Below are 57,671 nucleotides of genomic sequence, written 5' to 3'. Positions count from 1 at the left end.
GGGCGACGCACAGCAAAGTCTGCAGGCCAATGGCTATATGCTGCAACGCGAAGGAACAGATCTGGTGCTGAGTGCAAAGGCTAGGCCATGAAGCAGAAAAACGCCTTGAACGCCGCATTGGCTCCGCTGCGCCAGCGCTGGAGCGCCCTGGCCCAGCGCGAACAGAATCTGTTGCTGATCGCCGCCAGCGTCGTGCTGCTGGCCCTGCTCTGGTGGGTGGCGCTGGCACCGGCCGTGCACAGCCTGCGCACGGCCCCCGCGCGCCATGCGGCAGCGGAGCGCGAGCTGCAGAACATGCTGCAGATGCAGGCCCAGGCCGAGCTACTGCGCCAGCAGCCGCAGGGCAATAGCACCGATGCGCGCACGCAGCTGGAGCAGTCGCTCAAGACCGAACTCGGCAGCAGCGCACAGTTGCAGTGGCTGGGCGACCGTGCCCAGGTCAGCCTGAGCAATGCCGCCGCTCCCGCCCTGGCCCGCTGGCTAGCCCAGGTGCGTGATAACAGCCATGCCTCGGTGGCCGAGATGAAGCTCAACCGCGTCCTCGGCGAAAGCGTCGACGGCGCCGCCGTCACGCGCTGGAGCGGCAATCTGCTGCTCGATTTGCCCGGCAACGCGGGCGGGCAGAACTGAGCCCAGGCCATGAAACTGTCCCGATCACGCCCCGCCAGCCAAGCCCTGCGCAGACAGCGCGATGCAGGCGATCCGCGTTCGCCGCGCCGCTGGGCAGTGGGCGGTGCCTTGCTGGGTGCTCTGCTGACGGTACTGATCCAGGCCCCGGCGGCCTGGCTGGCGGCCGGCGTGCAATCTGCCACCGCCAACCAGGTACAGCTGCAGGAGCCGCGCGGCACGCTCTGGCGTGGCTCGGCCAGGCTGGTGCTCACGGGCGGCAAGGACAGCCAGGACCAGAGCAGCCTGCCCACTCGCCTGAACTGGACATTGCGACCCGGGCTGAGCGGCGCCAGCATCAGCCTGCAAAGCGATTGCTGCACCGACACGCCTTTGCTGGCTCAGTTGCAGCCGGGCTGGAACGCCATGACGGTGCGCGTCAAGGACAGCGTGCTGCAGCTGCCAGCCGACCTGTTGGCCGGCCTTGGCACGCCCTGGAACACCGTGGCCCTGCAGGGCCAGTTGCGCCTGTCCACCGTCGGGCTGACACTGCAATATCGCGCCGGCCGGGCCAACAGCCAGGGGCTGACGCGGCTCGAAGCCCTGGCCGTATCGTCCAGGCTGTCGTCGCTCAAGCCCCTGGGCAGCTACCGCCTCGATATACAGGGCGGAGACAATGCCCAGCTGAATCTGACCACGCTGGGCGGCGACCTGCAGCTCAGCGGCCAGGGCCAATGGGTGGGCTCGCGCCTGCATTTCAGGGGCGAAGCCTCTGCCAGCCCCGAGCGCGAAGCCGCTCTGTCGAATTTGCTCAATATCTTGGGGCGCCGCCAGGGTGCGCGCTCCATCATCACCTTTGGTTGACACATGACTCAGCATTCACGCACCGCCTGGCAAAACACACTGCATTCGATAGCTGTTGCCTCGCTTGCCGTCTGCATTTCAGCACCTATTCATGCTCAAACCCAGAGCGGACAAGCGAATGCCACTCCTAGTCTGCGACCAGGCGAGCCGGTCACGCTGAACTTCACCAATGCCGATATCGAGGCCGTGTCGCGCGCCATGGCCGCCATCACCAATCGCAACGTGGTGGTGGATCCACGCGTCAAGGGCCAGATCACGCTGCTGACCGACAAGGCCGTCTCGCCTGCCACTGCCTATCAGCAATACCTGGCGGCACTGCGCATGCAGGGCTTCACAGTGACGGAGTCGGCAGGTCTGTTCAAGGTGATTCCCGAAGCCGATGCCAAGCTGCAGTCCAGCGAGGTCTCCGTCGGTCAGGGCGGACGCGGCAGTCAGGCTGGCGGCGGACAGATCGTCACGCAGATCTTCAAGCTCAACTACGAGAACGCCAACAATCTGGTGCCCGTGCTGCGGCCGCTGATCAGCCCCAACAACACCATCAACGTCAACCCCGGCAACAACTCGCTGATCATCACCGACTACGCGGACAATCTGCAGCGCATCTCGCGCATCATCGCCAGCACCGATGTATCCAACGCCACCGAGGTGGAAGTCATCTCGCTGCGCCATGCCGTGGCAGCCGACATGGTGGCCCTGGTCAACCGTCTGATGGAAGGCGGCTCTGCCACCGCCGCCGGCGTGATCCAGGCAGGAGCCGGCGCGGCAGCAGGTCAGGCGGACACCAGTTTCCGCACCTCCATACTGGCCGAGCCGCGCAGCAACTCGGTGCTGATCCGTGCGGCCAACCCGGCCAAGCTGTCACAGATCCGCTCGCTGATCGCGCGTCTGGACCAGCCGGCCATGACGGGCAACGGTGACGACGGCAACATCCATGTGGTGTATCTCAAGAACGCCGACGCGGTGTCCCTGGCCGCCACGCTGCGTGCCGCCATCAACGCCCAGACCAGTGCCAGCACCGCCCTGGGCGGCCAGCCGGGCATGACGGCAGCCGCCGGCTCGACCACGAATGCAGCCAGCTCCCAGCCCGTGATTTCACGCGGCACGGACGGCAGCGCTACCGTAGGCCTGGGCGGTGGCAACAGCGGCCCCAGCTCACGCTTTGGCACGGCCCAGCAACCTTCCACGGGCGGCATGATCCAGGCCGACCCCACGACCAACTCGCTGATCATCACCGCCCCTGGCCCGCTGTACCGTCAATTGCGCACCGTCATCGACAAGCTCGACGGCCGCCGCGCCCAGGTGCTAATCGAAGCACTGATTGTCGAAGTCTCCGCCGACAAGGCCGCCCAGCTCGGCGTGCAATGGAGCTCGGTGATCCGCAACAACGGCCGCGTACTGGGCGTGCTCGGCAACGGCACTTCCATCAGCGGCATTTCGAACATCTTCGGCCTGTCGGGTGCCGTGGGCAATCTGGTCAACGGCACGCCCCTCACCGACAGTCAGGCCTCGGCGATCGGCGGCATGAAGGGCATGAACCTGGGCTTCACCCAGAACGTCAACGGCAACACCAGCCTGGGTGCCCTGGTCAACCTGATGCAGGGCGACGGCGACACCAACATTCTCTCCACGCCCAATCTGATGACGCTGGACAACGAGGAGGCCAGCATCATGGTGGGCGAGAACGTGCCCTTCCCCACAGGCTCCTACACCAACACCGCCGGCACCTCGGGCTCGGTCAATCCCTTCACTACCTATGAGCGCAAGGATGTGGGTACGCTGCTCAAGATCCGTCCGCAGATCAACGAGAACGGCACTATCAAGATGGCCGTCTACCAGGAGAACTCGGCAGTCAAGCAGGGCACAGCGAATGCACAGTCCGGTGCCACCACCACCAAACGCTCCATCGAGTCGAATGTACTGGTCGAGGACGGTGCCATCGTGGTGCTGGGCGGCCTGATTGCCGACGAATACAGCCAGAGCCAGGAACGCGTGCCGCTGCTGGGCGACATTCCCTTGCTGGGCAATCTGTTCCGCAACACCAGCCGCGAGCGCAAGAAAACCAATCTGATGGTGTTTCTGCGCCCCACGGTGTTGCGTGACGCCAACTCCACCAGCCAGCTTTCGCAGGACCGCTATGAGTCCATTCGCGGCATGCAGCAAACCGTGCAGCCCGACCCCAATCTGCTGATGCGCAATGTCAATGCCGCGCCCTTGCTGCCCGCATCCAGCGGTGCTGCACCGGCAAGCGCGCCCAATGTGACCATCGTTCCCGGGGCCAAGCCCGAGATCGTGGACTTCACGCGCCCTGGCCAGCCCACGGTGAACGGCCAGCCTGTGACCGTGACGCCTGTGACGCCCGCCACCCTGCCCCCGGGCACCCTGTAAGCGAAGGCCACGCATGCGCTACCCCCTGCCCTATGGCTTTGCCCGCAGCAGCCAGTTGCTGATCGAGGATGACGGCCAGGAGCCCGTGCTCTGGCATGGTCCGCAACCCGACTGGTCGGCCATCTCCGAAGTGCAGCGCAAGCATGCGGTGCAACGCTGGCAGTTGCTGGACAGCGGCGCTCTGGCCCACCGCATCAGCGCGGCCTATGCGCAAAGCGACTCCAGCGCGGCCATGGTGGTCAGCGAGGTCGAGTCCGATGCCGATCTGACGCGCATGATGCAGGACCTGCCAGCTGTGGAGGACTTGCTGGAAACCGCCGACGACGCCCCCATCATCCGCATGCTCAATGCCCTGCTCACGCAGGCGGCACGCGACGGCGCTTCGGACATCCACATCGAGCCCTACGAGCGCCATTCCAGCGTGCGCTTTCGCGTGGACGGCGATCTGCGCGAGGTGGTGCAGCCCAATCGCGCCCTGCACGCCGCCCTGATCAGCCGCCTGAAGATCATGGCCGACCTGGACATCGCCGAGAAGCGTCTGCCCCAGGACGGGCGCATCAGCCTGCGCCTGGGCACGCGAGCCATTGACGTGCGCGTCTCCACCCTGCCCAGCGCCCACGGCGAGCGCGCCGTGCTGCGCCTGCTGGACAAGAGCGAGAGCAAGCTCAGCCTGGAAGCCGTGGGCATGGGCGGCGAGACGCTCAGGCGCTTCACCCATCTCACGGCGCAGCCGCACGGCATCGTGCTGGTCACCGGGCCCACGGGCTCGGGCAAGACCACCACGCTCTACGCCGCGCTGCAGCGCATGGACGCCAGCCACAGCAACATCATGACGGTGGAAGACCCCATCGAATATGAGCTGGCCGGCGTGGGCCAGACCCAGGTCAACGCCAAGATCGAGCTGACCTTTGCCAAGGCCTTGCGCGCCCTGCTGCGCCAGGACCCGGACGTGATCATGATCGGCGAAATCCGCGACTTCGAAACCGCGCAGATCGCCATCCAGGCTTCGCTCACCGGCCACCTGGTACTGGCCACGCTGCACACCAATGACGCACCCAGCGCCGTCACCCGCCTGATCGACATGGGGGTCGAGCCCTTTCTGCTGTCGTCCTCGCTGCTGGGGGTGCTGGCGCAGCGCCTGGTACGCAAGGTCGACCAGAGCGAGCCCAGCGGCTACCGGGGCCGGACCGGCATCTTCGAGTTGCTGGCGGTGGACGACGCCATTCGCGCCCAGATCCATCGCGGCGCCAGCGAGGCCGAGATCCGCGAGACTGCCATGGCGGCAGGCATGCAGCTCATGCGCGAGGATGGCGAACGCCTGGTGCGCGAAGGCATCACCACCCAGGCCGAGGTCATGCGCGTCACGCGGGACTGAGGCTCACTCGCGCCAGCGCAGCAGGGCGGGACCCGTGAGCAGCACCCGCACGAAATCAGCCTGCCGCCCCACGCCGACCTTGACCGCCGCCGATTTGAACTGCGAACGCGCGGTATGGATGGACAGGCCTTGCCTCTCGGCGAACTCCTGCAGGGTCCAGCCGTTGATCAGCGCCTGGGCCAGTTGAGCTTCTGCCAGCGTGAGCCGGTACAGATTGCGCAGCAACTCCTGCAGCGAGGGAATGCTCAGTGCCGGGTCGCTGATCAGCAGCATGGCGGCACTGCGTTCGCCATAGGGACTGCTGTGTACGGGCAAGGGCGACACCATGACCTGCAACTGCTGTCCGGCCAGCCCCGTGAAGCGGCTGGCCCGGCCGTGCTGCTGCCCCTTGCCCACCCCCGTGGCCACACAGTCCCGCATGGCTTTCTGCAGCCAGCGCTGGTCTGCGGCATTGGTGGCATGCAGGCTCTCGTCGGCCCTGCGATACATCAGCTGGCTTTGCTCCATCAGGCGCAAGGCCCGTGTGCTGGCATGCATCACGGTCGCACGTTCGTCCAGAAGAACCACGCCCAGCGGCAGATCCTCCAGCACGGCCAGCGACGCATTGAGCAATGCCTGGGTGCGGTACAGGCGTCGGTGCATCGCAAAGGCGGTCTGCAGATGCGGCATGAGTTGCTGCACAAGGCCCAGCTCTTCGGCGCTGTAGGCCCCCACCGCATGCGGCCTGACGACGGTGATATTGAACGAGCGATCGTGCTGGTTGTCGACCACGGCCGCGCAGGAATAGAACAGATCCTGAGGCTGCAGCCAGTCGCCATACCATTCGGTACCCGGCAGGCTGCGGTCGGGAAACAGGGTGGAGGAATTCACCACCGTGCCCGGTCTATGCAGGCTCTGGTCCTGCAGCCAGACATTGCACTGACAGTAGTGCGCGGCAAAGCTTTCGAGTTCGGCGGCGGCAAAGCCCTGACTGGCGCCGAAAGTGCCGAAGCCCCCGTCCAGATCCACCGTCCGCTGCGCGAAGTCGTTGGCCCAGATCACGCTGGCCGGTGAACGCAGGGCCTCACCGAACAAGGCCAGAAAGCCCTGCCAGCGCGCCGGCTCCAGTGCCGACTCGTAGATGGCCGCAATCAATGCGGGCAACCGTTCCTGCAACATCAAAGGCAGATGCGCTACCGCCATAGAGCCTCCTTCCAAGGCTCGCCACAGCAAGCACCTCATGGAGCTTCGCTGGGGATTCATTTCATTTACTCACACTTTGAAATAGCTGCAAACCCTTCACCCATTTTGGTGATGTTTTCGCGACAACAAGTGCTTACAAACAACGGCAGCCACTCCATCAACCAAAGGCTGCCATGTCACAAACACCCACCACCACACCATTCATCCGCCGCTCAGTGTCCCTGGGCACCCTGGTCCTGATTGCCTCCATTGCCGGCTGCGGTGGCGACAGCGACAGCGCTTCTACTGCTCCGTCGCCCGCCCCGGCTCCGGCCACAAAGTCGATCTCCACCACCGTGATAGACGGCGCCTTGCAAAACGTCAGGATCTGCATGGACAGAAACGACAACGGCAGCTGCGACACAGGGGAGCCCAGTGCCGTCACCAATGCCGCCGGTCAGGCGAGCCTGGAAGTGCCCGAGGCCGATGTGGGCAAGTTCCCGATTCTGGGCCTGGTCACCAAGGACTCCGTCGATGCCGACACCGGCGCCGTTCCCGTGGCCTTCATGTTGCGAGCGCCCGCCGATCAGCCTGGCGTCGTCAGCCCGCTGAGCACCCTGGTTCAGGCGCACAGCCAGGCCACGGGCAGCAGCACCAGCGATGCGGCAGCGGCCATCCAGAGCCAGCTGGGCCTGGGTACTTCGGCGCTGGCGGATTTCACCCAGGACAGCAGCGACGCTGGCAAGCTGGCCGCCACCATGGCGCGCCTGATCGTGGTGACCACCCAGACCCAGCTCACCAACACGGCCGGTGCCACAGGCGTCGACGGCGCGCCGCTGACTTCGGTGCAGCTCAACGCCGCCGTCAACAGCGTGCTGCTGCAGCAGTTGCAAACCCTGGCCACGGCCGTGCTGGACAACCCCGCCCTCAGCGACACCAGCACCTCCATGAAGGACAAGCAATCCGCCATGGAAACCGCCGCCCGGCAAGTTGCCAACGCTTCGGGCGTCACGGCCGGCAATGTGGGCCTGATCGCAGCCATGCAGTCGCAAGCCAGCACTCCCGAGGCCGGCGGCCCCACGGCAAGCACGCAGCTGCGCTGGCTCAGCTTTACCGACACCAGCAACTACTACATTCGCGCCTTCGAAGCCACGGCCGAACAGAACACGCCCGATGCCAACGGCAAACGCTATTTCACGGAATTCCGCGAGCGCGTGGTCAGCGGCCAGGAGCAGCCCTGGACAAGGCCGCAGATCTATTGGACCGGCAGCGAATGGTTTGCCTGCCCCACCGATTTCGTGCAGCAGGTCACCAGCCTCGCCAGCGGCGAAACCGAATCCCTGTATTGCAAGAGCCTGGTCAGCAGGGCCAAGCAGAGCGTGCGCAATATCGCCGGCCTGAAGATGCGCGATATCGTCACCGAGATCCGTTCCGCCCCCTGGCAGGACGCAGCCGATGGCAGCTTTTCCAACTGGGGCCCCAGGCCCGATCAGGTTCCCGCCGAAACGACCTTCCCCACCGGCTCCACGCTCAGCTATCGCACCGTCACCGACCTGGGCGGCAGCGACTACTACCTGAGCAACAACGGCAACCGTGCCACCATTCCCCGTGCCGACGCACCGAACAACCCTGACTCCAGCACCTGGCGCAGCGCGACGCTTGCGGAGTTCATCGCCTGGAACGCCGGCGACTTCGCGCCCAATGTCTCGGCCGCCGATGTGCACGGCAACAACTCGCGCGTGCTGGTCAGCCGCCGCGACTATCTCAAGCCCGATGGCAGCGCTGCCTACAAGCGCTATATGGTCGGTCTTGAAAACGGCGGCGAGCAGCGCGCGCACTTTTATGAATGCGAGGGCGATATGAGCACCTTGCCCAGCAGCCGGACCCTGTTCATCAACGGAGTGTCCACCTGCAAGACGATCCTGGTCAGCAATTACAGCATCGCCACGCAGGCAGATGCCAAGGTGCTGCGCTTCGCACAGGAGCCCACCCAGCTCAATTCCAGCAACTTCCAGAACTACCGCCTGTTCGTCGAACGGGGCGGTATCACCTATGTCGGCTATCGGGACAAGCAGATGGTCAGCAATCAGCAGCGGCTCAATGGCACGGCCGCCGATGCGCTGCTTGCCGCCCTCGGCCTGAACTGACTCCCCGCATCGCAGCAAGGCCCACCTCGCGGTGGGCTTTTTTCATGCATGGCCTCAGTCAGCAGCGGTCATTGAGCCTTTGCCAGAATCGTTGCCATGCTTGAAAACCTTCGCACCTCCGTCCAGCCCTATGGCGGCGACCTGTTTCTGCTGCTGATCGCCCTGGCTGTCATCAGCCTTGCCGTGCTGTTCAACCTCAAGGCCCGCCTGCCCGTGGACCAGTTGCGCCGCGTGATCCGCATGGCGGCGCTGGTGGCCTTGCTGGGCTCGGTATTCGCCATGCAGGCCGGCAGCACCTACTACGCCATGGCCGCCGTGCTGCTGGCCTGGGGCGTGCTGGTCGGCATTGTCTTTGGACGTGAAGTAGGCCGCAAGCGCTGACTCACAAAGCACTGCAAGCTATCAAAATCATATAGATCAAACGCCATGAAATCCCTGAACAACGTCAAGCTGTCCATGCTGGACCTGGTCGCCGTGCGCGAAGGCGGAACGGTGGCCGATGCTCTGCAGATTGCCGTGCGCACCGCGCAGCAGGCCGAGAAGCTGGGCTTCACCCGCTACTGGCTGGCCGAGCACCACAATATGCCCGGCATTGCGAGTTCGGCCACGGCCGTGCTGATCGGCCATATCGCAGGTGCCACGCAGAAGATTCGTGTGGGCTCGGGCGGCATCATGCTGCCCAACCATGCACCGCTGGTGGTCGCCGAGGCCTTCGGCACGCTGGCCGAGCTCTACCCGGGCCGCATCGACCTGGGCCTGGGCCGCGCGCCGGGCACCGACGGCGCGACCATGCGCGCCCTACGCCGCGACCGCGTGGAGACCGAGGAGGATTTCCCGCGCGACGTACAGGAGCTGCAGCGCCTGCTGGGCGATCACCAGGATGGCGCCCGCATCATCGCCATGCCGGGCGCGGGCACGCATGTCCCGATCTGGCTGCTGGGCTCCAGCCTGTTCTCGGCCCAGCTGGCTGCACACATGGGCCTGCCCTATGCCTTTGCCTCGCACTTTGCGCCGCGCATGCTGCACCAGGCCCTGGCCCTGTACCGCCAGATGTTCAAGCCCAGTGCCACACTGGCCAAGCCTTACGCGATTGTCGGCGTGCCCGTGATTGCAGCCCCCAGCGATGAAGAGGCCCAGTTCCTGGCCAGCAGCACCTATCAGCGCGTGCTCGGCATTCTCACCGGCAACCGCACCCGTCTCATGCCACCGATACCGGACTTCTGGGAGCAGCTGGACGGGCGCGCCCAGGCGGCGATTGCCGATTTTCTGGCCGTGGGCGTCATTGGCGGCCCCGATACCGTGCGCCAGGGCCTGCAAAAGCTGGCCGACGAGACCCAGGCCGATGAATTCATGATCGTCAGCGATGTCTATGACGCCGAGCTGCGCCTGCGCAGCCTGGAAATCACGGCTGGCGCCATGAACACCGCAGCCTGAGCGGTCCTGGCAACTCCCTCCTCTTTCGCTGCGCGGGAGGAGGAAGCTCAGGGATAACGACAAACCGGCTGCACTGGCATGAGAGCATGCCAAACTCCAGCGTCGTTCACCTCTGAAATCTTGCCCATGAGCCGCTCCGCCCGTCTGCTGCAATTGCTGGATACGCTGCGCCGCGCCCGTCAGCCGCAGACCGGGCCCGAGCTGGCCCAGGCGCTGGGCGTCAGCCTGCGCACGCTGTACCGCGACATCGCCACCTTGCGTACTCAGGGCGCCGACATTCTGGGCGACCCCGGCATAGGCTTCGAGATGCGGCCCGGCTTTTTGCTGCCCCCTCTGATGTTCAACGCCGACGAGCTGGAGGCGCTGCTGCTGGGCGCTCGCTGGGCCAGCCTGCAGGCCGATCCGCAACTGGCCCAGGCCGCCACCGCCGCCATGGACCGCATACGCTCGGCGCTGCCGCTGGAGCTGCGTATCGCCGTCGACACCAGCGGTCTGCTGGTTCCCAATATGCAGACAGACCCACCGGCCGAGCCCTGGCAGGCCGCGCTGCGCCGCGCCATCCGCGCCGAACACAAGGTCGTGCTGCACTACCGTGACCAGCATGGCGTGCCAAGCCAGCGCCGGATCTGGCCGTTTGCCATGGCCTATTTCGAGCGCAGCCGCGTGGTGTCGGCCTGGTGCGAGTTGCGCCAGGCCTTTCGTCACTTTCGCGCCGACCGCGTGGATGCGCTGGAGGATCTGGGCGAACGCTATCCACAAAGGCGCCAGGCGCTGATACAGCGCTGGCTGGACGAAACCGGCTACACGCTGGATTGAGAGGCGCTGCTGACAGAAACTGTCAGCCCCCACTCCTACATTGGCTGCATGGCGTTTTTGCCATGTCACAACAACCCGCCAAGGAGAGCCGCAATGTCCACATCTCAACAGCCCAAGCTGCGCTTTTTCAGCAACCCCAGATCACGCGCCCGCATGGTGCGCTGGATGCTGGAGGAATGCGGTGCCGACTATGAAACCGTTGACCTGGAATTCGGGCCCGAGATGAAGTCGCCCGAGTACCTGTCCATCAACCCCATGGGCAAGGTCCCGGCGCTGCAGCATGGCGATGCCGTGGTCACCGAGACCGGAGCCATCCTCGCCTATCTGGCCGAGCTTTTCCCCGAGAAACGACTGGCCCCGGCGATGGGCAGCACGGAGCGCGCCAGCTACTTTCGCTGGCTGTTCTTTGTCGCCGGGCCGGTGGAGGCCGTCACAACCGCCCGCAACGAAGGCTGGCTGCAATCGCAAACTCATCAGCAGGCCATGAGCGCGGGCTTTGGCCGCTTTGACGACGTGCTGAACACCTTGCTGCATGCGGTGGCCGGCAAACGCTATGTATGCGGCGACCACTTCACAGCCGCCGATCTGTATCTGGCCAGCTATATCGGCTGGAGCATGATGGATGGCAGCTTGCCCAAGCGGCCCGAATTCGAGGCCTATGCCACGCCGCTGCTGCAGCGTGCAGCCTCGGTGCGCGCCGACGAGATCGACGGCGATATGCAAGCCGCAGCCATGGCGCCAGTCGTTTAAGGTTTTCGCCCGTAGCGCCTGCCAGTCAAGCGCAGGGCAATCAAAACCTATAGCAAACCGCTGCAAACCACTCAGCGCGCCAAGTAACCGCCGTCGACCGGGTAATAAGCGCCCGTCACAAACGACGCGCGGTCACTGGCCAGCCAGGCCACCAGCTCGGCAATCTCTTCGGGCTGGCCCAGGCGCCCCATGGGATGGGCCGCCACCAGCGCCGCATGCGTGGCCGGATCCTGCTCCAGACCGCTGATCATGGGGGTCTGGATAAAGCCCGGTCCCACGGCATTGACGCGCACGCCCCTGGCCGAATATTCGAGTGCTGCCGCCTTGGTCAGACCCAGCACGCCATGCTTGGCGGCTGTATAGGCCGCAGAGTTGGCAAAGCCCACGGCACCGAGGATGGACGCCATATTGATGATGGAGCCGCCGCCGCCCTGCAGCATGGCGGCTATCTGGTATTTGCAGGCATAGAAGACGCCAGAGAGATTGACGCGCAGCACCTGCTCCCAGGCATCCAGCGGATAGTCGGCCGTGGGCGCGCTGACGCCGCCGATGCCGGCGTTGTTGCAGGCCACGTCCAGGCGGCCGAAGTGGCGCATGGTCAAGGCCACCAGCGCTTCATGGTCCGCCGCGCTGCCGGCGTCGGCGCGCAGATACTGTGCCTCTGCGCCCAGCTCGCGCACCAGGGCTGCGGTCTCCTGGCCCTGCTCCTCGTTGAGGTCGGCCAGCACCACGCGCGCGCCTTCCCTGGCCCATGTCAGCGCCACACAGCGGCCTATGCCGGATGCAGCCCCCGTCACCAATGCAACCTTGTCCTTGAGCATCGAAACCTCGCATTCTTGAATCGGCAGACCATTGTGCCGAGCCCGGCCGCGGCAGTCATGACCTGCGTCAAGCCGGGCTCGCTCTCTCAAACGCCGAAGTGCTGACATCATTAGTCGCTACTATCTGCATTAACCCCTCACCCGTCAGATCGATTCGCGCATGCCCGCCTTTACCTTTGAAGCCCTGGATGCCCAGGGCCAGACCCGCAAGGGCACCCTGGAAGCCGACAACGCCCGTGCCGCGCGCAGCCAGCTGCGCAGCCAGGCCCTGGTGCCGCTGCAGGTCGAGCCCGTCGCCGCAGGCAAGGGCCAGGGCCGCACCGGCGCTTCCGGATGGTTCACGCGCCCGGTCTTCAACTCCACCAGCCTCGCGGTATGGACCCGCCAGCTCTCGGGCCTGGTCAGCTCCGGCCTGCCCATAGAGCGCGCACTGGCCGCGCTGTCCGAGGAAGCCGAGGACGAACGCCAGCATCAGTTGGTTGCAGCGCTGAGGGCCGAGGTCAATGCCGGCTCCAGCTTTGCCAGGGCGCTGGAACAGCATCCGCGCGAGTTTTCCGATATCTTCTGCGCCGTGATCGGCGCCGGCGAATCCAGCGGCAGTCTGGGTCCGGTGCTGGAAAACCTGGCCGACGACCTGGAGGCGCGCCAGGCATTGCAATCCAAGCTCATCGGCGCCTCGCTGTATCCAGCCATCGTGACGCTGGTGGCCATCGTCATCGTGATCTTTCTGGTCAGCTATGTGGTGCCGCAGGTGGCCGGCGTGTTTGCCGGCACCAAGCGTGCGCTGCCGTTTCTCACCGTGGTCATGCTCGGCATCAGCGACTTTGTGCGCCACTACGGCTGGTTCATGCTGGCCGTGCTGCTGCTGGCTGCCGTGGGCTTTCGGCTGGCGCTCAGGAACGAGGCATTCCGCGAGCGCTTCGATGCCCAGTGGCTGCGTCTGCCGCTCATAGGCCGGCTCTCGCGCAGCTATAACGCGGCGCGCTTTGCCGGCACCCTGGCCATGTTGGCCGGAGCGGGCGTGCCCATTCTCAAGGCCTTGCAGGCCGCGGCCGAGACGCTGAACAACCGCGCCCTGCGCGCCGATGCCATGGATGCCCTGGTACTGGTGCGCGAAGGCGCGCCACTGGCCTCGGCCCTGGCTCAGAAGAAGCGCTTTCCGGGCCTGGTCGCCATGTTCGCCCGGCTGGGCGAGCAGACGGGCCAGCTACCGCTGATGCTGCAGCGTGCCGCCACCCAGCTGTCCACCGAGGTCCAGCGCCGCGCCATGCACCTGGCCACGATCCTCGAGCCGCTGCTCATCGCCGTCATGGGACTGGTGGTCATGCTCATCGTGCTGGCCGTGCTCATGCCCATCATCCAGCTCAACCAGTTCGTCAAATAGGCGCTTCCGCGCCCGCAGCGGTGCGGAAGCGCCCACTCCAGCTTGGCGCAATTCTTGCTTTCTTTTAGTGCATTGCGGGTATTTCCCTCAATTTCGCACCAATAAATAGCAAATTTCAGCTGGAGCGTTTTCATGCAAGCACTAAAACAGGGCGCGGATGCCCTGTTCATTCTGATGGGCGCCGTCATGGTCCTGGCCATGCACGCCGGTTTCGCTTTTCTGGAGCTGGGCACCGTGCGCCGCAAGAACCAGGTCAATGCCCTGGTCAAGATCCTGGTCGACTTCTCGGTCTCCACCGTGGTCTATTTCGCTCTCGGCTATGGCGTGGCCTACGGCACGCACTTTTTCGTGGGCGCCGAGCAGCTCGCTGCGCTCAACGGCTACGGCCTGGTCAAGTTCTTCTTTCTGCTGACCTTTGCCGCCGCCATTCCCGCCATCATCTCGGGCGGCATTGCCGAGCGCGCCAAGTTCTGGCCCCAGCTGATCGCCACGGCCATGATCGTGGGCCTGATCTATCCCTTCTTCGAGGGCATTGCCTGGAACCAGCATTTCGGCGTCCAGGCCTGGATCAAGGCGCTGACCGGCTCCGAGTTCCATGACTTTGCCGGCAGCGTGGTGGTGCACGCCGTGGGCGGCTGGATCGCCCTGGGAGCCGTGCTGCTGCTGGGCCCGCGCCGCAACCGTTACCGCCAGGGCGGAGCGATTGCCGCCACACCACCCTCCAGCATTCCTTTTCTGGCGCTGGGCGCCTGGATTCTGATCGTGGGCTGGTTCGGCTTCAATGTGATGAGTGCCCAGAACCTGGACAAGATCTCCGGCCTGGTCGCCGTGAATTCGCTGATGGCCATGGTGGGCGGCACGCTGGCAGCCCTGGCAGTGGGCAAAAACGACCCGGGTTTTGTGCACAACGGCCCGCTGGCCGGCCTGGTCGCCGTCTGCGCGGGCTCGGATCTGATGCATCCTCTGGGGGCCCTCGTCGTGGGGGCTGCCGCAGGCGCCATCTTTGTCTTCATGTTCACGCTGACGCAGAACAAATGGAAGATCGACGATGTGCTGGGCGTGTGGCCGCTGCACGGTCTGTGCGGTGCCTGGGGCGGCATTGCGGCCGGCATCTTCGGCACGCAGGCGCTGGGCGGGCTTGGCGGCGTGCATCCGCTGGCCCAGCTCATAGGCACGCTGATGGGCGTGGCCTGGGCCGCGCTGGGCGGTCTGCTGGTCTACGGCCTGCTCAAGAAGACCATGGGGCTGCGCCTGAGCCAGGAGCAGGAGTTCGACGGGGCCGATCTGTCCATACACCACATCAGTGCCACGCCCGAGCGCGAAGCCAACTGGTGAGGGCCAGGCGGCCTGCGTATCATCGGAGCTTGTCTGCACATCCGCTTAAAGCCGTACCGCCATGGCCATGACCCTGAACGACAAGCTCGTCGTTGCCATCTCCTCGCGAGCCCTGTTCGATTTCGAGGAGGAAAACCGCCTCTTCGAGGACAGCGACCCGGCGAGCTATCTGCGCCTGCAGCGCGAGCGGCTCAACGTGCCTGCCGCGCCCGGCGTGGCCTTCTCGCTGGTCAAGAAGCTGCTGGCCTTCAACACCGAGGCACAGCAGCATGTGGAAGTGGTGCTGCTCTCGCGCAACGACCCCGTCAGCGGCATGCGCGTCTTCCGCTCTGCCCAGGCCCACGGCCTGCACTCCATACAGCGCGGCGTGTTCACCCAAGGACGCGACCCCTTCGGCTATCTGCGCCCGCTGGGAGCCCAGCTGTTTCTGTCGGCGAATGCCGACGACGTGACCCAGGCACTGCAGCTGGGCTACCCGGCCGCCCATGTGTTCACCGACTCCATGCGTGCCAGCAGCAGCCATCCCCGCGAAGTGCGCATCGCTTTCGACGGCGATGCCGTGCTGTTTTCCGACGAGGCCGAGCGCATCTTCCAGGCCCAGGGCCTGGAGGCTTTCCAGCAGCATGAGCTGGAGAAAGCCGCCCAGCCACTGCCCGAAGGCCCGTTCAAGCCGCTGCTGGCCGCCCTGCACCGGCTGCAGCAGGCCGATGTGGCCGGCATGCGCGTGCGCACGGCCCTGGTCACGGCGCGCAGCGCCCCGGCCCATGAACGCGCGCTGAATACGCTGATGGACTGGAAGATCGATGTCGATGAAGCCATGTTCCTCGGCGGACTGGCCAAGGGCGGGTTTCTGCGCGAGTTCGAGCCCGATTTCTTCTTCGACGACCAGACCGGCCATGTGCGCAATGCGGCCGGGCATGTTCCCTCGGGCCATGTGCGCAGCGGCATTGCCCACGACAAGGCGGCGCTGCCTACGTAAAACTTGGCAAAGTCCGGCAAGCGAATGCAAAACTTTGAAAGTGCGGCGGGACGGAGCTTGAGAATGCCGCCATGGCCCTCATCTGTACCGCTATGTCAAAAGCCAAGAACCACCCCATCGTCGCACGCAGCAGCTCGGTCATGAAGACCGCCATGGGCGTGCTGCTGACCAGCGCCGTGCTGCTGCTACCCACGGTGCGCGCCGAGGAATCCGCCGGCGACAAGGTGGCGGAAAGACAGGGAACCCAGCTCTCCAAAGGCGAGATCAAGGCCCAGCAGCAGTTCAAGATGCTGGACTTCAATCAGGATGGAAAGCTCAGCCGCAAGGAAGTGGCCATCATCCCCAAGCTGGCCGCCGCCTTTGACGAAACCGACACCAACAAGGACGGCTTTGTCACCTATGAGGAAGTGCGCGCCTTTGCCGTCAAATACCGGGCTGCGCGTGAAAAGGCCAAGGCCGCGGAAGCCGTGGCAGCTGCACCAGCCAAGGACGATGCTCACAAATCAGAAGCTGACAGCGCTGATCCTGAAGGCAAATAAGATATAAAAATAGCTGAAGCGCTTGAATATCAAGCGCAATCAGCTCTCAAAATAAAAGCAATCGCTTACTTGGCGTTGCCGCTGCGCTTTATCCGGGGTTCGGAATAAGTCAGCGGCTCATTGCGCGCCGTCTGCTTGCTCTGCAGCAGATCTTCCGACTTGCTGGTTTCCTGCGCCTGCTCCACCGCCTGGGCACTGGCGCGCCACATGGACTGGATGAACTCGATCAGCTGCTTGGAGATCGGCTCCTTGGGCGGCTCCTCGACCTCTTCCTTCTGCTTGACCTCCTCGGCCAGCGTCCAGTCGCGGTTTTCGGTATCGGGAGCCGAAGGCTTCTCGGGCTCGCGCACCGTGCGGCCTTCGCCAATCTTGTCCACCGACTCCGTGGCATTCACCGCATTCACGGGGCGCACCGGTGCGGCGCCAGAGGCGCCTGTGGAATACAAATCCGCACCCTGGGTACGCCAGGGCGTCTGTGTCCGGTCTAGAGGTGGAATTTGCATGGCTTGGCCCTCGGCAGTAAAAAGGTGCAGGCGGAAAAACAGCTATCTCGCCCTGTTATCGGCCACGCTTGAGAAAACTGTAGGATTATTTTCAATCCTATTTTGATAGCTATTAGCCTATATATATCAAGCACCCCTGCGCAATTTGATACAAAAAAGGGCCTCGCGATTATGCGAAGCCCTTGAAATAGTTGCGCGGCACAGCTTACAGAAAGCGCTCCAGCAGCTTGCGCGAATGCCTGTCCAGCTTGCTGCTGTCGGGAATCCGGTATTGCACGCCATCTTGGCCCGTAATCTGCAGTCGGGTGCGCCCGGCCAGCTTGCGGATATCTTCCTCGGCCTTGAGCACCATATGCGTCAGGCCTCGATCCGTCTGCAGCTCCCAGGTGCTGGGGGTGGAAAAGCTCGAGACCTTGAGGATGCGCTCGATGGTCGGCACGAACTCCCGCACGGCCAGGTCCTGCTCGATCAGCTGACGATGCTCGGGCTGCAGGTCGGCCATGCGGGCCACCCACAACGCTTCCTTGCCATCGGCGGCGATCAGCGACAGTCCTTCGGCAGGCGCGGCAATCGGGAATGCACGCACGGGAACGACGGCTTCGTAGACTAGGCCGTTGCCCAGCGTCAGCACCAGACGGCCATGGGCGTTGCGCTCCAGCTGCATGCCGCTCAGATTGGATTGGGGAGCTTCGATCATTGGGGTTCCTTGGTCTGCAGCTTGAGGCCGGCCGCTTGTGCATCCTCTTCGGCACGGCGTGCCTGCGCGTCGTACAGGCGGAAGTAATGGCCCTTGAGGTCCATCAGCTCGTCGTGCGGACCCACTTCGACGATTTCGCCACGATCCATGACCACCAGACGGTCTGCCTTGCGCAAGGTGGACAGGCGGTGGGCAATGGCGATCGTGGTGCGCCCCTGGACCAAGTTGTCCAGCGCCTTCTGGATTTCCTTTTCGGTCTCGGTATCCACGGCCGAGGTGGCTTCATCGAGGATCAGGATGCGCGGATCGATCAGCAGCGCACGCGCGATGGAGATGCGCTGGCGCTCGCCACCCGACAGGCCCTGGCCACGCTCGCCGACCAGGGAGTCATAACCGTGAGGCAGGCGCAGGATGAACTCGTGGGCGTGGGCGGCACGCGCCGCGGCCACGATTTCCTCGCGCGTGGCATCGGGCTTGCCATAGGCGATGTTCTCGGCAATCGTGCCAAAGAACAGGAAGGGCTCCTGCAGCACCAGGCCGATATTGCTGCGGTAGTCGGACACAGACATGCGGCGCACGTCCACGCCGTCGAGCTGGATGGAGCCCTCGGAGACGTCGTAGAAGCGGCAGATCAGATTCACCAGGGTGCTCTTGCCCGAGCCGCTGTGACCGACCAGGCCGATCATCTCGCCGGGCTTGATCTGCAGGTTCAGATGCTTGATGACGGCGCGGCTGCCGTAGCGAAAGCCCACATCCTCCATGGTGATGGCACCCTTGGCCTTGCCGGGCAGCTTCACGGGGTTGCTGGGCTCGGGCACATTGCTGACATGGTCGAGGATGTCGAAGATGCGCTTGGCACCGGCAGCCGCCTTCTGCGTGACCGAGACAATGCGGCTCATCGAATCCAGGCGGGTATAGAAACGACCGATATAGGCGATGAAGGCGGTCAGCACACCGACCGTGATGGAGCCGCCGGCCACCAGATAGATGCCGAAGCCCCAGACCACCAGAATGCCGACCTCGGTCAGCAGCGTCACCGTGGGGGTGAACAGCGACCAGGTCTTGTTGACCTTGTCGTTGGCCTGCAGATTGATCAGGTTGGCGTCGGCAAAGCGGTCGGCTTCACGCTTTTCCTGGGCGAAAGCCTTGACCACGCGGATACCGGGAATGGTGTCGGCCAGCACATTGGTCACCTCGGACCAGACCCGGTCTATCTTCTCAAAGCCGGTGCGCAGACGGTCGCGCACGGTATGGATCATCCAGGCGATGAAGGGCAGCGGCACCAGCGTGACCAGCGCCAGCCAGGGGTTGATGGAGAACAGGATGGCCGACGTCATCACGATCATCAGCACATCGGTTGCAAAATCAAGTGCGTTGAGCGACAGAAACAGATTGATGCGATCGGTTTCGGCACCGATACGCGCCATCAGATCCCCCGTACGCTTGCTGCCGTAGTAATCCACCGACAGGTTCAGCAAGTGGTTGTAGGTGGTGGTGCGCAGATTGGAGCCTATGCGCTCGGACACCTTGGCCAGCACGAAAGTACGTGCCCAGCCCAATGCCCAGGCCAGCAGCGCCGACAGCAGCAGCATGCCCAGATAGAAGAAAACCAGATCCCGGTTGATCTTTTCGCCGTTCTGGAACGGAATCAGGATCTTGTCCATCAGCGGGATGGTCAGATAAGGCGCCACCAACTGGGCCGCCGTGGTGGCCAGGGTCAGCAAGAAGCCCAGCAGCAACTGGCCCTGATAGGGTTTGGCAAAACGCCACAGGCGCAGCAGCACCCAGGTGGAGGTCTGGGGCGCCTGCTGGCGTGCGCAGGCCGGGCATTCTTCGGTATCGGGCGGCAGCACCGAGTGGCAGACCGGGCAATGCGCCACATCCTCTTCGCTGACCGCGCTATAGGCCTCCTGACGGGCGATGCGCTCGCGCTGGCGGTCGAACTGCTGCATCAGCTGCAGCATGGAGGTCTGATGCTTCAGCGTGATCAGCCACTGTGCAAGACGCGCGCTCCTGTCATGCAGTTCCAGGTTGCCCACACCGCCATGATCCTGCAGGCGCAGGCTTTGATCTACCGCCAGGGCCCATGCACGCCACTGCCGGGTCTGGGGATCACAGGCCAGCAGACGCTCCTGGGTCAGGGCCAGCAGGCCGCTGCCGAACTGCAAATCCGCACTCAGGTCAACCGGGACGACGGCTAATACGTTTTCATGTTCAGCGAGTCTTGCTCGCAGCTCGCCCCCCAGGGGGCCGGCGAAGACTGCCGAGGCGTCCACAGTATGGTGATGTTGCATGTTGAGTTATTTTTCTCCGCCGATGGCGGCTCCAAGAGTCATGCGGGCAACCGCTTCGGCATGGTGAATATGGCTGCGCCTGACGTCCGATACACCCTGGTTAACGCGCGAACCTGCATTTAGGCTGACAAGCTTCACAATGCAGATTCTGGGCGCACAATGCCAACCTATCAGGGGCAGGAGTTTAAGAAAACCTGCTCTCCTCATTCCTATCCGCTGATCAACATGGCGAAATTCAACGACATCCAACTCTTGCGCACAACTTTCCTGCGTGGCCCCAGTGTCTGGACCTACCGCCCGGTACTGGAGGTCTGGCTGGATCTGGGAGAGCTGGAAGACTATCCGTCCAACAAGATCCCCGGCCTCAACGAGCGCCTGACCAGCTGGTTGCCCGACCTGATCGAGCACACCTGCGGCGTCGGCGAGCGCGGTGGCTTCATCCAGCGCCTGGAAGGCGGCACCTGGATGGGTCATGTGATGGAGCATGTCATCATCGAACTGCTGAACCTGGCCGGCATGCCCGCCGAGTTCGGTCAGACCCGCGAAATCTCCAGGCGTGGCGTGTACCGCATGGTGTTCCGCTGCCCTGAAGAAGCCGTGGCCCGCGTGGCGCTGGAATATGGGCACAAGCTGCTGATGGCGGCCATCAATGACGAGCCGTTCGACCTCAAGCCCGCCGTACATGCCATCAAGACGGCCATCAACGACCGCTACCTGGGCCCTTCGACCGGCTGCATCGTCGATGCCGCCAGCGAGCGCCGCATTCCCCATATCCGCCTCAATGACGGCAATCTGGTGCAGCTGGGTTATGGCGCGGCACAGCGCCGCATCTGGACGGCAGAGTCCGACCAGACCAGCGCCATCGCCGAAGGCATTGCCCAGGACAAGGACTTCACCAAGCGCCTGCTGGCCGCCTGCGGCGTGCCCGTGCCCGAAGGCCAGATCGTGGCATCGCCCGAGGAAGCCTGGGAAGTGGCGCAGGACATCGGCTTTCCCGTGACCGTCAAGCCTTCGGACGGCAACCATGCCCGTGGCGTGACCCTGGAGCTGTCCAAGGAAGCAGACATCAAGGCCGCGTTTGCACTGGCCCAGCCCGAAGGCTCGGACGTGATCGTCGAAAAATTCATCGACGGCGTGGAGCACCGCCTGCTGGTCGTGGGCGGCAAGGTGGTGGCAGCCACCAAGGGCGAGACGGTTTCCGTCTACGGCAACGGCAACGCCACGCTGCGCGAGCTGGTGGAAGTGCTGAACCAGGACCCGCGCCGCGGCCCCGAGCAGGAATACCCGCTGGACTGGATCAATCTGGAAGCCGGCGCCGTGAAGCTGGAACTCAACCGCCAGCATGTGACGCCCGACAGCGTGATTCCCCAGGGTCAGAGCGTGCTGCTGCAGCGCAACGGCAATATGGCCATCGACTGCCTGGACGACGTGCACCCCGACGTGGCTTACTACGCCGTGCTGGCCGCCAAGATCGTTGGCCTCGACATCGCCGGCATGGACATGATCCTCAAGGATGTTTCCAAGCCCATGCAGGGCCAGGGAGCGATTCTCGAAGTCAACGCCGGCCCTGGCCTGCTGATGCACCTCAAGCCCACCAGCGGCGCACCGCGCCCCGTGGGCATGGCCATTGCCGACCATCTCTTCCCCCGTGAAGACGGTGCCGGTGCCGGTCGCATCCCCGTTGTCGGCATCGTGGGCACGCGCAACAACGCCTTCATTTCGCGTCTGGTCGGCTGGCTGCTGCAGCTGTCGGGCAAGCTGACCGGCGTGGCCAGCGGCGAAGGCATGTTCCTCGCCAATCGCCATACGCAAAAGACCAATACCGCCAACTGGGCCGGTGCCCATCGTCTGCTGACCAACCGTCTGGCCGAAGCCGCCGTCATTCAGACCACGGCCCGCTCCATTCTGGAAGAAGGCCTGGCCTATGACCGCTGCCTGGTCGGCGTGGTCACCGACATGGACGGCTACGAGCAGCTGGCCGATCACGATGTGCTGGAGCCCGGCCAGATGCGCCGCGTGATGCGCACCCAGATCGACGTGGTGCTGGACGAAGGCGCGGGCGTGCTCAATGCCGACCTGCCCGAAGTGGCCGACCTGGCCGAGCTCTGCGACGGCGAAGTCATTCTGTACGCCACCGGCGCCGACAATGAATTTGTCGCCGCCCACCGCGCCAATACCGAAGCCCGTCATGAAGGCGGCCGCGCCGTCTTCCTCAAGGGCAACAACGTGGTGCTGGCCACCGGCACCCAGGAACGGGTGCTGGGTACGCTGGAAGCGCTGTCCCTGGCCGGCGGCAAGCGCCCCGAGACCAGCGCACTGCTGGCCGCGATTGCTACCGCCTGGGCGCTGGACATCACTCCCGAGCTGATCGGCGCCGGCATCAAGACCTTTGAATACCAGGCTTGATTGCCCCATAAAACGCTTCAAAAGATATAGCTGCTGACGCTTTCCACAAAAGCGTCAGGCCAAGAAAAAGCTTGAAATTCAGCTGAAAGAAACACTATGCAGATCACTCGCAACCGAGCCTTGCGCGGCCCCAACCTCTGGACCCGCAGCACCGCCATCGAAGCCATCGTGCACTGTGAAGACAGCGAGCTGCTGTACACCGCCATGCCCGGCTTTGAAGAAAAGCTGCGTGCGCGTTTCCCCACCATCGGTACGCTGCAGCCGCATGGCGCGGACCAGCGCCTGTCGCTGGCCCATGTGCTGGAAGTCGCCGCCCTGTCGCTGCAGGCCCAGGCGGGCTGCCCCGTCACCTTCAGCCGCACCCATGAGACCGTGGAGCACGGCACCTTCCAGGTGGTGGTCGAGTACACCGAAGAATCCGTGGGCAAGCTGGCCATGGAGCGCGCCGAAGCCCTGATTCAGGCCGCATTGAACGACACGCCCTTCGACGCCGACGCCACGATTGCCGAGCTGCGCGAGCTGGACGAGGACGACCGTATCGGGCCCTCGACCGGCGCCATCGTCGATGCCGCCGTGGCACGCGGCATTCCCTTCCGCCGCCTGACCACCGGTTCGCTGGTGCAACTGGGCTGGGGCTCGCGTGCGCGCCGCTTCCAGGCCGCCGAGATCGACTCCACCAGCGCCGTGGCCGAATCCATTGCACAGGACAAGGACCTGACCAAGCGCCTGCTGCACGCAGCCGGCGTGCCCGTGCCCATGGGCCGCCCCGTCACCGACGTGGAAGACGCCTGGGCCGTGGCCCTGGAAGTGGGTCTGCCCGTGGTGGTCAAGCCCCAGGACGGCAACCAGGGCAAGGGCGTGGTGGTGAACATCACCACCCGCGAAGGTCTGGAAGCCGCTTACAAGACCGCCAGCGAATTTGGCGACGAGATCCTCGTCGAGCGCTTTTTGCCCGGCCATGACTTCCGCATGCTGGTCGTCGGCGGCCAGCTGGTGGCAGCCGCCCGCCGCGAGCCGCCCCAGGTGCTGGGCGACGGACAGCACACCATCCGCGAGCTGGTGAACATCGTCAACCAGGATCCCCGCCGCGGCTCCGGCCACGGCACGGCATTGACCAAGGTGCGCCTGGACGATATCGCCATCGCCCGCATCGCCAGCGAAGGCCTGACGCCTGACAGCGTGCCCGCCCAGGGCCAGCGCGTGGTGCTGCGCAACAACGCCAATCTGTCCACCGGCGGCAGCGCCACCGATGTGACCGATGACGTGCATCCCGAAATAGCCGCCCGTGCCATCGAGGCCGCGCAGACCATCGGTCTGCATATCTGCGGTGTGGACGTGGTCTGCGAAACCATGCTCAAGCCTCTGGAAGAGCAAAGCGGCGGCATCGTGGAAGTCAACGCCGCCCCCGGCCTGCGCATGCACCTGGCACCCTCCTTCGGCCGTCCCCGCAACGTGGGCGTACCCATGGTGGACGAGCTGTTCGCGCCCGGCGACGACGGCCGCATCCCCCTGGTCGCCGTCACCGGCACCAACGGCAAGACCACGACCACGCGCGTGATCGCCCATCTGTTCACCTCGCATGGCTGGCGCACCGCCATGACCAACACCGATGGCGTGTACGTCAATGGCCGCCAGATCGACAGCGGCGACTGCTCCGGCCCCAAGAGTGCACGCAACGCCCTGGCCCACCCCGAGACCGATGCGGCCGTGCTGGAATGCGCACGCGGCGGCATCTTGCGTGAAGGCCTGGGCTTTGACCGCTGCCAGGTCGCCGTAGTCACCAATGTGGGCGAAGGCGACCACCTGGGCCTGAACTTCATCACCACCAAGGAAGATGTCGGCGTGCTCAAGCGCGTCATCGTGCAGAACGTGGCCCCCACGGGCTATGCCGTGCTCAACGCCGCCGACCCGCTGGTCGCGGCCATGGCCCATGTCTGCCCTGGCAAGGTCATCTTCTTTGCAGCCGACCGCCACCACCCCGTCATGGCCACGCACCGTGCCCAGGGCAGCCGCGTGGTCTATGTCGATGGCGATGCCATCGTGGCCGCGGAAGGTTCCTGGCGCGAGAGCATTGCACTGCGCGACATTCCGCTGACCCGCAATGGCACCATCACCTTCCAGGTGGAAAACGTCATGGCCTCCATCGGCGCCGCATGGGCCGCAGGCCTGCCCTGGCAGACCATTCGCCGTGGTCTGGCCGGCTTCCTCAACGACAGCGACAACGCCCCTGCCCGCTTCAATGTGATGGATTACAAGGGCGCCACCATCATTGCCGACTACGGCCACAACCCCGACGCCATCCGCGCGCTGTCGCAGGCCGTGGAAGCCATGCCCGCCAAGCGCCGCAGCGTGGTGATTTCGGGCGCCGGCGACCGCCGCGACCAGGACATCACCGAGCAGACCCAGATTCTGGGCAAGGTGTTCGACGATGTGGTGCTCTATCAGGACGCCTGCCAACGTGGCCGCGTGGATGGAGAAGTGCTGGCCCTGCTGAAAAAGGGCCTGGAAGGCGCGCCGCGCACCAGCTACAGCACAGAGATCCATGGCGAGTTCCTCGCCATCGACCATGCTCTGGCCCGCCTGCAGCCCGGCGACCTGTGCCTGGTGCTGGTGGATCAGGTGGAGGAAGCGCTGGAGCATCTGCGCAAGCATGTGAATGGACAGTGACCCCCTGAGGCGCTGACGCGCCTTCCCCCTGAGGGGGACGACGGCCTCGCCGCGAGGCGGCGCGGCCGGCTAGGCTCTTGCTTGCCATCTCTCGCTTGAGCGAGTGCCCATATTCCAGCCCAGGAGCCGTGCATGAACCCTCGGCATCTCCATACCGACCCGGCCTTGCGCCGGGTTTTGTATTTGAAGTCACAGCACTTTGCACCTGCGACAGGTCTTGCGCGGCGGTTTTCACGCATGGTCTGAGGCGGCAGACGCCGTATGATGCGGACGCATATCAGCACCGCCCGCCCCATGACCTTGCAACAGCTTCACCGCATAGCCACCTGCCTGCTGGGCCGGTGCGTGCTGGCATGGCTGGCACTGTCTATGGGCGTGGCGGCTGCCGCGCCGCTGATCCAGTCTCAGGGGTTTGAGCTGATCTGCACCAGCACCGGCGCGGTCAAGCTGATCGTCAAGGGCGAAGACGGCGGCAGCGTTCTGGGTGCGGGCCACCTCGATTGCCCCATGTGCCTGCCCCATGCAGCACCGCCTCCGCCCGCGCTGCAGCTGCCGCCCCCTACCGAGTCGCCGCTGTGGCATGCGCTGCAGCCCGTGGAGCGGGCACGCATCGCCGCCATCACCGCCGCGCCCCTGCCCGCGCGCGGGCCGCCTCCCGCTTACCTCTGAACCATTTCGGGCTCTAGCGCAGCTCCGATCTGCGCTGGCCGCTATCAGATTCATAGGGACAACCACGTCCCAAGGTAAGCATTCATGAAACAGATTTTTCTGCCACTGGTGGTCAGTGGTATTGCATGGCCGTGCCTGGCCCAGACCTCGACCGATTCCGCTGACCTGCCCGAGCGCTCCAAGACCCTGGGCGTGGTCACCGTCAACGGCGGTCAGCCCAGCTCGCTGCCCACGCAGATTCCGACCACCATCGAAGGCATCACGCGCGAGGAGATCGAGACCCGCATCAATGCCACAGACAGCGAGGACGCGCTCAAATATCTGCCCAGCCTGCTGGTGCGCAAGCGCTATATCGGCGACTACAACCACGCCATCCTCTCCACGCGGGCTTCGGGCACGGGCAATAGCGCGCGCTCGGCCGTCTATGCTGACGGCATTCTGCTGTCCAACTATCTGGGCAATGGCATTGCCAACGGCAGCAACTATGCGCCGCGCTGGGGCCTGGTGACGCCCGAGGAGATCGAACGCGTCGACGTCATGTACGGCCCGTTCTCGGCCGCCTACCCCGGCAACTCCGCCGGTGCCGTGGTGGACTATGTGACGCGCATGCCCGACAAGCTCGAAGCCCATGTGGCGGCCGGCTATGCCCAACAGAGCGCCGACGTGCTGGGCAGCAGCGGCCATTACCGTAGCTGGAATACCAGCGCTTCCATAGGCAGCAGAAGCGGGGACTGGTCGTACTGGATCAACCTGAGTCGCAGCGACAGCCAGGGCCAGCCCATGACCTTCCCCACCGCGCTGCAGTCCGCCGGCGTGGCGGGCGGTGCCGGCACGCCCGTGACCGGCGCCATTGCCGGGCTCAATATCACCAACCAGCCCTGGTACATCCTGGGCGCCGGCACGCAGTACCGCACCCGGCAGGATCACGCCAAGATCAAGCTGGCCTATGACATCACGCCCACGCTGCGCGCCAGCTACACGCTGGGCTGGTGGCAGAACAGCGCCAAGGGCAGCTCACAGACCTATCTGCGCGGGCCTGACGGCCAGCCCATCTACAGCGGCAACATCAATATCGACGGCAAGACCTACAAGCTGGCCGATACCGCCTTCGGACTGAGCCAGGACCAGCAGACCCACACCATGCACGGGGTCTCGCTCAAAAGTCATGCCCAGGGCGAGTTTGACTGGGAGCTCAGCGCCAGCCTGTACGACTACGGCAAGGATCAGCAGCGCGTGCCCACCGTGGCCCAGCCGGCTGCCAATCTGGGCGGCAAGGGCACGCTGCAGGATCAGGACGGCACGGGCTGGAACACGCTGGCCGCCAAGGGCACATGGCGGCCGCAGGGAATGAAAGGCGCACATATCGTGGACTTCGGCCTGGGCCGCGATGCCTACCGGCTGAACATCAGCAAATACAACGTGCTGGGCGACTGGCAGTCCGGCCCGCCCAACGAGCAGGCTGTCGTCAGCCAGGTCGGCGGCAGGGCCGAGACCCGCTATGCCTGGGCACAGGACAGCTGGCAGCTGACCAGGGACTGGAAGGCAGTGCTGGGCCTGCGCTGGGAGGACTGGACAGCCAGCCAGGGCCACACCGCCACGGCCAGCAGCCAGCTGAATTACGTCCAGCGCAGCGAATCGCATTTCTCGCCCAAGGCCGCGCTGGCCTAACAGCTGGCCCGCGACACCACGCTCAAGGCATCGCTGGGCCGGGCCGTGCGCTTTCCCACCGTGGGCGAGCTGTATGGCGCGACTTCGGGCGGTGCGCTGTCCTTCATCAACGACCCGAATCTGAAACCAGAAAAGTCCTGGACGGGCGAGCTGACGGCCGAGCAGGATCTGGGCAATGGTTTGCTGCGCGCCACCTGGTTCCATGAACGCACGCGCGATGCGCTCTACAGCCAGCTGATTGCCGGCACCACCGTCTCTGCGGTGCAGAACGTGGATCAGGTCCGTACCTCGGGGCTGGAGCTGGCCTACTCGACGCAGTCGGTGTGGATTCGCGGGCTGGACCTGGGCGGCAGCCTGACCTGGGCGAACTCGCGCATCACGGCCAATGCCGCCAACCCGGCCAGCGTCGGCAAATGGCAGCCGCGTGTGCCACGCTGGCGTGCCACGGCCTGGGCCACCTACAAGCCCGATGAACGCTGGGCCCTGACGGTGGCCGCGCGCTACAGCGGACGCCAGTACTCGAATCTGGACAACAGCGATGTGCATGCCGACACCTATATGGGCGCCAGCCAGTATTTCAGCGTCGATCTGCGGGCACGCTATCAGATCGACAAGCAACTGTCGGCGGCCTTCGGCATAGACAACGCCAACAATGCCAAGTACTGGAACTTCCATCCCTATCCGCAGAGAACCTTTAGTGCCTCACTGCGCTGGGATCTTTAGACGCCGGCGGCTCTAGGCCAGCCTGGCCACCAGGCCATGGGTCTTGCGCATCCTGAAAGTGCCCAGGCACGCCAGCAGTGCCAGGGCCAGGCCCAGCACGCAGGCACCTTGCCAACCGTCGATGCGCCAGGCCAGCGTGCCTAGCGCCGAGCCCGCTGCCGCGCCCGTGAAATAGCCCGTCATGTAGACGGCATTCATGCGACCGCGCGCTGCGGGCAGCAACTGGGCCACCGTGGCCTGGTTGGTGATGTTCAGGCATTGCAGGCCCAGATCGATCACCACCATGCCCAGCACAAACCAGCCCAGATGCGCTCCGCCCACCCATAGCAGAGGCCAGGACAGCAGCAGAGCCAGCGCCCCGATGGCGCAGCTCACGCGGCCCAGGCCCTTGTCCACCAGTCGCCCCGCCTGCGTGGCCACCAGGGCACCGGCCGCGCCTGCCAGACCGATCAAGCCGATCTGCCCGTCATCCAGGCCCAGGGGACCGCTGGACAACTGCAGCGCCATGGTCGAGAACAGCACGCTGACCGAGGCGAACGCCAGCGCGCTGACCAGGGTGCGCTGGCGCAGACCCGGCTGACTGCGCAGCAGATGCCACATGCTTCTCAGCACCTGTGGATAACTGACAGGGCTGGGGTTGCGCGATGCCGGCAGCGCCTTCCACAGCCATAGCGCCACCACGGCCATCACCAGCGCAGCGCCCTGGTAGACGGCTTGCCAGCCCCAGGCGTCCGAGACCATGCCGGCCACGCTGCGCGCCAGCAAGATGCCCAGCAGCAGGCCGCTCATCACCCAACCGACGGCCCGCCCGCTTTGACCCGGCTGGGCCAGAGCCGCCGCCATGGGCACCAGCACCTGAGCCGCAACCGAGAACAGACCGGCCATCAGCGTGCCCAGCAGAAACAGATCGAACTGGCCCGCCAGGCCGCACAGCGCCTGCCCCAGGGCCGCCAGCAGCATCAGGCTCACGGCCAGGCCGCGGCGCTGCAGCTTGTCGCCCAGCGGGGCCAGCAGCAGCAGGCCTGCCGCATAAGCGACCTGGGCCAGCGTCACGCTGGTCGCGGCCGCGGACTCGCTGACCGAGAAATGAGCGGCAATCGAGTGCAGCAGCGGCTGGTTGAAATAATTGCCGCCCGCACACAGGCCGCAGGCCAGTGCCATCAGCAACAGGGAAGAAGCGCTCAGACCGGGCGCGGAAACGTTCACCGACATAGATAACGGCCACATCCGGCGGATGCGGCACTTGCATGGAGCCACTGCCCGAGGGGCCGTCGCTGATCAAAGAGGGAGTTCGGAAGTCCGGCATGCGCTATGTCATGCCTGTGGCAGCGTCTCAGCTGCCGGCGCCCGCCAGCAGGCCGGGGCAAACCGTGATGCAATACAGAAAGCTCTGCAGCAGCCGGTATTGTCCTAAGGCCGGCTGCAAATCCCTTGTCCGGGACACAATGCCCTGTTAAAAGTCAAGGGTTAACCCTTAATTCACTGTATGCGCACCACCATGAAATTGCTCTCCGCCGTTCTGGCCGTTGCGGCCGCCACCGTAGGAACCATGGCCTTTGTCGGCATGAGCCATGCCGAACAGATCGGCGCCGTGGACACCGTCTTCAAGTGGATTGGTCCGGATCACAAAATCGTGGTCGATGCCTATGACGACCCCAAGGTGCCGGGCGTGACCTGCTATGTCTCGCGCGCCAAGACCGGCGGCATCAAGGGCGGCCTGGGCCTGGCCGAGGATCGCTCGGAAGCGTCGATTGCCTGTCAGGCCACGGGCAATATCCAGTTCCCCGCGCCGCTCAGGCAACAGGAAGAGGTGTTTACCGAGCGTACCTCGCTGCTGTTCAAGCGCCTGCGTGTGGTGCGCATGGTGGATGCCAAGCGCAACGCCCTGATCTATATGACCTACTCGGATCGGGTGATCGAGGGCTCGCCCCAGAACAGCGTCACCGCCGTGGCAGTGCCGCAGACAACGACGATCCCGCTGAAATGAAAATCAGAGCAGGCTGCGCTTGTGCAGCCTGCGTTTGAGGCAGTTTTAGCTCAAGGCCAGGCCCCGCGACCTACTGACTGAAAGTCAGGCCGCCAGCGTCCAGCGCCGGCGGGCGCAGCAAATCCTCGTTCACGCCCATGGCCTGGCTGGCGCGCTCCACGGCCTGCCAGAGTCCGGCAGGCATCTGCAAAATGGCCTCGGGGGACTGCGCATCGTCGATCCAGTGGCTGATCTGCAGATGCTGTTCATGAGTGAGCAGGTCCAGGTGCAGCATTTCATCGATGGTTTTCATGGTGTTCCTCCCTGCTTGTGGAAGCCGGCGCTGTGCAACCCGCACCCGACTTGTCTATCCAATATAGGGGCAAAACCCGCCGCCGCAAGCAAAATCATTGTCAAGAAAACCATAGCTGTCTGCGACTGTCATTCAAGCGCTACAGCATGTTTGGCGCTTGGGCTGCGGACGGCTCGAGCGGCGGCGGCTCGCCGGCCTTGCAGGCATCGACAAAGGCCTGCAGCGCGGGCGAGCGACGCTTTCCGGCGCGCTGCACCAGAGAGAAGTTGCGCCACATGCGCGGCAAGGTGGTGGGCAGGATTTCCAGCGCACGAGCCTGCAACTGTGACTGCACCAGCACGCGCGACAGACAGCTGATGCCCAGCCCCTGCTCGACACAGCGTGCAATCGCCTCGGAGCTGCCCAGCGTGGCGGTCGCAGGCAACTGGTGCAGATGCGGCAGCAGCGCATGCTCGACCATCTCGCGCGTGCCCGATCCCGCCTCGCGCAGCAGCCATGCCGCCTTGCGCAACGCTGCCACGCCCAGCGGCTTGCTGCGCGCCTGCTCGGCCAGCGGGTCCTGCGGCGATGCCACGATGACCAGTTCGTCGCGCAGCCAGGGCTCGACCTCCAGCCCCTGCCAGTGGCTGCTGCCCTCGATCAGGCCCATGTCGACCTCCATGGCCAGCACGGCTTCGCCCACCTCCTGGGTGTTGGCGATCTGCAGGTCCACGCGCACCAGCGGATGCGAGCGTGCCAGCCGCGCCAGCACCTCGGGCAGCGCATAGGTGCCGATGGTGGTGCTGGCCGCCACGCGCAGGCGCACCGGCATATTGGCCGCACGCGCGGAAAACGTCTGCTCTATGCCTCTTGCCTGCTCCAGCACGCCCAGGGCCTGGGGCAGCAGCGCGCGGCCCGCATCGTTGAGCACCAGGCGCTTGCCCACGCGCTCGAACAACTGCACGCCCAGGCCCTGCTCCAGTTGCTGCAGCGCGGCACTGGTGGCCGACTGCGAGAGCGCCACGGCCTCTGCAGCCGCCACCGTGGTCCCGCTTTGGGCCACGGCGCAGAAGATCTCGAACTGACGCAAGGTGAGGTGCAGCATGACGATGATTCGTAGTTTCGTATCGATGACAACAGGCTCGCCAGCAGCCCTGGCCTACCAGCCAAAAACGGGCACAGCCCCTCCAGCACCGGCTCATCCGGTCAATGATTGAGTCGAATTGCAGGAGGCAAAAAGCTCAATCTACCTGTTTTATAGGTTGATCTTACAAAAACTATTAGTTATACAAATATAACCAAGAAATCTAAAGTGACCTCCATGCCGGCAATCAGACCTGTTGTCTTGCCTGCTGCGAAAGGTCCCGATGAACACTACAACACTGAAAAACTCCGCACCCTCGCAAGGCTGGATGCACAAAACCGGCGGGATGGTTCCCGGCCTGCTGCTGGCGGGCGCCATCGCCGCCGTGGCCACCTGGGCCGCGCAGTTTCCGGTCATCAAGAACAACGGCCTGAGCGCGCTGACGCTGGCCATCATCATCGGTCTGCTGGTCGGCAACACCGTCTACCCGGCCATCGCCAGCCAGTGTGCCAGCGGCATCGCCTTCACCAAGGCCCGCCTGCTGCGCACCGGCATCGTGCTCTACGGTCTGCGCCTGACCTTCCAGGACATCGGCCAGGTCGGCATGGCCGGTGTGGTGATCGATGCGCTGGTGCTGTCCAGCACCTTTTTGCTGGCGCAGTGGATAGGCCAGAAGCTGCTGGGCATGGACAAGCGCACCACCATGCTGGTGGGGGCCGGCGCTTCCATCTGCGGCGCTGCTGCCGTGCTGGCCACCGAACCCGTGGTCAAGGGCCGTGCCGAGGACGTGGCCGTGGCCGTGGCCACCGTGGTGGTGTTCGGCACCATCGGCACCTTTCTCTACCCGGCGCTGTTCCACTGGAATGTCGAGTACGGCTGGATAGACACCAGCATGCAGCAGTACGGCGTTTTCGTCGGCTCCACCGTGCATGAGGTGGCCCAGGTGGTGGCCGCCGGCGAAGCCATCGGCAGCCAGGCCGCCGATACGGCGGTGATCGCCAAGATGGTGCGCGTAATGATGCTGGCGCCCTTCCTGCTGGTGCTGTCCATGTGGCTGACACGCAGCGAACGGGCCCTGGGTGTGAACAACGGCCAGCCCGCCAGCCGGATCACCATTCCCTGGTTTGCCGTGGGCTTCGTGGCCATGGCCGGCGTCAACTCCCTGGGCGTGCTGCCCAAGGAAGTGGTCAGCGTCGGCATTCAACTCGACAACGCACTGCTGGCCCTGGCCATGGCCGCTCTGGGCCTGACCACCCATATCCGCGCCGTACGTGCTGCCGGCACCAAGCCCCTGATTCTGGCCCTGGCTCTGTTCGCCTGGCTGCTGGTCGCCGGCCTGGTACTGAATCTCTGGATTCCAACACTGTTTTGATAGCGGCTCGCGCCTGACTGGATTAGAACTAGAAAATCTACAGGTCTGAAACCCTTTGAAAGAGAGCGCTTGTCGCTCTCTTTTTTTATGCAGCACGATAGCAAGGGAATACCCTATATATCAATGCAGACTCAATTAGTTTGAATTGCAAATTAATTGCAAAAGCATCAAAATTCCACCCATGTCTTTTGCCGATGCACCTTCCCGCGACCGCCTGGGCTTTCTCATGGTCACCCTGACCCGCCAATGGCGGCGTTTTGTCGAAGAACAGCTGGCCGCCAGCGGCCTGACCGACGCCACCTGGACGCCGCTGCTGCACCTGCGCGCCTGGGGCGACGGCGTGACGCAAAAGGAACTGGCCGAGCGCGTGGGCCTGGACGGCTCCAGCCTGGTGCGCCTGCTGGACATTCTCGAAGGCAAGGGCTGGGTGGAGCGCCGCGCCGATGCGGCCGACCGCCGCAGCAAGCGCATCTTTCTCACGGCCGAAGGCAATGGCGCCGTGGACAGCATCCGCGCCACCATGCTGGAGGCCGAACTCAGTCTGTTGCAAGACCTGCAGGACTCCGAGGTCGAGGCCATGCTGGACGGCGTCAACAAGATTCGCGCCCGCATCGAGCAGATGCACGAGCAGCACTCGGCCCAAGCCCACCCCGGCACCGAGGAGCGCGCATGAGCGTGGCTGCCTACGACCGTCTGCTGGAGAGCGCCACGCGATGGGGCTTTGACAGCGCCCGCCTGCGCCAGCATCTGCGCACGGCTTTTGCAGCCTGTATTGCCGTGTTCGCCGCCTGGGCCCTGGGGCTGGAACACCCGCAATGGGCAGGCATGACGGTCTGGGCCGCTTCCCAGCCGCTGCGCGGCCAGTTGCTGGAGAAAAGCTTTTTCCGTACCACGGGCACGCTGCTCGGCACGGCCGCCGGCGTGGTGCTGGTACTGGTGGCAAATGGCGATCTGCTCTGGCTGGTCACAGGACTGGCGGTGTGGATTGGCATCTGCGCGGGTCTGGGCAATCTGCAGCGCAGCTTTGCCTCCTACGGCACGATGCTGGCCGGCTATTCGGCCTCCATGGTGGCCTTGCTGGACAACGGCAACCCCGCCCATGTCTACGCGCTAGGCTGGGATCGCCTGTTTACCGCGCTGACCGGCGTGGCCACCGCCCTTGTCGTGGGCTGGCTGTTCACGCCCGTGGGCGCCGAAATACCCGGCGACGGCAGGGTGCGACGACTCTGCGCCCGCCTGCTGCGCGACATCGCCGATGCGGCACAGGCCACGGCCAGCGGGCATAGCGCACTCAGCCCCAGGGACCTGGCCGAGCGACTGGCCGTGATGGCCGCCATCGAGGAAGGACTGGACCCGCATGCCGCCGGATCGCAGCGCTCGCGCCGCGCCGTGCGGGCGCTGCGCCGCCTGATCAACACCCAGATCTCGGCCCTGCTCTGGCTGCGCGACAGCACGGGCAAGACCCTGACCCCCGCCTTCACGGCCGAGCAGGCCCGGATCATGACGGCCGCACTGGAGCAGGCCGCCAAGCTGCTGGAAACCCAGCCTGCACCGCTGGCCGCCATCGATGCCATTGCCACGGCCCGCAGCGCGGCCGCAGGCTGGGGCCATGCCGAGGAAATCCTGGGCAATATCGGCCTGGCCCTGCAGGCCCATTTCGTGGCCGCCAGCGACCTGACGCTGCCGGCCCACCATCGCGCACGCCAGCTGCCCGTGGTCCTGCACAGCGACTGGGTGGGCGCGCGCCGGGCCATGCTGCGGGCCTTCAGCGCCATCTTTCTGGTCGGACTGGTCTGGGTGGTCACGGGCTGGCATGGTGGCGCCTACATGCTGCTGGGCCTGTCGGTGATGATCACCGTGTTTTCCTCGTTCGAGAACCCGGTCTTCACCATGCGCTTTGTGATTCTGGGCCAGGCCATGGGCGCCGGCGTGGCACTGGCCTGCCAGTGGTTTGCCTGGCCGTTCGCCAGCAGCCAGCTGCAGATGGTGCTGATGATGCTGCCCTTCATCTTTGTTGGCGCCTTGCTGCTCAGCCACCGCCGCACCACGCTGTACGGCTTCGACTGCAATATGGTGATCCTGCTGGCGCTGTCGCCGCACTTTCCCTACCAGCTCGATGTGGGCCACTCGCTGTCCATGGCGTTTGCCATCGTCACCGGCCCGCTGGCCGGCTGGGTGGCCTATCGCTTCATCCTGCCCGTCACCGCGCAAGGCAGGCTCAACGGCCTGCGCGCCATGATGGTTCACGAGCTGCAGGACATGGCTTCCGCTCCGGTGCACGCCCGCGACGTGCGCGTGTGGCGCGCCCGCCTCTACCACCGCCTGCTGCGCCTGGTGCGCGCCTCCGAAAAAGTCAGCGCCCCCGCCGTGCAGGACGCGGCCGACTGCGGTCTGGCCGCGTTGAGGGTGGGCAAGGCCGTGCTGATCCTGCACCAGATGCAGGCGGATGCACTCCTGTCCGAAAGCACCTTGCGTGGTGTGCGCAGCGCGCTGCAGAGACTGCAGCAACTGCCCAGTGCTCCCGCCAGGGCCGTGCCGCTGCTGCAAGGCCTGGCCCGGCGCATACAGCAGCGCCAGCCCGAGCAGGCGCTGCAACTGCGACTGGCTGCCCAGGACATCCGCGAGCATCCGGCCTTCTTTGCCTCCAGCGCCGCGTTGCGCTGACCGCTTCAGCGGCCGCCCGATAGATGGGCGGCAATCGCCGCCTCGCTAACGCCATAGAGCTCAGCCAGCGCTGCGGGCGTGGCCACGGCGCGCGGCTCGCCCACGCCCAGCAGCCGCCCATGGCCCAGCAGAGCAATCCGGCTGGCCACGCGCAAGCCGTGCTCGGGCTGGTGGGTGGACAACAGCATGGCCATGCCCTGGGCGCTCAGCGCCTCGATCTGCTCCAGCACGCGGATCTGGTTGCCGAAGTCCAGGCTGGCCGTGGGCTCGTCCATGACCAGCAGCGCCGGCTCCTGCGCCAGCGCGCGCGCAATCAGCACCAGCTGCCGCTCGCCGCCGCTGAGCTCCGTGTAGCGGCGTTCGGCCAGATGGACGATCTGCAGCCGCTCCATGCAGGCCAGTGCCATGACCCGGTCCACGCCGGAGGGCCTGGCCAGCAGCGGCAGGCGCGCGGCGCGGCCCATGAGCACCATATCCAGCGCCTCGAAGGCAAACACCCCGGCCTGGGCCTGGGGCACATAGCCGACGCGGCGCGCGAACTCCGCACGCGGCCAGTGCTGTACCGGCTGCCCCTGCACCAGCACCCGACCCGCCAGCGGCGGCAACAGGCCCAGCACCGTGCGAAACAACGTGGTCTTGCCACAGCCGTTGGGGCCGAGCAGACACAGCACCTCGCCGGCGGCAATGGACAGGTCCACCGCTTCGCTGACCACGCGGCGACCGTGGCCGGTGCGCAGTCCTTGCAACTCCAGCACCGCCATCAGCCCTCTCCTTCGCGGCGTCCCGTGCGGGCCAGCAGATACAGAAAGAATGGTGCACCGACCAGGGCCGTCAGAATGCCCAGCGGCAGCTCGATGCGCGCCATGGTGCGGGCCAGCGTATCGGCCGCCACCACAAAGCCCGCACCCAGCAGAGCTGAAGCCGGCAGCAGCCGCACAAAATCAGGGCCGACCAGCAGGCGCGCCACATGCGGCACCACCAGCCCGACCCAGCCGATGATGCCGGCCAGCGATACGGCTGCCGCCGTGCCCAGGGTGGCGCAAACCACCAGCACCAGGCGCAGCCGCCCGACCGGCACGCCCAGAGCCCGCGCTTCCTCATCGGGCAGAGCCAGCAGATTGATGCGCCAGCGCAGCAGCAGCAAGGGCAACAGGGCCGCCAGCATCACAGGCGCCGTGGCGGCCACTTCCTGCAGCGTCACGGCCGAGAGCCCGCCCATGAGCCAGAAGGTGATGGACGGCAGCTGGGTGTTCGGGTCGGCCAGGGTCTTGATCAGGGCAATGCCGGCGCCCAGCAAGGCGCCCAGTGCAATACCGGCCAGTACCAGCACCAGCACCGGATCGTGCCTGCGCACGCAGGCGCTGATAGCCACTACGACGGCCACGGCGACCAGTCCGCCACCAAAGGCCAGCCATTGCACGGCGAACATCGACAGGCCCAGATAGATGGCGACGACGGCGCCCAGGCCGGCACCGGCCGAAACACCCAGGATGTCGGGCGAGACCAGCGGATTGCGAAACATGCCCTGGTAGGCCGCGCCTGCCGCTGCCAGCATCGCACCGACCGCCATGCCGGCTGCGATGCGTGGCAGCCTGATGTTCCAGAGCACGGTTTCGGCCGCTGGCGGCAGCGGCGACGCCGCCCCCGTAGCACGCGCCCACAATGCTTCGGCCAGCTGTGCCGGCGCGAGCGCAAACTGGCCCGAACCCAGCGCCCACAGCAGCACCAGAACCAGCAAGACCAGGGCTGTCCACCAACCCAGGTTCCCACGCACCGGGCCGCGCCGGCGGCACTGGCTGGCGTCCGCCCTCAGAGCAGCACCTTGGCTACGCTCACCGTCTGGTCCGGAATCAAAGGACTTCATGCAGGCACACGCCTTCAACGCGCGGCGTCCAGCAGCGCCCGCAACTGCACCGGCGACAGCTGGGCGCCGTAGAACAGCGCATAGAACTCACGCACCGCCTGCTCCAGGGGCTTTGCGTCCTGCCGGGCGAGCCGGCCCGGATGCAGCTTTTCGAGCAGCCAGCGCACGCCGATCAGTCGGTTCACGCTGGGCGGGCCGTCCAGCCAGCCGAAGGGCAGCACGGGCGCGCAGTGCACACGGCCGCTGCGCACTGCGCTGACGCCGCGCCACAAGGGGTCCTGGCGCACGCGCTCGGCAAAACCGGCCTCCTGGGTCAGTATGACTTCGGGGTCCCAGGCCAGGATCTGCTCCATGGAGACACGCGTGAGTCCACCCGTACCGGCCTGGGCTGCCACATTGCGGCCGCCAGCGTAGTCGATCACCTCGACATTGATGGAGCCGGCCAGCCCGGTTTCCAGGCCGTTGGCGCCGCGCCCCAGGTAGACGCGCGGCCTGGCCTGCTCCCCCAGCCCTGCGGTCACGGCGCGCACCAGCCTGGCGACTTCGTCGGCATGTCGGGCCAGGGTCTCGCCACGCTCGGCTGCGCCCAGCAGGGCTCCGACCTCGCCCAGCTGGCGCGCGTGCTCGGGCAGGCTGCCCTGCACCAGCACGCATGCCAGGCCCGTCTGGCGCGCCAGACGCTCGGCGGCAGAGACATGGGTGGCATCGGAGGTGCCGGAGTCCAGCACCAGATCGGGTTGCAGCGCCAGCAGCTTTTCGAGCGGCAGCGTGCTGCCGCGCCCCGACAGGCGCCCCAGATAGGGCAAGGACTGCAGTGGGGCTCCCAGATGGGCGCGCGCCGCATCGCTGAGTTGCATGGGCCAGCCCAGCAGCTGCTGCGGTGCCAGCGCCGCCAGCAGCACGCCTGCCGGCGGCCCCGAGGCAAATACCCGGCCCGGCCTTGCGGGCAGCGAGCCGAATCGAGCAGCAATGACGAAGCGACCGTCCTGCGCCCATAACGCACCCTGGTACAGGCTTGAAGCCAGCACCGCTGCGCCTCCATGCAGCCATTGGCGACGTGTCAGCATGGCAGGTCTTCCGTGCCCTGCGTTTGCAACTGCTGCAGGCACCAGCGCAGCACGGCTTCCTCATCCACCGGCAGGCTGACAAAGTCTCCGCCCGTAAACGCCTGCCAGCCGGCCTCATGCCGCGCCGCGACCGCAGTAATGACGGGAATGTCTGCCCCAATCAGGCCTGCGATTTCCTGGACAAAGCCGCCACCCGCCGCTTCCAGCTGGCCGAAGCAGTTGACCACGGCCAGCTCCACACCATCGGCCAAGGCCTGGCGCAGCACCACACTGGCCTGGGCCAGGGCCTGCGGGTTCAGGCTGCAGGCCTTTGAGCTGACCCCCAGGTCCTCGGTCATCTCGAACTGCTGGCCGCTGCGCAGATCCAGCAGACGCATGCACTTGTTGCCATTGGCATAGTGGCTTTGGTGATGCACCAGCCCGCCCACATTACGGCCAGATTGCTGCAACCGCCGTGCCACGCTCTCCAGCAAGGCCTCGATATCGTGCTGGTCATCCGGGTAGATCAGCGCCGCCAGGGGCGGCACTTTGGAGTTGGAGCTCATACAGGTCCTTTGACGATCTCTAGCCAGCAGCGCCAGCACTCATGCCCGCAGGCACGCTGTCGCGCGCAAACACCCAGGTGCCGTCGCTGCCGTTGGCATTCCTGAGTATCTGTTGCCCGGCGGCCGAGAGCAGATAGTCGGCCAGCTGACTGACCGCCCTGCGCTGCGCTACCGTGGCCGGATGGAGCGGACCCGGCGTGAGCAGCACATAGGGTCTGCGCATCAGCGGATCGCCATGCAGCAGCAGCTCTATGCCGGGGGCGCCCATCTTGCCGAAGGCCAAGGGAATATGGCCGACCACGGCATAGGCCTGCTCCCGCGCCGCCAGCTCCAGCACGGCCTGCGGGCGCGGGCCGGTGTCGGCGCGCAGCCAGCGCGCATCGGGGCGTATGCCGCCGCGCCGCCACAGGCGCTGCACCACGGTATAGCTGCCAGGATCGCGCAGCGCGATAAAGGGCGAGCCGGTCTCGGCAATGCGCCGCAGCGCCTGCGTGCCGTCAGCGGCCGAACGCACGCCGGCGGGGTCATGAGCAGGTCCGGCAATCACATGCTCGTTCCAGCCCCAGACACGCGCGGCGGATGCCATGCCGCTGGCCTCCAGTGCCATGGCTTCGTCGCTGGCGTGGATCAGCAGCATCTGCGCCTCGCCGCGCGCGAAGGCGGGCACCACGCCCTCCTTGGGTGCTGCCGCCACGGTGGTGACCGGCATGGCCAGAGCCTGGCTGGCCTGCTCTGCCACGCGCGGCCACACGCCGCACAGCACCAGTCCGCCCACGGCCGCCACCTGTACGCCTGTGCCCAAAGCCAGCTTTGACTCGGCCGCCAGGGCCGGACCTCCAGCCAGGCCCAGAGCGGCCAGGCCTTGCAACCATTCACGGCGCGCCAACGGTGTCTGGAGCAGGTTTTCCATGGCCATCAGAATCGGTAACCCAGGTTCACGTACCAGCTGCGACCAGGCATGGGCAGACCGTCGGCCAGCTGATACCACTTGTCGCCCAGATTGGCCACGCCGAAATCCAGCGTGGTGTCCGGACGTGGCAGATAGCGCGCGCGCAGATTGGCCACGCCATAGCCGGCCATCTGATAGACCTGTGCCTGGCCACTGGCCGACAGCGGCACCTTGCGGCCCTGCTCGGCCTCCAGCTCGGCGCGCAGCTGCCACTGGGCCTGCGGATTCCATTGCAGGGCTGCAGTCAGGCGCTGGCGCGGCGTGTCCGTCAAGGTGATGCTGCGGTCGCTGAGATTCGTGCGGCTCAGATAGGTGTAGCCCGCATGCAGAGCCCATTGGGCCGACAGTTGCTGCGCCAGCGACACCTCAAAACCGGCATTGCGCGTGCGTCCCACGTTCTGCGCCTGGTTGCAGGTCTTGCCGCCGCAGGCCGTGGAGTCCACGACCATGGTCTGGATCTGGTCGCGCACCCGGCTGTAGAACAGCGCCGCCTGGCCCTTGCCGCCCTGCCAGGGCTTGCCGCTCAGGCCAAGCTCCAGATGGTTGGCCACCTCGGGCTTGAGGTCGGGGTTGGCCAGAGCCGTTCCCATGCGTGCCGAATAGCGGTCCTTGATGGTCGGAAAGCGGGTCTTGTGCGAGGCAATCAGATAGACCTCGTCGCCCTGGGCCGTGAGCGCATAGCTCAGGCGCGCCAGGCCGTTGGTGGCGCTGGTCGAGCCCGTGGGCCACTGGTAGACCTGCTTGGCGTCGCGCTGGTCATGGCTCAGGCCCAGCGTCAGGCGCCAGCGCTCGGCCAGGGCAATGTGATCCTCGAGCACCAGCGAGGTGGTCACATCGCGGTAGTGCTTCTGCGGGTCCTTGCCCGAGGCCGCGTCGGTGTGCTCGTCCTGCTTGTAATGGAAGGCCGCATGCAGCTCGTGACCGGAGAAGGCGTAGTTGATCCACTCCACGCTGGCACCCTTGCTCACATCCTTGTAGCTGCTGGTCGGATCATGGGCCGTGTAGCTGGCGTCCTTGTACATGTCGAGACCGTTTTTGTAGGTGTCGTGGTACAGGCGCGTCTTGAGCACATTGCTGCTGTTCAAACGGGTCGTGCTCAGGAAATACAGGCTGTCCTTGTCCCAATAGGGCCAGCGCCAGTAACGCACGGCGTTCTTCTGCGTGGACTGACCGGTGTAGACGGGATTGCCCTTCTCGCCTTCCTGGCGCACATAGCCGATGGCGTATTCATCCGTGGCATTGGGCGTGAGTCCCAGCTTGAAGGACAGGCGCTTGTCGGTGCGGTCCGCGTTCTCGCGGTTGTTGCCGGTATCGGTGGGCTGCTTTTTGTAATCCCTGAAGCCCCGGGGCAGAGGAAAGCTATCGGCATCCAGGTAGGAGGCACCCAGCTGGTAGTACCAGCTGCCCTGGTTACCGCCCAGGTTGAAGCTCGCCCTGCGCTCGCCGCCGCTGCCCACACCCAGGCGCACATCGCCCTCGAAGGGCTTGACCGGTTTACGCGTGACCAGATTGACGGCACCGCCCAGCGTATTGGGGCCGTACAGCAGCGAGGCACCGGCCTTGGCCACATTGATCTCGGCCAGGTCGAAGGTGGTGAAGCGGCCCAGATCCACATAGCCGTCATAGGGCACGTACAGCGGCACGCCATCCACAAAGATGGGCACTTGGCGCGAGTCGAAGCCGCGCAGGCTGATCATTTCCTCGTTGCGATTGTTGCGTGACAGGCTCACGCCGGGGAGATTGCGCACGGCATCGGCCACGGTGCTGGCATTGATGCGCTCCATCTCGGCACTGCCGACGCGCTGCATGTCGCCGGCCCCGAGCTCCTCGGCCTCGCGCCGCGCGCTGACTTCCACCGTGCCCAGCGTGAAGGTCTGACTCGCAGCCTCGGCTGCGCCCTGGGCCCAGGCCGTGCCCATGGGCACGATGGCCAGCGCGCCCCACAACCAGCTGCGGCGAAGAACAAAACTCGGAGGATGGATCTGGGAAACCGTGGAGTGCAATGGCATGGCGCGGGCTGTAATTTGTTGTCGAATGTAAAAAACCGTCGATTCTAGCCACCGCTATTCATTTATGGAATAACGATCGACAAACAGTCTCCATAAGCCACACGGCATACACATCCCATGAAAAAGGCCACCCTGGGGTGGCCTTGCATCAGACGCCTTGCAGACTCAGACGCAGCTGATCGCCACGGCCTTGGCCACCAGATAGGCTTCCAGCGCTTCCGGGCCGCCTTCGGAGCCATAGCCCGAATCCTTGATACCGCCAAAGGGCAGCTCGGCCGATGGCAGAGCAGGCTGGTTGATCCACAGCATGCCGGCCTCCACATCCTGCGACAGCAGGTGCGTCGTCTTCAGCGAACGCGTGAAGGCATAGGCGGCCAGGCCATAGGACAGGCGATTGGCCTCCTGAATGGCATCCTCGATCCTGTCGAAGCCGCGAATCGCCGCCACGGGGCCGAAAGGCTCCTGGTTGAAGATATCGGCCGTCAGAGGCACGTCGGCCAGCACCGTGGGCGCAAAGAAGTTGCCGGCAGAGCCAAAGGATGCGCCGCCCGTCATCAGCTTGGCGCCGCTTTGCTCGGCGTTCTGGATCAGCTGGGTCAGCGCGGTCACGCGGCGCGGATTGGCCAGCGGGCCCATCTGCGTGCCCTGCTCCAGGCCGTTGCCGACCTTCAATGCTTCGGCATGGGCCACCATGGCGCGCGTGAACTCCTCGCGCACGCTGTTGTGCACCAGAAAGCGCGTGGGCGAGATGCAGACCTGGCCCGCGTTGCGGAACTTGGCCGCGCCTGCGGCCTTGACGGCCAGTTGCACGTCGGCATCCTCGGCCACGATCACGGGGGCATGACCGCCGAGTTCCATGGTGGAGCGCTTCATGTGCTGGCCAGCCAGGGCTGCCAGCTGCTTGCCCACGGCCGTGGAGCCCGTGAAGGTCACCTTGCGGATCACGGGGTGGGCAATCAGATATTCGGAAATCTGTGCGGGGTTGCCATAGACCAGGCCCACCACACCGGCAGGAATGCCGGCATCGACGAAACACTTGAGCAGGGCCGCGGGGGAGGCTGGAGTCTCCTCGGGGGCCTTGACCAGGAAGGAGCAGCCCGAAGCCAGGGCCGCGCCGATCTTGCGCACGATCTGGTTGACGGGGAAGTTCCAGGGCGTGAAGGCGGCGACCGGGCCCACGGGGTCCTTGATCACCAGCTGCTGCTGTTCGGGGCGACGCGAAGGCACGATGCGGCCATAGACACGCAAAGCCTCGTCGGCAAACCATTCGATGATGCCGGCGCCGGCAATGATTTCCACCTTGGCCTCGGCCAGCGGCTTGCCCTGCTCCTGCGTCAGCAGCGCGGCGATCTCGTCGGCACGCTCCTTGAGCAGGGCTGCGGCACGGCGCATGATGGCGCCGCGCTCATGGGCAGACACCTTGCGCCAGACCTGAAAGCCCTTGTCGGCCGCCGCCAGGGCGCGGTCCAGGTCGGCAATATCGGCATGGGCCACGCGGCCAATCACCTCGCCGGTTGCCGGGTTGCGCACATCAATTTTCTTGCCGCTGGCAGCGTCCTGCCACTGACCGTCGATCAAAAGCTGGGTATCAGGATATGCAGTGCTCATCGCATGACTCATAGGTGTCGGCCGCCGCTATCCCCCTGCAGACTGGCGCGACCAGGTGTGACAAATGTTCAGGGGTTACCGAACAAATTCTAGTCATGCGGGATCGGCACTCAGACAAAAGGGAGACAGCTGTCAGCAATCGACCTCATGCGCCCACGACCCGGCGCAGTTGCGCCTGCTCCAGCAGCCCGCCCAGGCCCTCGGCGGACGATGCGGCCAGCCTGACCACCTCGCCCACCACGAACACGCAGGGGCTGCCCAGTCCGCTGCTTGCCAGCGCCTGCGTCATCTGCCCCAGCTCGGTCAGGATCTGCTGCTGTGCAGGCAGGCTGGCGCTCTGGACCAGGGCCACCGGAGTAGATGCCGGCAGTCCGCCTGCCAGCAACTGCTGCTGGATGAGGGCGGCGGTGGCAACGCCCATGTAGATCACCAGCGTCAGCCCCAGCATCCGGGCAGTGCCGGCCAGCAGCTGCCAGTCATGGCCGGCACTGCCTGGCTTGGCATGGCCGGTGATGAACACCACGCCATGGGCATGGTCCCGATGGGTCAGCGGCACGCCCAGACTGGTGGCTGCGGCCAGCCCGGCGGTGATGCCGTTGACCACTTCCACGGCTATGCCCGCCATGCGCAAATGCTCGACCTCTTCGCCGCCCCGGCCGAAGATGAAGGGATCGCCGCCCTTGAGGCGCACTACCAGCTCACCCTGGCGGGCCGCCATGATCATGAGCTTCTCGATGAATTCCTGCGAGGTGCTCTCGCGCCCGCCGCGCTTGCCCACATGAACGATGCGGGCGCTTGCGCTGGCGAGCTTCACGATGTCGGCGGATACCAGGTCATCGGCCAGCAGCAGCGTGGCGGACTGGATCAGTCTCAGCGCCTTGAGCGTGAGCAGCTCCGGATCGCCGGGGCCGGCACCGACCAGATAGCAACGGCCCGCGGGCGACAGGGAAGTGGCATGGCTGTTTGTCATGGCTGGCCTTTCATATGCATTGCCGGACATTGAAATCTAGGCAGCGACCGGCAGAGCTGCCGACTGCGGCGCAGGCGTCGCATGCACCAGTTGCTTGATCCTGGGAATACAGGAGCCGCAGCGCGTGCCGCATCCCAGAGAAGATTTGAGCTGCGCGAGCCGTTCGTCGGCGGAGCCATCGCACACGGTCAGCGCCGAGCTGATGCTGGCCTCATCCACATTCATGCAGGCACAGATCTGTGGCGACCGGGCCGGCATGGCGGCGGGCGGCCTGGCACCCGAGGACAGCAGCAGACGCCCATAGCTTTGCACCGATTGCTCGTCGCGCAGGACCGGCCCCAGCCAGCGACCGGCGCTGGCGTCACCGCAGAGCAAAAAGGCATCGAGCCTGGGCTCCCCGGTCTGACGGCCAATCGCCATGGCACGGCTGCATTGGCGACGCGCGTCGGCATAGCGCATGGCCTGCGGGCCATCGAGTTGCAGCAGGCCATGCAGCCGCGCCAGCACCTCGGCGTCGGGCTGCGCATAGGCCGCCGCGCGGAACTGCACGCCGGTGCGGCCCTGATCCGCTTTTTCCAGCGGCACGGCGCGTCCGAACAGCACGCAGCTGGCAAAGTCGAACTCGGCCATCAATTCGCTCAAGGCCTGCCGAACCGACTGCACCTGCTGGTCATCAAGCCAGGCCATGCCCAGACAGGTCCAGGGCAGCTCGGCCTTGAGCAGCCTGACGGCCACATGCTTGAGCTCGGGCTGCTTGGAACGCGGGCAGCGCTCGGGCGTGGTCAGGGCGTTGACTCCCGCAAGCCGCTGTCCCTTGGAGCCCAGACCGCTCAGATACATGCTGCCCCAGTGCATGGGCAGATAGAGCTGTGCGGGCTGCAGCCCCCCTTCCGCCTGCACAGGCAGCACGATGGCGCCGTAGCGGTTGGACAGGTGGACCAGGTCGCCGTCCTGCAGCTGCAGGCGCTGCATGTCCTGGGGACTGACCTGCAGCTGCGGTTCGCTGACATGGGCGAACAGGCGCCCCAGCTGGCCGGTGCGCGTCATTCCATGCCATTGATCGCGCAGGCGGCCGGTGTTGAGACTGAACGGATGCCGTGCATCGCGCGGCACGGCCACCGCCTGCCAGGGCTGGGCATCAAAGCGCGCACGCCCGTCCTCGGTCGCAAACAACGCATCGCCATACAGACGCTGCCGGCCCTGGCCGGCGCCTTGAGGCATGGGCCATTGCTGGGGTCCCTTGACCTCCAGCACCGCCCAGCTCAGACCCGTGATATCCAGGTCGCGCCCGCGTGTGGACTCGCGATGCTCGTTCCAGACGGCTTCGGCTCCCGCATCGGCATTCGCCGTGTCATAGGGAAACAGGCTTGGCAGCGAGGGCCGCAGATGCTGTTCCAGACGCCGCGCCAGCTGCACGCCTATCTGCCAGTCATGGCGTGCCGCCCCCGGCGCGACCACGGCGGCGCGCACCCGCGAGATGCGCCGCTCGCTGTTCGTGACCGTGCCCAGCTTCTCGCCCCAGGTGGAGGCAGGCAGCAACCAGTCGGCATAGGCCGTGGTCTCGGTCGCGGCAAAGGCCTCCTGCACCACCACCAGCTCGGCACGCTCCAGCGCCCTGCGCACCATGGCCTGTTCGGGCATGCTCTGCGCGGGATTGGTGCAGGCAATCCACAAGGCCTTGATCTGCCCGTCGGCGGCAGCCTCGAACATCTCCAGCGCAGACTTGCCGGGCTGCTGCGGAATCGACTCCACACCCCATAGCCGCGCCACTTCGGCCCTGTGCCCTGCGTTGGATAGATCGCGATGCGCGCTCAGCAGATTGGACAGTCCGCCCACCTCGCGCCCGCCCATGGCATTGGGCTGGCCCGTCAGCGACAGCGGGCCTGCGCCTGGCCTGCCGATCTGGCCGGTGGCCAGATGCAGATTGATCAGCGCCGCATTGTTGGCCGTTCCGCTGTGGCTCTGGTTCAGACCCTGGCAGTACAGGCTGAGCGTGGGACGACGCACGTCCGTCGGCTCCTGGGCACCGCCCAGCGCCATCCAGCGCGCCGCCCGGTACAGGTCCGCCACGGGCAGGCCGCAGATGGCAGCGACCTTCTCGGGCGTGGCTTCGCGCACCAGCTCCTTGAGCGCTGCAAAGCCGCTGGTATGCTGGGCGATGAAGGCGCTGTCCGTCCAGCCCTCCCACAACATGGTGTGCAGCAGACCGTGAAACAGCATCACATCGCTGCCCGGCTGCAGCGGCAGATAGAGATCGGCCAGCTCTGCGGTCTCGGTACGGCGCGGGTCGGCCACGATGATCCTGAGTTGCGGATTGCGCGCCCTGGCCTCTTCCACACGCCGGAACAGAATGGGATGCGCCCAGGCCATGTTGCTACCCGTGATGAACATGCAGCCGGCCAGGTCTATGTCCTCGTAGCAGGCCGGCGGTGCATCGGCGCCCAGCGTGGCCTTGTAGCCGGCCACGGCACTGCTCATGCACAGGCGCGAATTGGTGTCGAGATTGTTGGTGCCCAGCAGGCCTTTGACCAGCTTGTTGAAGACGTAATAGTCCTCGGTCAGCAGCTGGCCGCTGAGATAGAAACCCAGTGCATCGGGACCATGTTCGGCGCGAATGCCGGCGATACGCGCCGCCAGTTCATCCAGGGCCTGATCCCAGCTCGCTGCCTGCGGCGTGGATGTCCGCTCCAGCCTGCGCATGGGTTGCAGCAAGCGGGCCTGCTGGGCATAGGCCAGCGCGGCCGTCAGATGCAGGGTGCTGCCCTTGGTACACAGACGGCCCGAGTTGGCAGGATGCTCGGGATCGCCGCGCACGCCGGTAATCTGCAGGCCATCGGATTCGATGATCACGCCGCAGCCGACACCGCAATAGGGGCAGGTGGACTTGGTTTCTTTCATGGTGTCCCCCAGAAGATGCGGAATCGACATTCACGGCAACAAGGGCCGCTGGATTGGGTCTCACACATGGCAGACTTTCGGTGAAATCATGCTGTAACGCTTTCTGAACAAGCGCATGCAGCTATTCATTTCATATCAACAGAGACACTAGGCCGTGGCGCAGCCGGATTTGCCCGCGCAATGTGCGGGACCGGCATGCGGCCGCTGCTGCTCCAGCGCACGGCTGGCCAGTTCGTCGGCGCGCAGCTGCACCTCGCCGCTCTCCACGCGTACGCTGAAGTACGGGGTACAGCCTTCGTCGGGGGCTGCCGCCTCGCCGCTGCTCAGTGCAATCGTCCAGTTGTGCAGCGGGCAGGCCACACTGCGCCCGAACACAATGCCCTGCGACAGCGGGCCGCCCTTGTGCGGGCAGCGGTCCAGCAGCGCGAACACCTCGTCGTCGGCATTGCGGAACACAGCCACATCCAGCCCTTGTGCACGCGCCACGCGGCGCGCTCCCAGCACAGGGATGTCCTCAATCATGCAGATAGAAATCCATTCGCTCATTTGCATCTCCTAAGCTCCCCCTGAGCCGCTTTGCGGCTTCCCCCTCTCTCGCTTCGCGGGAGGGGGACGACGGCCTCACTGCGGGGCGGCGGGGCCGCCCAGGCCCTTGCTCGCCGTCCCTTGGCTATGCCGCGCCAGGTTCGTAAATTGCTGAAAAATTGAAATAGGTTCTCGGTTTCAGGCAATAACTGACACATCAGCAGGCAGAGCCCGAAACTGGCGCGTATCCACGGCCGCCTTGTCGGCTTCGAACCAGGGATCGGGCTCGCCATCCAGTGCAAACTGCAGCTGCTCCCACAGCGCCCTGCGGCCCTCGGCATCGTCGAGGATGCGTCGCTTGACATAGTCCAGACCCACGCGGTTGATGTAGTGCACCGTGCGCTCCAGATACCAACCTTCCAGGCGATACAGCTGCATGAAGGCGCCCGTGTACTCCATCACCTCTTCGGCGGTCTTGAGCTTGGTGAAGAAATGCGCCACCTCGGTCTTGATGCCGCCGTTGCCGCCCACATACATCTCCCAGCCCGAGTCCACGCCGATGATTCCCACATCCTTGATGCCGGACTCCGCGCAGTTGCGCGGGCAGCCGCTGACGGCGAACTTCACCTTGTGCGGTGCGTACATGCGCCACATGGCGCGCTCCAGGTCCTTGCCCATCTGGGTGCTGTCCTGCGTGCCCATGCGGCACCATTCGCTGCCCACACAGGTCTTGACCGTGCGCAGCGCCTTGGCATAGGCATGGCCGCAGGGCATGCCGATATCGTTCCAGACGGCCTGCAGATCCTCCTTCTTCACGCCCAGCAGATCGATGCGCTGGCCGCCCGTGACCTTCACGGTGGGGATCTGGTACTTGTCCACCACATCGGCAATGCGGCGCAGCTCGGCGGCCGTGGTCTCGCCGCCCCACATGCGCGGAATCACGCTGTAGCTGCCGTCCTTCTGGATATTGGCGTGGCTGCGTTCGTTGATGAAGCGGCTTTGCGGGTCGTCCCTGGCTTCCTTGGGCCAGGTGCTGATCAGGTAGTAGTTGACGGCCGGGCGGCAGGAGGCACAGCCGTTGGGCGTGCGCCACTCCATGAAGCGAAACACTGCATCCGTGCTCAGCAGCTTGTGCTCAGCGATCGCATTGCGCACGGCCTGGTGCCCGTGGTCGGTGCAGCCACACATGGCCTTGGTCTTGGGAGCCGCCGAGTAGTCGCCGCCGGCCGTGAACATGATGATCTGCTCCACCAGCCCGGTGCAGGAGCCGCAGCTGGCACTGGCCTTGGTGTGCTTGCGCACATCGTCGAGCGTGAACAGGCCCTTGTCCTTGATGGCCTTGCAGATCGCGCCCTTGGTCACGCCGTTGCAGCCGCAGACCTCGTCGCCGTCGGCCATGGCCGCGGCCTTGCTCTGACCCTGGTGGCCGGTGTCGCCGAGATTGGATTCGCCGAACATCAGCTTGTCGCGGATATCGGCCACGCTGCGGCCCTCGCGCAGCAGCTTGAAGTACCAGCTGCCGTCCACCGTGTCGCCGTACAGGCAGGCTCCGACCAGCTTGTCGTCCTTGATGACCAGCTTCTTGTAGACCCCCGCATAGGGGTCGCTCATGAGAATTTCCTCGGTATCGCCGCCGCCCTGGAAATCGCCTGCAGAGAACAGATCGATGCCCGTGACCTTGAGCTTGGTCGAGGTCAGCGAGCCCAGGTAGCGGCCGATGCCGAACTCGGCCAGATGGTTGGCCAGCACCTTGCCCTGCTCGAACAGGGGCGCCACCAGCCCGTAGGCAATGCCTCGGTGTGCCGCGCATTCGCCCACGGCATAGATGCGCGGATCGGTCACGGTCTGCAGCGTATCGCTGACCACGATGCCGCGGTTCACATGCAGGTGCATGGACTCGGCCAGTTCGGTGCTGGGACGAATGCCCACGGCCATCACCACCAGTTCGGCCGGGATCTCGCTGCCGTCCTTGAAACGCACGGCGCGCACGCGGCCACTGCGCCCGTCGTCCTCGTCGCCCAGCAGTTCCTGCGTCTGCGCCTGCATACAGAATTGCATGCCGCGCTCGGCCAGCGATTTCTGCAGCATGCGGCCCGCCTGATCGTCGAGCTGGCGCTCCATCAGCCAGTCGCCGACATGCACCACGGTGACCTGCATGCCACGCTTCATGAGGCCGTTGGCCGCTTCCAGTCCCAGCAGACCACCGCCGATCACCACCGCATGCCTGAGTGTCTTGGCCGCTTCGATCATGGCCTCGGTGTCGGCGATGTCGCGGTAGGCCAGCACGCCCTCCAGGTCCTTGCCGGGGATGGGCAGGATGAAAGGCTTGGAGCCCGTCGCCATGATCAGTCGGTCGTACTCGGCGCTGGCACTCTCGCCCTGGGCATTGACCGCATGTACCGTGCGCCGGGCCCGGTCCACGGCCGTCACGGTATAGCCGGCGTGCAGCAGGATATGGTGGTCCTGGTACCAGGACCAGTCGTTGAGCACGATATCGCCGAGCGTCTGCTCGCCGGCGAGCACGGGCGACAGCAGAATGCGGTTGTAGTTGGGATGCGGCTCGGCGCCGAAGACCGTGATGTCGTACAGATCGGGGGCGATGGCCAGCAGCTCTTCCAGCGCGCGCACGCCTGCCATTCCGTTACCAATCATGACCAGTTTGGATTTTTTCATCTGAGTCCCCGTGGGCTTGCGAAAAAGGCCTCCCGCCCAGAACCCCTGCGTTTGGCAGCTGCACCTCCGAGGAAGCGCCTGTGTCCTGAGACGGCCCGGCAACAAAAAAAGACGTCTGCATGCCTCATGACTTGCATGAGCATGTAGACGTCTTTGTCTTTTGGGTTCTGATCCAGCCTTGCACCATCACCCGGTGGCCGACCTTGGCCACGACAGGAAACATGCAATTGCCGTGCCAGCTCTGCCGTCTCGCGGAATGCAGCCGACCGGGACGATGTGCACCATCTTTGTGCCTGTGCGCCGCTTTGCTGTGCACCAAACAAACATGGCGCCCCGGGGCGCCATGCTGCAGATATCAGGCCAGGGCTCAGGCCGCTTTTTCCACGTGGCCCTGACGCGTGTAGAGAAAGTCGATCACGGCCTTGCGGTAGCTCTGATAGCGGGCATCCTCAGCCAGCTCCACCCGGCTGCGCGGGCGTGGCAGTTCCACATGCAGCACCTCGCCAATCGTGGCAGCGGGACCGTTGGTCATCATCACGATCTTGTCGGACAGCAGCACGGCCTCGTCCACATCGTGCGTGACCATCACCACGGTGCTCTGGGTGCGTGCCACGATCTCCAGCAACTCGTCCTGCAGCTTGGCACGCGTCAGGGCATCGAGAGCGCCGAAGGGCTCGTCCATGAGCAGCACCTGGGGCTCCATGGACAGGGCACGGGCAATGCCCACGCGCTGCTTCATGCCGCCCGAGATTTCGCCGGGGCGCTTTTGCGCCGCATGGCTGAGGCCCACCATGGCCAGCGCCGCATCGGTGCGCTGCGCCAGCTGTGCCTTGCTTTCGCGCTTGCCGAAGACACGCTCCACAGCGAGGTGCACATTGCCCCAGCAGCTCAGCCAGGGCAGCAGCGAATGGTTCTGGAAGACCACCGCGCGCTCGGGCCCGGGGCCCTTGATTTCCTTGTTGGCGCACAGCAATGCACCGCCCGTGGGAATGGTCAGGCCGGCAATCAGATTGAGCAGCGTCGACTTGCCGCAGCCCGAGTGCCCGATGAGACTGACGAACTCGCCCTTGGCAATGTTCAGATTGATGTCGCGCAGTGCGGGAAACAGTCCCTTGGCCGTCTTGAAGGTCTGCTCCACCCCGTGGATCTCGATGTACTTGGTGCTGAGAGATGTATGCATGAGGTACTCCTTGCTTTTTTCCGAGGCCACCGTGGCGCCGGCTTTGCCGGGCCACCGGTGGTGCCCCCTTGAGGGGGTGACGCGCCCGAAGGCGCGGCTCAGGGGTGGGTTAAGTCTTGACCTCTTCAAACGTAAAGGCCGAAGCCAGCTTGACCAGGGCCCACTCCAGCACCAGGCCCACGATGCCGATCACGAAGATGGCGATGATGATGTTCTTGACGTTGAGGTTGTTCCACTCGTCCCAGACCCAGAAACCTATGCCCACGCCGCCCGTCAGCATCTCGGCGGCCACGATCACCAGCCAGGCCGTGCCCACGGCCAGGCGCACGCCGGTCAGCATATAGGGCAGCACGGCAGGAAACAGAATGGTGGTGGCGATCTTCCACTCCGACAGATTGAGCACGCGCGCCACATTCATATAGTCCTGGGGCACACGCTGCACGCCCACGGCGGTGTTGATGACCATGGGCCAGATCGAGCAGATGAAGATGGTCCAGATGGCTGCCGGATTGGCGCCCTTGAACACCAGCAGGCCGATCGGCAGCCAGGCCAGCGGCGACACCGGACGCAGCAGACTGATCAAGGGATTGAACATGCGCGACAGAAAGCCGAAGCGCCCGATCACGAAGCCCAAAGGAATGCCGACCAGTGCCGCCAGACCGAAACCCAGGGCCACGCGCTGCAGCGAGGACAGCACATTCCAGCCCACGCCCTGGTCATTGGGTCCGTTGCGGTAGAAGGGATCGCTGAACACCTGCAAGGCCTGCTCCCAGGTCTCGGCCGGGGTCGGAATGCTCTTGCCTGTACTGCTCGATACCAGCGACCACAGGCCGACCAGCAGCGCCAGCCCCAGCACCGGAGGCAGGACCTGACCAAATAGCTGTTCAGCCCATTGGCGCAAGCGGCTGGGTGCCACCGCAACCGGAGCCGTGGCTATCGCTTTGGGTTTGATATCTTTTTGCACTTCAGCCTTTACAAGTTCTGTGCCAGCGGCTATCTCTTTTGAGGCTTCGAGCAGCGCATCATTGGCCGCCTGGGCTGCCAGTTGCGGATCGTGCGGGGGATCGAGTTCGAGCGGTGAGTGAAGTACGGCACTGACCATGATGGTTCTCCGTTAAGGTGGCGGCCTCAGGCCTTGATCTTGAAGCTGTCGGCGTACTGGGCAGGGTTCTTGCCGTCCCACACCACGCCGTCGATCAGCTTGCTGGTGCGCAGCACATCTTTGGGCACGCTGACCTTGAGCTGGCTTGCCGCCTGCTGGTAGAGGTCGATGCGATTGATCTGCTTGGCCACAGACAGATAGTCGGGATGGGCCTTGAGCAGACCCCAGCGCTTGTGCTGGGTGAGGAACCACATGCCGTCCGACAGATAGGGGAAGTTCACAGCCCCGTCGTTGAAGAACTTCATGTGGTTGGGGTCGTCCCAGGTCTTGCCCAGGCCGTTCTGGTAGCGGCCCAGAATGCGCTGATTGATGGCGTCCACACTGGTGTTGATGTACGACTTCTGGGCCACGGTCTCGGCCATCTTCGTCTTGTTCTGCAGGCTGGCGTCGATCCAGCGACCGGCCTCGAGAATCGCCATCATCACGGCGCGGCAGGTATTGGGATTCTTCTGAGCGAACTCGCCCGTGGTGCCCAGCACCTTTTCGGGATGGTCCTTCCAGATGTCCTGCGTGGTGTTGGCGGTGATGCCTATGCCATCCATGATGGCGCGATGGTTCCAGGGTTCGCCCACGCAGAAGCCATCCATATTGCCCACGCGCATATTGGCCACCATCTGGGGCGGCGGCACGGTGATCAGCTTGGCATCGGACAAAGGGTTGATGCCCGCAGCCGCCAGCCAGTAATGCATCCACATGGCATGGGTGCCGGTGGGGAAGGTCCCGGCAAACGTGTATTCGCGTTTTTCCCTGGCCATGACCTTGGCCAGGCTGGCTCCGTCGACCGCACCCTTGTCGGCCAGGGCCTTGGACAGCGTGATCGCCTGGCCGTTGTTGTTCAGCCCCATGAGCACCGCCATGTCCTTCTTGGGGCCGCCAACGCCCAGATGCAGGCCGTAGACCAGGCCGTAGAGCACATGGGCGAAGTCCAGCTCGCCGTTGACCAGCTTGTCGCGCACGCCGGCCCAGCTCGCTTCCTTGCTGAGAACGATCTTCACGCCGTATTTCTGGTCCAGGCCCAGCACCGAGGCCATGACCACGCTGGCGCAATCGGTCAGCGGGATGAAGCCGATCTTGACCTCTTTCTTCTCCGGCGCGTCGGAGCCTGCGGCCCAGGCGCCATGGTGGCCCAGCGTGCCATAGAGGGCGGCGGCGCCGGCCACGCGCAGAAACTCACGCCGGCCACCGGCAGATACGGGCTCCGGCACGGGAGCAGTAGTCAAAGAAAGGCGCTGGCTCATGAGAAAACTCCATCAAGAATCGTGGTGAAGGCGATCCGGAAAACAAAAAGGCGCCCTTCCCTCCCCGGGTGTGAGGAGAAAAGGACGCCGTTGTCCCAGGTCACTCGTAATAACGCTTTAAGCGCGACCGCCTTTGGTCTGCTTGACATCAACAGTCATGCACAAACCATGCCAGACCTTGATCAGAGGCGGAGCAGGCTGTGCGACCCCGTTTCTGGCCCATATTTGGTGCAGCGCAACAAACACGGCACTGTCAAGGCTATGAATTGGTGCTGCCCGGCAGCAGGTCCACCGTGGACAGAATCGCCTCGGCCACATCCAGCATGCGCCGGTTCTGGTTCATGGCCGTCTGGCGGATCAGCTTGTAGGCCTCGCCCTCGCTGAGCTGGCGGTAGTTCATCAGCACGCCCTTGGCCCGCTCTATGGTCTTGCGCTCCTTGAGCGTGGCGCGTGCCTTGTCGATTTCGGTCTGCATGTCCTGCAGCCGCATGGACTGCTCCTGCACCAGCAAGACAATGCTCTTCTCAAGCTGCAGCCCGTATGCGCCCTCCGCAGGCAAGGAGGCGGCTGACTGCGTGCCCCCCAGAAAGGCCGCAGCCGCTTCGGCGCGAGCCCCCGGCTGCGGCTGCATCTCCAGAAGCGCCAGTTGCTGGCAGAGCGCGGCGCCGGCCTGCTCCAGCTTGCGCAGACATTGGGCCTGCAGCTCCTCGGCCAGGAATGCCTCAATCTGGTGCATGGCATCGAGCCGGCTGGAACAGGCTTCGAACCAAGGCGAGCTCAGGCTGCGGTCCAGCGCCAGGCCGTCACCGGCCGTGCAGCCCAGGCGGCGCAGCCGCTCGATCACCGTCATATCAGGACAGGCCCCGCATTGCTGCTGCCAGCGCTGCATCCCCGAAGGGCTGGCGAAGTCTGCAAACACCTGAAAGCAGCGCTCCTGCGACTCGATCAGATGCAGCCAATGGCGCTGACGCTCCGTCCTGCCGACCCCTGCCGTAAACGCCGCGACCCCTGTGGCGCGCTCCTGGCCCGCCAGTTCCTTGCCCTGCATGAAATGAAACAGCGCCACCAGCAATTTCGCGATATCGGGATCGCAAGCGCTGTCCGCCGCCTCGAACACCACGGTCAGGCAGGCCGCAATCATGCGGATCAGCGCCTGCGTGCAATCCTCGGCACTGAGCTCCAGCCCATCGCGCCGGCGGCGCAGCAGCGGCAGGGCTTCAAAGCCTTGCAGCGCATTGGCGATCGCATTGAACAGGCGAGCGCCATGCGCACCTGGCGCCCGCGCGCCCAGCTCTTCAAGCGCGAGGCAGACCCGCTCCATGACCTGGTCGACATGCCGGCCATGATCGAGCAGGCTCTGCTGCGCCTGTGCTCCGCCGCTGACCAGAAAGATATTCGAGAGACCGCGCTCTTTTTGCAGCGCATGGACGAGCTCGGATACGCTCGCCACCAGGCTGCTGGCGCGGCTGATCTGTTCCAGCTCGGCGATCTCGCTTTGCCTTGCAGCCACCAGATAGTGCAGAGGCGTTTTCATGGGGTAGTGCTTGTCGTCATGTTGATGCCATGGACGACCAGCACATTTCATGCCATCTCAGGCGAGGCGACGCTGCGGCCTCTCCCAGAGCCGGTCCACCATGGCGCCCACACCGATGCCCACAACATAGGCCAGCAGATCCAGGGGATCGAAGCCATTGCCCAGCACCAGATAGGCCAGCTTGTTGGCGCGCAGGGCCTGCATCCAGGGGGCCTGATAGAGCTGCAGGAACTCGATGGCAAAGGCGATGACCAGGGAGCAGGCCATGAGCTTGCCGCGCGTGATAGCCGGCCGCAGCCAGGCCACGCACAGCAGCACCACCCAGGCCCAGAGCGCATCGCCCGGATAGTTGCCCAGCCAGGCGGGAAAGGGCACATAGCCCCGGCGCGAGGCCAGCCCGATGGCGATGACCGCCGCAATGAGCAGGGTCAATCCCATCCGTGAGCGACGAAAGGGTCCAGCAGTAGCCGGATGTGTCAACAAGCTGTCGTCCCCTTCAGTCGATATGCGCGCCTGAGTCCTTGACCACCTGCTTCCAGTACGCCAGCTCGGCCGGCAGCATGGCCTTGAAGCTTTGCGGCGTGGACTCCACGCGCTCGGCGCCCAGAGTCTTGAGGCGCTCGGCCATCTCGGGCCTGGCCAGCACGGTCTTCACGGCCTGATAGAGCTTGTCCACCACGGGCTGCGGCGTACCGGCCGGCGCAAACAAGCCGTACCAGCTGGTCACGGCCAGTCCCTTGCCCAGCACGGGGATCTCGGGCGCCAGCGAGGTCGGCCTGTCGGACGCCACGCCCAGCACGCGCAGCTTGCCGCTGCTGACAAAAGGCATCACGCCGGGAAAGCTGCCGAAGGTCACCGGCAACTGGCCGGCCACCACATCGGTGGCGGCGGCCGACGCTCCCTTGTAAGGCACATGCAGCAGGTTCACGTTCTTCTGCTTTTTCAGCATCTCGCCCAGCAGATGGTTGAGCGTGCCGTTGCCAGCAGAAGCGTATTCCACCTTGCCCGGATGCGCCTTGGCATAGGCCACCAGCTCGTCCAGGTTCCTGGCCGGAAAGCTCGGATTCACCACCAGCAGATAAGGCGCGACGGCCAGTTGCATCACGGGAGTGAAATCCTTGATGGGATCGAACGGCACCCTGGAATACAGCGCCGGATTGATGGTGTAGGCGCTTTGCGCCGTCACGAGAAAGGTGTAGCCGTCGGCCGCGCTGCGCGCCACCTGGCCCGTGCCCAGATTACCGTTGGCGCCGGCGCGGTTTTCCACGATGACGGGCTGGCCCAGCGAATTCTCCAGCCCCTGCGCCACGGCACGCGCAATCACATCGTTGGCACCGCCCGGTGCCTGGGGCACGACAAAGGTAATCGGCTTGGCAGGCCAGTTGCCGCCCTGCGCCAGGGCTTGCGTCAGAGGAGCAGCCACCACGGCGGCCAGCGCCGCCAGCAGCAGCGGGCGGCGTCGGGTTCCGGAGATAAAAACAGCGTTTCGCGCCATCTCGGTGCGCGCAGCTTCTTCAAACTTCATGGCAATCATTTCCTGTGGTGGTGGACATGGATGCTGCCAGCCCTCCATGCCGGCCTGTCGTCCCATGCAACAGGCCATTCTTGCATCGCTGGTCGGGCGGCCTGAACAGCGCTCACTGTTCGGCCATCGCGTTTGGCAGTGGCAGCCTCCTGCAAATGCCGTGACCCCACGCCTGCCCGCAGCGGCACGGCCTCTTCACAGCAGCACCAGCCCCGGCGGCAAACTATCCCCCAGGCTGCGTTTCTGGTCCTCGGCCTCCATCTGCACCACCTGTTCGACCATCGCCATCCAGCGCTCGGGGGCACCGCTGCCGCGCATCTTCT

At 65.1% G+C, this 57,671-nt stretch carries 47 protein-coding genes and 1 pseudogene (2 of these 48 cut by a window edge); 22 read left to right on the top strand and 26 right to left on the bottom strand.

Annotation, left to right across the window (positions count from 1 at the left end; genetic code table 11):
* The 5 genes in view from gspL to CTR2_RS03300 are tightly spaced (at most 13 nt apart) and all read left to right on the top strand, a layout consistent with a single transcriptional unit that may run on beyond the window.
* Positions 1-91, top strand: partial view of a type II secretion system protein GspL gene (gene gspL, locus CTR2_RS03320; protein ID WP_087085088.1) — the 3' portion only. 1,136 nt of this gene lie to the left of the window's left edge; the window shows 91 of its 1,227 coding nt (coding positions 1,137-1,227); its start codon lies beyond the left edge, outside the window; its stop codon occupies positions 89-91.
* Positions 88-630: a type II secretion system protein GspM gene (gene gspM / locus CTR2_RS03315; protein ID WP_087085089.1), complete on the top strand. Its 543-nt coding sequence runs from the start codon at positions 88-90 to the stop codon at positions 628-630. The genes gspL and gspM overlap by 4 nt, the downstream gene beginning before the upstream one ends.
* Before the next feature lie 9 nt (positions 631-639).
* Positions 640-1,470: a type II secretion system protein N gene (gene gspN / locus CTR2_RS03310; protein ID WP_087085090.1), complete on the top strand. Its 831-nt coding sequence runs from the start codon at positions 640-642 to the stop codon at positions 1,468-1,470.
* Between the two features lie 3 nt (positions 1,471-1,473).
* Complete coding sequence (gene gspD / locus CTR2_RS03305) at positions 1,474-3,855, top strand: type II secretion system secretin GspD (protein WP_176391743.1); 2,382 nt, start codon at positions 1,474-1,476, stop codon at positions 3,853-3,855.
* Between the two features lie 13 nt (positions 3,856-3,868).
* Positions 3,869-5,230 carry a GspE/PulE family protein gene (locus CTR2_RS03300; RefSeq protein WP_012837004.1) on the top strand — a complete coding sequence of 454 codons (1,362 nt, stop codon included), beginning with the start codon at positions 3,869-3,871 and terminating at the stop codon, positions 5,228-5,230.
* A 3-nt stretch (positions 5,231-5,233) separates the two neighbouring features.
* Here CTR2_RS03300 and CTR2_RS03295 read toward each other — a convergent pair whose 3' ends face one another.
* Entirely contained in the window at positions 5,234-6,412 is a 1,179-nt protein-coding gene (locus CTR2_RS03295) for a helix-turn-helix transcriptional regulator (RefSeq protein ID WP_087085091.1), read from the bottom strand.
* Between the two features lie 173 nt (positions 6,413-6,585).
* Between CTR2_RS03295 and CTR2_RS03290 the strand changes: the two genes are divergently transcribed.
* From CTR2_RS03290 to CTR2_RS03270, 5 genes are all read left to right on the top strand, one after another.
* Entirely contained in the window at positions 6,586-8,538 is a 1,953-nt protein-coding gene (locus CTR2_RS03290) for a hypothetical protein (protein WP_087085092.1), read from the top strand.
* 96 nt (positions 8,539-8,634) lie between these two features.
* Positions 8,635-8,919, top strand: coding sequence for a hypothetical protein (locus tag CTR2_RS03285; protein WP_087085093.1), 285 nt, complete (start codon positions 8,635-8,637; stop codon positions 8,917-8,919).
* Between the two features lie 45 nt (positions 8,920-8,964).
* Positions 8,965-9,972, top strand: coding sequence for an LLM class flavin-dependent oxidoreductase (locus CTR2_RS03280; RefSeq protein ID WP_087085094.1), 1,008 nt, complete (start codon positions 8,965-8,967; stop codon positions 9,970-9,972).
* 126 nt (positions 9,973-10,098) lie between these two features.
* On the top strand, positions 10,099-10,788 hold the full coding sequence (locus CTR2_RS03275; RefSeq protein WP_087085095.1) for a helix-turn-helix transcriptional regulator: 690 nt from the start codon (positions 10,099-10,101) through the stop codon (positions 10,786-10,788).
* A gap of 93 nt (positions 10,789-10,881) precedes the next feature.
* Positions 10,882-11,538: a glutathione S-transferase family protein gene (locus tag CTR2_RS03270; protein WP_087085096.1), complete on the top strand. Its 657-nt coding sequence runs from the start codon at positions 10,882-10,884 to the stop codon at positions 11,536-11,538.
* 71 nt (positions 11,539-11,609) lie between these two features.
* Here the strand turns inward: CTR2_RS03270 and CTR2_RS03265 are convergent, their stop codons facing one another.
* Positions 11,610-12,359, bottom strand: coding sequence for an SDR family NAD(P)-dependent oxidoreductase (locus CTR2_RS03265; protein WP_087085097.1), 750 nt, complete (start codon positions 12,357-12,359; stop codon positions 11,610-11,612).
* 160 nt (positions 12,360-12,519) lie between these two features.
* Between CTR2_RS03265 and gspF the strand changes: the two genes are divergently transcribed.
* The 4 genes from gspF to CTR2_RS03245 all read left to right on the top strand — a co-directional run bounded on the left by gspF (position 12,520) and on the right by CTR2_RS03245 (position 16,596).
* Positions 12,520-13,743 carry a type II secretion system inner membrane protein GspF gene (gene gspF, locus CTR2_RS03260; protein ID WP_087085098.1) on the top strand — a complete coding sequence of 408 codons (1,224 nt, stop codon included), beginning with the start codon at positions 12,520-12,522 and terminating at the stop codon, positions 13,741-13,743.
* A gap of 132 nt (positions 13,744-13,875) precedes the next feature.
* A complete protein-coding gene (locus tag CTR2_RS03255) occupies positions 13,876-15,078 on the top strand; it encodes an ammonium transporter (protein WP_087085099.1) in 1,203 nt (400 codons plus the stop codon).
* Positions 15,079-15,139: 61 nt separating this feature from the next.
* Entirely contained in the window at positions 15,140-16,057 is a 918-nt protein-coding gene (locus CTR2_RS03250; RefSeq protein WP_046461030.1) for a 5'-nucleotidase, read from the top strand.
* 71 nt (positions 16,058-16,128) lie between these two features.
* Positions 16,129-16,596, top strand: a complete 468-nt coding sequence (locus CTR2_RS03245) for an EF-hand domain-containing protein (protein ID WP_087085100.1) — start codon at positions 16,129-16,131, stop codon at positions 16,594-16,596.
* A 65-nt stretch (positions 16,597-16,661) separates the two neighbouring features.
* On the opposite strand, the gene CTR2_RS03240 is transcribed toward CTR2_RS03245, so the two are convergent.
* The 3 genes from CTR2_RS03240 to CTR2_RS03230 form a co-directional block, all read right to left on the bottom strand.
* A complete protein-coding gene (locus CTR2_RS03240) occupies positions 16,662-17,099 on the bottom strand; it encodes a hypothetical protein (RefSeq protein WP_034357327.1) in 438 nt (145 codons plus the stop codon).
* A gap of 205 nt (positions 17,100-17,304) precedes the next feature.
* Positions 17,305-17,796 (bottom strand): cyanophycin metabolism-associated DUF1854 family protein, encoded by a 492-nt coding sequence (locus CTR2_RS03235; protein WP_087085101.1) that lies wholly within the window; start codon positions 17,794-17,796, stop codon positions 17,305-17,307.
* Positions 17,793-20,090 (bottom strand): cyanophycin metabolism-associated ABC transporter, encoded by a 2,298-nt coding sequence (locus CTR2_RS03230; protein ID WP_087085102.1) that lies wholly within the window; start codon positions 20,088-20,090, stop codon positions 17,793-17,795. Before CTR2_RS03230 ends, CTR2_RS03235 begins: the two co-directional genes overlap by 4 nt.
* 225 nt (positions 20,091-20,315) lie before the next feature.
* Here CTR2_RS03230 and CTR2_RS03225 point away from each other — a divergent pair, with 225 nt between their 5' ends.
* From CTR2_RS03225 to CTR2_RS03210, 4 genes and pseudogenes are all read left to right on the top strand, one after another.
* Entirely contained in the window at positions 20,316-22,496 is a 2,181-nt protein-coding gene (locus CTR2_RS03225) for a cyanophycin synthetase (RefSeq protein ID WP_087085256.1), read from the top strand.
* 96 nt (positions 22,497-22,592) lie between these two features.
* The gene (gene cphA / locus CTR2_RS03220) at positions 22,593-25,163 is read left to right on the top strand and encodes a cyanophycin synthetase (protein ID WP_087085103.1); all 2,571 of its coding nucleotides are present in this window, start codon (positions 22,593-22,595) and stop codon (positions 25,161-25,163) included.
* Positions 25,164-25,457: 294 nt separating this feature from the next.
* Complete coding sequence (locus tag CTR2_RS03215) at positions 25,458-25,832, top strand: DUF2946 family protein (RefSeq protein ID WP_176391752.1); 375 nt, start codon at positions 25,458-25,460, stop codon at positions 25,830-25,832.
* 84 nt (positions 25,833-25,916) lie between these two features.
* Positions 25,917-28,223: pseudogene (locus CTR2_RS03210) on the top strand (TonB-dependent receptor).
* 12 nt (positions 28,224-28,235) lie between these two features.
* On the opposite strand, the gene CTR2_RS03205 reads toward CTR2_RS03210, so the two are convergent.
* Complete coding sequence (locus tag CTR2_RS03205; protein ID WP_087085105.1) at positions 28,236-29,435, bottom strand: MFS transporter; 1,200 nt, start codon at positions 29,433-29,435, stop codon at positions 28,236-28,238.
* Positions 29,436-29,709: 274 nt separating this feature from the next.
* On the opposite strand from CTR2_RS03205, the gene CTR2_RS03200 reads away from it, so the two are divergent.
* A complete protein-coding gene (locus CTR2_RS03200; protein ID WP_087085106.1) occupies positions 29,710-30,210 on the top strand; it encodes a CreA family protein in 501 nt (166 codons plus the stop codon).
* 70 nt (positions 30,211-30,280) lie between these two features.
* Here CTR2_RS03200 and CTR2_RS03195 read toward each other — a convergent pair whose 3' ends face one another.
* Positions 30,281-30,502: a hypothetical protein gene (locus CTR2_RS03195; protein WP_003058848.1), complete on the bottom strand. Its 222-nt coding sequence runs from the start codon at positions 30,500-30,502 to the stop codon at positions 30,281-30,283.
* A 139-nt stretch (positions 30,503-30,641) separates the two neighbouring features.
* A complete protein-coding gene (locus CTR2_RS03190; protein ID WP_087085107.1) occupies positions 30,642-31,586 on the bottom strand; it encodes a LysR family transcriptional regulator in 945 nt (314 codons plus the stop codon).
* 262 nt (positions 31,587-31,848) lie between these two features.
* Here CTR2_RS03190 and CTR2_RS03185 point away from each other — a divergent pair, with 262 nt between their 5' ends.
* From CTR2_RS03185 to CTR2_RS03175, 3 genes are all read left to right on the top strand, one after another.
* Positions 31,849-32,937, top strand: a complete 1,089-nt coding sequence (locus tag CTR2_RS03185) for a YeiH family protein (RefSeq protein WP_176391744.1) — start codon at positions 31,849-31,851, stop codon at positions 32,935-32,937.
* Positions 32,938-33,118: 181 nt separating this feature from the next.
* Entirely contained in the window at positions 33,119-33,610 is a 492-nt protein-coding gene (locus tag CTR2_RS03180) for a MarR family winged helix-turn-helix transcriptional regulator (RefSeq protein ID WP_087085109.1), read from the top strand.
* Positions 33,607-35,601, top strand: coding sequence for an FUSC family protein (locus CTR2_RS03175; protein ID WP_087085110.1), 1,995 nt, complete (start codon positions 33,607-33,609; stop codon positions 35,599-35,601). Before CTR2_RS03180 ends, CTR2_RS03175 begins: the two co-directional genes overlap by 4 nt.
* Before the next feature lie 5 nt (positions 35,602-35,606).
* On the opposite strand, the gene CTR2_RS03170 is transcribed toward CTR2_RS03175, so the two are convergent.
* The 18 genes from CTR2_RS03170 to CTR2_RS03085 all read right to left on the bottom strand — a co-directional run.
* Positions 35,607-36,362 carry an ABC transporter ATP-binding protein gene (locus CTR2_RS03170; protein ID WP_087085111.1) on the bottom strand — a complete coding sequence of 252 codons (756 nt, stop codon included), beginning with the start codon at positions 36,360-36,362 and terminating at the stop codon, positions 35,607-35,609.
* Positions 36,362-37,465, bottom strand: a complete 1,104-nt coding sequence (locus CTR2_RS03165; RefSeq protein ID WP_254913455.1) for a FecCD family ABC transporter permease — start codon at positions 37,463-37,465, stop codon at positions 36,362-36,364. Before CTR2_RS03165 ends, CTR2_RS03170 begins: the two co-directional genes overlap by 1 nt.
* 14 nt (positions 37,466-37,479) lie before the next feature.
* Positions 37,480-38,532 (bottom strand): iron ABC transporter substrate-binding protein, encoded by a 1,053-nt coding sequence (locus CTR2_RS03160; protein WP_087085112.1) that lies wholly within the window; start codon positions 38,530-38,532, stop codon positions 37,480-37,482.
* Positions 38,526-39,077: a DUF2478 domain-containing protein gene (locus CTR2_RS03155; protein WP_087085113.1), complete on the bottom strand. Its 552-nt coding sequence runs from the start codon at positions 39,075-39,077 to the stop codon at positions 38,526-38,528. The genes CTR2_RS03160 and CTR2_RS03155 overlap by 7 nt, the downstream gene beginning before the upstream one ends.
* 19 nt (positions 39,078-39,096) lie before the next feature.
* Entirely contained in the window at positions 39,097-39,987 is an 891-nt protein-coding gene (locus CTR2_RS03150; RefSeq protein ID WP_254913456.1) for a substrate-binding domain-containing protein, read from the bottom strand.
* Positions 39,988-39,992: 5 nt separating this feature from the next.
* The gene (locus CTR2_RS03145) at positions 39,993-42,035 is read right to left on the bottom strand and encodes a TonB-dependent receptor plug domain-containing protein (RefSeq protein WP_476390648.1); all 2,043 of its coding nucleotides are present in this window, start codon (positions 42,033-42,035) and stop codon (positions 39,993-39,995) included.
* A 165-nt stretch (positions 42,036-42,200) separates the two neighbouring features.
* On the bottom strand, positions 42,201-43,643 hold the full coding sequence (locus CTR2_RS03140) for an NAD-dependent succinate-semialdehyde dehydrogenase (protein WP_087085115.1): 1,443 nt from the start codon (positions 43,641-43,643) through the stop codon (positions 42,201-42,203).
* A gap of 145 nt (positions 43,644-43,788) precedes the next feature.
* A complete protein-coding gene (gene cobA, locus CTR2_RS03135; RefSeq protein WP_087085116.1) occupies positions 43,789-44,613 on the bottom strand; it encodes a uroporphyrinogen-III C-methyltransferase in 825 nt (274 codons plus the stop codon).
* 36 nt (positions 44,614-44,649) lie between these two features.
* Positions 44,650-47,511, bottom strand: coding sequence for a nitrate reductase (locus CTR2_RS03130; protein ID WP_087085259.1), 2,862 nt, complete (start codon positions 47,509-47,511; stop codon positions 44,650-44,652).
* Between the two features lie 147 nt (positions 47,512-47,658).
* Positions 47,659-48,057, bottom strand: coding sequence for a nitrite reductase small subunit NirD (gene nirD, locus CTR2_RS03125; RefSeq protein ID WP_087085117.1), 399 nt, complete (start codon positions 48,055-48,057; stop codon positions 47,659-47,661).
* A gap of 177 nt (positions 48,058-48,234) precedes the next feature.
* Positions 48,235-50,709 carry a nitrite reductase large subunit NirB gene (gene nirB, locus CTR2_RS03120; protein ID WP_087085118.1) on the bottom strand — a complete coding sequence of 825 codons (2,475 nt, stop codon included), beginning with the start codon at positions 50,707-50,709 and terminating at the stop codon, positions 48,235-48,237.
* A 367-nt stretch (positions 50,710-51,076) separates the two neighbouring features.
* A complete protein-coding gene (locus CTR2_RS03115) occupies positions 51,077-51,889 on the bottom strand; it encodes an ABC transporter ATP-binding protein (protein WP_087085119.1) in 813 nt (270 codons plus the stop codon).
* A 109-nt stretch (positions 51,890-51,998) separates the two neighbouring features.
* The gene (gene ntrB, locus CTR2_RS03110; protein WP_087085120.1) at positions 51,999-52,991 is read right to left on the bottom strand and encodes a nitrate ABC transporter permease; all 993 of its coding nucleotides are present in this window, start codon (positions 52,989-52,991) and stop codon (positions 51,999-52,001) included.
* A gap of 26 nt (positions 52,992-53,017) precedes the next feature.
* On the bottom strand, positions 53,018-54,289 hold the full coding sequence (locus tag CTR2_RS03105) for a CmpA/NrtA family ABC transporter substrate-binding protein (protein ID WP_140401079.1): 1,272 nt from the start codon (positions 54,287-54,289) through the stop codon (positions 53,018-53,020).
* A gap of 259 nt (positions 54,290-54,548) precedes the next feature.
* Positions 54,549-55,823, bottom strand: coding sequence for a nitrate regulatory protein (locus CTR2_RS03100; protein ID WP_087085121.1), 1,275 nt, complete (start codon positions 55,821-55,823; stop codon positions 54,549-54,551).
* 57 nt (positions 55,824-55,880) lie between these two features.
* A complete protein-coding gene (locus tag CTR2_RS03095) occupies positions 55,881-56,261 on the bottom strand; it encodes a ribosomal maturation YjgA family protein (RefSeq protein ID WP_176391745.1) in 381 nt (126 codons plus the stop codon).
* Between the two features lie 58 nt (positions 56,262-56,319).
* Entirely contained in the window at positions 56,320-57,348 is a 1,029-nt protein-coding gene (locus CTR2_RS03090) for a Bug family tripartite tricarboxylate transporter substrate binding protein (RefSeq protein ID WP_087085261.1), read from the bottom strand.
* 195 nt (positions 57,349-57,543) lie between these two features.
* Positions 57,544-57,671: the final stretch of an Hsp70 family protein gene (locus CTR2_RS03085; RefSeq protein WP_087085123.1), read on the bottom strand. 2,743 nt of this gene lie beyond the right edge of the window; only the last 128 of its 2,871 coding nucleotides appear in the window; its start codon lies off the right edge, out of view — the gene reads right to left on this strand; it ends in the stop codon at positions 57,544-57,546.

The sequence above is a fragment of the Comamonas thiooxydans genome (assembly GCF_002157685.2).
Classification (GTDB): Bacteria; Pseudomonadota; Gammaproteobacteria; order Burkholderiales; family Burkholderiaceae_C; genus Comamonas; species Comamonas testosteroni_H.
The sequence above is the reverse complement of the archived record's forward strand: the minus strand, read 5'-3'. Positions and strand labels throughout refer to the sequence as shown.

Excerpts from the sequence above, each read along its gene's own strand:
- CTR2_RS03160 (WP_087085112.1), bottom strand. The coding sequence starts at position 38,532 with ATGCTGACACGTCGCCAATGGCTGCATGGAGGCGCAGCGGTGCTGGCT.
- CTR2_RS03295 (WP_087085091.1), bottom strand. The coding sequence starts at position 6,412 with ATGGCGGTAGCGCATCTGCCTTTGATGTTGCAGGAACGGTTGCCCGCA.
- gspD (WP_176391743.1), top strand. The coding sequence starts at position 1,474 with ATGACTCAGCATTCACGCACCGCCTGGCAAAACACACTGCATTCGATA.
- CTR2_RS03090 (WP_087085261.1), bottom strand. The coding sequence starts at position 57,348 with ATGAAGTTTGAAGAAGCTGCGCGCACCGAGATGGCGCGAAACGCTGTT.
- CTR2_RS03140 (WP_087085115.1), bottom strand. The coding sequence starts at position 43,643 with ATGAGCACTGCATATCCTGATACCCAGCTTTTGATCGACGGTCAGTGG.
- CTR2_RS03235 (WP_087085101.1), bottom strand. The coding sequence starts at position 17,796 with ATGATCGAAGCTCCCCAATCCAATCTGAGCGGCATGCAGCTGGAGCGC.
- CTR2_RS03105 (WP_140401079.1), bottom strand. The coding sequence starts at position 54,289 with ATGAGCCAGCGCCTTTCTTTGACTACTGCTCCCGTGCCGGAGCCCGTA.
- CTR2_RS03225 (WP_087085256.1), top strand. The coding sequence starts at position 20,316 with ATGGCGAAATTCAACGACATCCAACTCTTGCGCACAACTTTCCTGCGT.
- gspM (WP_087085089.1), top strand. The coding sequence starts at position 88 with ATGAAGCAGAAAAACGCCTTGAACGCCGCATTGGCTCCGCTGCGCCAG.
- CTR2_RS03155 (WP_087085113.1), bottom strand. The coding sequence starts at position 39,077 with ATGAGCTCCAACTCCAAAGTGCCGCCCCTGGCGGCGCTGATCTACCCG.
- CTR2_RS03290 (WP_087085092.1), top strand. The coding sequence starts at position 6,586 with ATGTCACAAACACCCACCACCACACCATTCATCCGCCGCTCAGTGTCC.
- CTR2_RS03185 (WP_176391744.1), top strand. The coding sequence starts at position 31,849 with ATGAACACTACAACACTGAAAAACTCCGCACCCTCGCAAGGCTGGATG.
- CTR2_RS03200 (WP_087085106.1), top strand. The coding sequence starts at position 29,710 with ATGCGCACCACCATGAAATTGCTCTCCGCCGTTCTGGCCGTTGCGGCC.
- gspF (WP_087085098.1), top strand. The coding sequence starts at position 12,520 with ATGCCCGCCTTTACCTTTGAAGCCCTGGATGCCCAGGGCCAGACCCGC.
- CTR2_RS03205 (WP_087085105.1), bottom strand. The coding sequence starts at position 29,435 with ATGTCGGTGAACGTTTCCGCGCCCGGTCTGAGCGCTTCTTCCCTGTTG.
- CTR2_RS03170 (WP_087085111.1), bottom strand. The coding sequence starts at position 36,362 with ATGGCGGTGCTGGAGTTGCAAGGACTGCGCACCGGCCACGGTCGCCGC.
- CTR2_RS03230 (WP_087085102.1), bottom strand. The coding sequence starts at position 20,090 with ATGCAACATCACCATACTGTGGACGCCTCGGCAGTCTTCGCCGGCCCC.
- CTR2_RS03285 (WP_087085093.1), top strand. The coding sequence starts at position 8,635 with ATGCTTGAAAACCTTCGCACCTCCGTCCAGCCCTATGGCGGCGACCTG.
- CTR2_RS03245 (WP_087085100.1), top strand. The coding sequence starts at position 16,129 with ATGGCCCTCATCTGTACCGCTATGTCAAAAGCCAAGAACCACCCCATC.
- CTR2_RS03150 (WP_254913456.1), bottom strand. The coding sequence starts at position 39,987 with ATGGAAAACCTGCTCCAGACACCGTTGGCGCGCCGTGAATGGTTGCAA.
- CTR2_RS03300 (WP_012837004.1), top strand. The coding sequence starts at position 3,869 with ATGCGCTACCCCCTGCCCTATGGCTTTGCCCGCAGCAGCCAGTTGCTG.
- CTR2_RS03100 (WP_087085121.1), bottom strand. The coding sequence starts at position 55,823 with ATGAAAACGCCTCTGCACTATCTGGTGGCTGCAAGGCAAAGCGAGATC.
- CTR2_RS03115 (WP_087085119.1), bottom strand. The coding sequence starts at position 51,889 with ATGCATACATCTCTCAGCACCAAGTACATCGAGATCCACGGGGTGGAG.
- CTR2_RS03240 (WP_034357327.1), bottom strand. The coding sequence starts at position 17,099 with ATGCAAATTCCACCTCTAGACCGGACACAGACGCCCTGGCGTACCCAG.
- CTR2_RS03190 (WP_087085107.1), bottom strand. The coding sequence starts at position 31,586 with ATGCTGCACCTCACCTTGCGTCAGTTCGAGATCTTCTGCGCCGTGGCC.
- ntrB (WP_087085120.1), bottom strand. The coding sequence starts at position 52,991 with ATGGTCAGTGCCGTACTTCACTCACCGCTCGAACTCGATCCCCCGCAC.
- CTR2_RS03280 (WP_087085094.1), top strand. The coding sequence starts at position 8,965 with ATGAAATCCCTGAACAACGTCAAGCTGTCCATGCTGGACCTGGTCGCC.
- CTR2_RS03270 (WP_087085096.1), top strand. The coding sequence starts at position 10,882 with ATGTCCACATCTCAACAGCCCAAGCTGCGCTTTTTCAGCAACCCCAGA.
- CTR2_RS03265 (WP_087085097.1), bottom strand. The coding sequence starts at position 12,359 with ATGCTCAAGGACAAGGTTGCATTGGTGACGGGGGCTGCATCCGGCATA.
- CTR2_RS03275 (WP_087085095.1), top strand. The coding sequence starts at position 10,099 with ATGAGCCGCTCCGCCCGTCTGCTGCAATTGCTGGATACGCTGCGCCGC.
- CTR2_RS03250 (WP_046461030.1), top strand. The coding sequence starts at position 15,140 with ATGGCCATGACCCTGAACGACAAGCTCGTCGTTGCCATCTCCTCGCGA.
- cphA (WP_087085103.1), top strand. The coding sequence starts at position 22,593 with ATGCAGATCACTCGCAACCGAGCCTTGCGCGGCCCCAACCTCTGGACC.
- CTR2_RS03095 (WP_176391745.1), bottom strand. The coding sequence starts at position 56,261 with ATGGGATTGACCCTGCTCATTGCGGCGGTCATCGCCATCGGGCTGGCC.
- nirB (WP_087085118.1), bottom strand. The coding sequence starts at position 50,709 with ATGAAAAAATCCAAACTGGTCATGATTGGTAACGGAATGGCAGGCGTG.
- gspN (WP_087085090.1), top strand. The coding sequence starts at position 640 with ATGAAACTGTCCCGATCACGCCCCGCCAGCCAAGCCCTGCGCAGACAG.
- CTR2_RS03195 (WP_003058848.1), bottom strand. The coding sequence starts at position 30,502 with ATGAAAACCATCGATGAAATGCTGCACCTGGACCTGCTCACTCATGAA.
- CTR2_RS03215 (WP_176391752.1), top strand. The coding sequence starts at position 25,458 with ATGACCTTGCAACAGCTTCACCGCATAGCCACCTGCCTGCTGGGCCGG.
- CTR2_RS03180 (WP_087085109.1), top strand. The coding sequence starts at position 33,119 with ATGTCTTTTGCCGATGCACCTTCCCGCGACCGCCTGGGCTTTCTCATG.
- CTR2_RS03175 (WP_087085110.1), top strand. The coding sequence starts at position 33,607 with ATGAGCGTGGCTGCCTACGACCGTCTGCTGGAGAGCGCCACGCGATGG.
- nirD (WP_087085117.1), bottom strand. The coding sequence starts at position 48,057 with ATGAGCGAATGGATTTCTATCTGCATGATTGAGGACATCCCTGTGCTG.
- cobA (WP_087085116.1), bottom strand. The coding sequence starts at position 44,613 with ATGACAAACAGCCATGCCACTTCCCTGTCGCCCGCGGGCCGTTGCTAT.
- CTR2_RS03145 (WP_476390648.1), bottom strand. The coding sequence starts at position 42,035 with ATGCCATTGCACTCCACGGTTTCCCAGATCCATCCTCCGAGTTTTGTT.
- CTR2_RS03255 (WP_087085099.1), top strand. The coding sequence starts at position 13,876 with ATGCAAGCACTAAAACAGGGCGCGGATGCCCTGTTCATTCTGATGGGC.
- CTR2_RS03130 (WP_087085259.1), bottom strand. The coding sequence starts at position 47,511 with ATGAAAGAAACCAAGTCCACCTGCCCCTATTGCGGTGTCGGCTGCGGC.
- CTR2_RS03165 (WP_254913455.1), bottom strand. The coding sequence starts at position 37,465 with ATGAAGTCCTTTGATTCCGGACCAGACGGTGAGCGTAGCCAAGGTGCT.